This window comes from Mycobacterium sp. DBP42 (genome assembly GCF_005924235.1).
GTDB classification, from domain to species: domain Bacteria; phylum Actinomycetota; class Actinomycetes; order Mycobacteriales; family Mycobacteriaceae; genus Mycobacterium; species Mycobacterium syngnathidarum.
Map to the genome: position 1 here is coordinate 55,945 of NZ_VCMY01000012.1, position 56,316 is coordinate 112,260.

The 56,316-nt window shown below is 65.7% G+C and carries 56 protein-coding genes (1 of these 56 only partly in view); 39 read left to right on the forward strand and 17 right to left on the reverse strand.

The window, feature by feature from the left end; translation table 11 throughout:
* The 4 genes in view from E0T84_RS14130 to E0T84_RS14145 are tightly spaced (at most 16 nt apart) and all read left to right on the forward strand, a layout consistent with a single transcriptional unit that may run on beyond the window.
* Positions 1-61: the final stretch of a methylmalonyl-CoA mutase family protein gene (locus E0T84_RS14130; protein ID WP_138744741.1), read on the forward strand. The gene continues 1,529 nt to the left of window position 1, outside the view; 61 of the gene's 1,590 nt are visible here — the last part of the coding sequence; its start codon lies off the left edge, out of view; its stop codon occupies positions 59-61.
* 2 nt (positions 62-63) lie between these two features.
* Complete coding sequence (locus tag E0T84_RS14135; protein WP_029109924.1) at positions 64-465, forward strand: cobalamin B12-binding domain-containing protein; 402 nt, start codon at positions 64-66, stop codon at positions 463-465.
* Positions 462-1,418, forward strand: a complete 957-nt coding sequence (locus E0T84_RS14140) for an LLM class F420-dependent oxidoreductase (protein ID WP_070945138.1) — start codon at positions 462-464, stop codon at positions 1,416-1,418. Before E0T84_RS14135 ends, E0T84_RS14140 begins: the two co-directional genes overlap by 4 nt.
* A 16-nt stretch (positions 1,419-1,434) precedes the next feature.
* Entirely contained in the window at positions 1,435-2,499 is a 1,065-nt protein-coding gene (locus tag E0T84_RS14145) for a CaiB/BaiF CoA-transferase family protein (protein WP_070945137.1), read from the forward strand.
* 55 nt (positions 2,500-2,554) lie between these two features.
* Here E0T84_RS14145 and E0T84_RS14150 read toward each other — a convergent pair whose 3' ends face one another.
* Positions 2,555-2,866, reverse strand: coding sequence for a 2Fe-2S iron-sulfur cluster-binding protein (locus E0T84_RS14150; RefSeq protein ID WP_070945136.1), 312 nt, complete (start codon positions 2,864-2,866; stop codon positions 2,555-2,557).
* A gap of 117 nt (positions 2,867-2,983) precedes the next feature.
* On the opposite strand from E0T84_RS14150, the gene E0T84_RS14155 reads away from it, so the two are divergent.
* The 4 genes from E0T84_RS14155 to E0T84_RS14170 are packed head-to-tail and all read left to right on the forward strand — an operon-like array spanning position 2,984 to position 7,014.
* Positions 2,984-4,354 (forward strand): class I adenylate-forming enzyme family protein, encoded by a 1,371-nt coding sequence (locus E0T84_RS14155; RefSeq protein ID WP_070945183.1) that lies wholly within the window; start codon positions 2,984-2,986, stop codon positions 4,352-4,354.
* Positions 4,332-5,162 carry an acyl-CoA dehydrogenase family protein gene (locus E0T84_RS14160; RefSeq protein WP_070945135.1) on the forward strand — a complete coding sequence of 277 codons (831 nt, stop codon included), beginning with the start codon at positions 4,332-4,334 and terminating at the stop codon, positions 5,160-5,162. Before E0T84_RS14155 ends, E0T84_RS14160 begins: the two co-directional genes overlap by 23 nt.
* Complete coding sequence (locus E0T84_RS14165) at positions 5,149-6,249, forward strand: acyl-CoA dehydrogenase family protein (protein WP_070945134.1); 1,101 nt, start codon at positions 5,149-5,151, stop codon at positions 6,247-6,249. Before E0T84_RS14160 ends, E0T84_RS14165 begins: the two co-directional genes overlap by 14 nt.
* Positions 6,250-7,014, forward strand: a complete 765-nt coding sequence (locus E0T84_RS14170; RefSeq protein WP_138744743.1) for an enoyl-CoA hydratase/isomerase family protein — start codon at positions 6,250-6,252, stop codon at positions 7,012-7,014.
* 17 nt (positions 7,015-7,031) lie between these two features.
* Here E0T84_RS14170 and E0T84_RS14175 read toward each other — a convergent pair whose 3' ends face one another.
* The gene (locus E0T84_RS14175) at positions 7,032-7,772 is read right to left on the reverse strand and encodes an SDR family NAD(P)-dependent oxidoreductase (RefSeq protein ID WP_070945132.1); all 741 of its coding nucleotides are present in this window, start codon (positions 7,770-7,772) and stop codon (positions 7,032-7,034) included.
* Positions 7,773-7,784: 12 nt separating this feature from the next.
* Positions 7,785-8,549, reverse strand: coding sequence for an SDR family NAD(P)-dependent oxidoreductase (locus tag E0T84_RS14180; protein WP_070945131.1), 765 nt, complete (start codon positions 8,547-8,549; stop codon positions 7,785-7,787).
* Positions 8,550-8,628: 79 nt separating this feature from the next.
* On the opposite strand from E0T84_RS14180, the gene E0T84_RS14185 reads away from it, so the two are divergent.
* Complete coding sequence (locus tag E0T84_RS14185; protein WP_070945130.1) at positions 8,629-9,789, forward strand: thiolase family protein; 1,161 nt, start codon at positions 8,629-8,631, stop codon at positions 9,787-9,789.
* A gap of 11 nt (positions 9,790-9,800) precedes the next feature.
* The gene (meaB, locus tag E0T84_RS14190; RefSeq protein ID WP_138744744.1) at positions 9,801-10,679 is read left to right on the forward strand and encodes a methylmalonyl Co-A mutase-associated GTPase MeaB; all 879 of its coding nucleotides are present in this window, start codon (positions 9,801-9,803) and stop codon (positions 10,677-10,679) included.
* A gap of 19 nt (positions 10,680-10,698) precedes the next feature.
* Here the strand turns inward: meaB and E0T84_RS14195 are convergent, their stop codons facing one another.
* Both E0T84_RS14195 and E0T84_RS14200 read right to left on the reverse strand, forming a co-directional pair.
* A complete protein-coding gene (locus E0T84_RS14195) occupies positions 10,699-12,339 on the reverse strand; it encodes an FAD-dependent oxidoreductase (RefSeq protein ID WP_138744745.1) in 1,641 nt (546 codons plus the stop codon).
* A 7-nt stretch (positions 12,340-12,346) separates the two neighbouring features.
* A complete protein-coding gene (locus tag E0T84_RS14200; protein ID WP_070188331.1) occupies positions 12,347-13,072 on the reverse strand; it encodes an IclR family transcriptional regulator in 726 nt (241 codons plus the stop codon).
* Positions 13,073-13,202: 130 nt separating this feature from the next.
* Between E0T84_RS14200 and E0T84_RS14205 the strand changes: the two genes are divergently transcribed.
* From E0T84_RS14205 to E0T84_RS14290, 18 genes are all read left to right on the forward strand, one after another.
* A complete protein-coding gene (locus E0T84_RS14205; protein ID WP_070945128.1) occupies positions 13,203-14,117 on the forward strand; it encodes an alpha/beta fold hydrolase in 915 nt (304 codons plus the stop codon).
* The gene (locus E0T84_RS14210) at positions 14,083-15,789 is read left to right on the forward strand and encodes a bifunctional 3-(3-hydroxy-phenyl)propionate/3-hydroxycinnamic acid hydroxylase (protein WP_371725928.1); all 1,707 of its coding nucleotides are present in this window, start codon (positions 14,083-14,085) and stop codon (positions 15,787-15,789) included. Before E0T84_RS14205 ends, E0T84_RS14210 begins: the two co-directional genes overlap by 35 nt.
* Positions 15,746-16,669 carry a 3-carboxyethylcatechol 2,3-dioxygenase gene (locus E0T84_RS14215; RefSeq protein ID WP_249383641.1) on the forward strand — a complete coding sequence of 308 codons (924 nt, stop codon included), beginning with the start codon at positions 15,746-15,748 and terminating at the stop codon, positions 16,667-16,669. Before E0T84_RS14210 ends, E0T84_RS14215 begins: the two co-directional genes overlap by 44 nt.
* The gene (locus E0T84_RS14220; protein WP_138744748.1) at positions 16,666-18,462 is read left to right on the forward strand and encodes an FAD-binding protein; all 1,797 of its coding nucleotides are present in this window, start codon (positions 16,666-16,668) and stop codon (positions 18,460-18,462) included. The genes E0T84_RS14215 and E0T84_RS14220 overlap by 4 nt, the downstream gene beginning before the upstream one ends.
* Complete coding sequence (locus E0T84_RS14225) at positions 18,459-19,766, forward strand: LLM class flavin-dependent oxidoreductase (protein WP_070188336.1); 1,308 nt, start codon at positions 18,459-18,461, stop codon at positions 19,764-19,766. The genes E0T84_RS14220 and E0T84_RS14225 overlap by 4 nt, the downstream gene beginning before the upstream one ends.
* Before the next feature lie 2 nt (positions 19,767-19,768).
* Positions 19,769-20,611: a coniferyl-alcohol dehydrogenase gene (locus tag E0T84_RS14230; protein WP_138744749.1), complete on the forward strand. Its 843-nt coding sequence runs from the start codon at positions 19,769-19,771 to the stop codon at positions 20,609-20,611.
* A gap of 15 nt (positions 20,612-20,626) precedes the next feature.
* Positions 20,627-21,613, forward strand: coding sequence for a cyclase family protein (locus E0T84_RS14235; protein ID WP_138744750.1), 987 nt, complete (start codon positions 20,627-20,629; stop codon positions 21,611-21,613).
* A 6-nt stretch (positions 21,614-21,619) separates the two neighbouring features.
* On the forward strand, positions 21,620-22,201 hold the full coding sequence (locus E0T84_RS14240; protein ID WP_138744751.1) for an NADPH-dependent FMN reductase: 582 nt from the start codon (positions 21,620-21,622) through the stop codon (positions 22,199-22,201).
* Positions 22,198-23,031 (forward strand): alpha/beta fold hydrolase, encoded by an 834-nt coding sequence (locus tag E0T84_RS14245; protein WP_138744752.1) that lies wholly within the window; start codon positions 22,198-22,200, stop codon positions 23,029-23,031. The genes E0T84_RS14240 and E0T84_RS14245 overlap by 4 nt, the downstream gene beginning before the upstream one ends.
* Positions 23,031-23,846 carry an SDR family NAD(P)-dependent oxidoreductase gene (locus E0T84_RS14250; protein ID WP_138744753.1) on the forward strand — a complete coding sequence of 272 codons (816 nt, stop codon included), beginning with the start codon at positions 23,031-23,033 and terminating at the stop codon, positions 23,844-23,846. The genes E0T84_RS14245 and E0T84_RS14250 overlap by 1 nt, the downstream gene beginning before the upstream one ends.
* A gap of 120 nt (positions 23,847-23,966) precedes the next feature.
* A complete protein-coding gene (locus tag E0T84_RS14255) occupies positions 23,967-24,632 on the forward strand; it encodes a TetR/AcrR family transcriptional regulator (protein WP_171055027.1) in 666 nt (221 codons plus the stop codon).
* Positions 24,629-24,823 carry a ferredoxin gene (locus E0T84_RS14260; protein ID WP_138744754.1) on the forward strand — a complete coding sequence of 65 codons (195 nt, stop codon included), beginning with the start codon at positions 24,629-24,631 and terminating at the stop codon, positions 24,821-24,823. Before E0T84_RS14255 ends, E0T84_RS14260 begins: the two co-directional genes overlap by 4 nt.
* Positions 24,824-24,878: 55 nt before the next feature.
* Positions 24,879-26,054: a cytochrome P450 gene (locus tag E0T84_RS14265; RefSeq protein WP_255741060.1), complete on the forward strand. Its 1,176-nt coding sequence runs from the start codon at positions 24,879-24,881 to the stop codon at positions 26,052-26,054.
* Between the two features lie 51 nt (positions 26,055-26,105).
* Positions 26,106-27,275 (forward strand): amidohydrolase family protein, encoded by a 1,170-nt coding sequence (locus tag E0T84_RS14270; protein WP_070945115.1) that lies wholly within the window; start codon positions 26,106-26,108, stop codon positions 27,273-27,275.
* Positions 27,272-28,540, forward strand: coding sequence for a Xaa-Pro peptidase family protein (locus E0T84_RS14275; RefSeq protein WP_070945114.1), 1,269 nt, complete (start codon positions 27,272-27,274; stop codon positions 28,538-28,540). The genes E0T84_RS14270 and E0T84_RS14275 overlap by 4 nt, the downstream gene beginning before the upstream one ends.
* Positions 28,530-29,663: a Xaa-Pro peptidase family protein gene (locus E0T84_RS14280; RefSeq protein ID WP_070945113.1), complete on the forward strand. Its 1,134-nt coding sequence runs from the start codon at positions 28,530-28,532 to the stop codon at positions 29,661-29,663. The genes E0T84_RS14275 and E0T84_RS14280 overlap by 11 nt, the downstream gene beginning before the upstream one ends.
* Positions 29,656-30,615: an enoyl-CoA hydratase/isomerase family protein gene (locus E0T84_RS14285; RefSeq protein WP_138744755.1), complete on the forward strand. Its 960-nt coding sequence runs from the start codon at positions 29,656-29,658 to the stop codon at positions 30,613-30,615. Before E0T84_RS14280 ends, E0T84_RS14285 begins: the two co-directional genes overlap by 8 nt.
* Positions 30,616-30,619: 4 nt before the next feature.
* Positions 30,620-33,037 carry a CaiB/BaiF CoA-transferase family protein gene (locus tag E0T84_RS14290; protein WP_138744756.1) on the forward strand — a complete coding sequence of 806 codons (2,418 nt, stop codon included), beginning with the start codon at positions 30,620-30,622 and terminating at the stop codon, positions 33,035-33,037.
* 7 nt (positions 33,038-33,044) lie between these two features.
* On the opposite strand, the gene E0T84_RS14295 is transcribed toward E0T84_RS14290, so the two are convergent.
* Entirely contained in the window at positions 33,045-34,322 is a 1,278-nt protein-coding gene (locus tag E0T84_RS14295) for a hypothetical protein (RefSeq protein WP_138744757.1), read from the reverse strand.
* Between the two features lie 39 nt (positions 34,323-34,361).
* Between E0T84_RS14295 and E0T84_RS14300 the strand changes: the two genes are divergently transcribed.
* A complete protein-coding gene (locus E0T84_RS14300; protein ID WP_138744758.1) occupies positions 34,362-35,168 on the forward strand; it encodes an SDR family NAD(P)-dependent oxidoreductase in 807 nt (268 codons plus the stop codon).
* Positions 35,169-35,178: 10 nt separating this feature from the next.
* On the opposite strand, the gene E0T84_RS14305 is transcribed toward E0T84_RS14300, so the two are convergent.
* Both E0T84_RS14305 and E0T84_RS14310 read right to left on the reverse strand, forming a co-directional pair.
* Complete coding sequence (locus E0T84_RS14305) at positions 35,179-36,024, reverse strand: mycofactocin-coupled SDR family oxidoreductase (RefSeq protein WP_138744759.1); 846 nt, start codon at positions 36,022-36,024, stop codon at positions 35,179-35,181.
* Between the two features lie 430 nt (positions 36,025-36,454).
* Positions 36,455-37,174 (reverse strand): TetR/AcrR family transcriptional regulator, encoded by a 720-nt coding sequence (locus E0T84_RS14310; RefSeq protein ID WP_075910153.1) that lies wholly within the window; start codon positions 37,172-37,174, stop codon positions 36,455-36,457.
* Between the two features lie 206 nt (positions 37,175-37,380).
* Here E0T84_RS14310 and E0T84_RS14315 point away from each other — a divergent pair, with 206 nt between their 5' ends.
* Positions 37,381-38,163 (forward strand): enoyl-CoA hydratase, encoded by a 783-nt coding sequence (locus tag E0T84_RS14315; protein ID WP_070945108.1) that lies wholly within the window; start codon positions 37,381-37,383, stop codon positions 38,161-38,163.
* 16 nt (positions 38,164-38,179) lie between these two features.
* Positions 38,180-39,661, forward strand: coding sequence for an adenylate/guanylate cyclase domain-containing protein (locus E0T84_RS14320; protein WP_138744760.1), 1,482 nt, complete (start codon positions 38,180-38,182; stop codon positions 39,659-39,661).
* A 68-nt stretch (positions 39,662-39,729) separates the two neighbouring features.
* Here the strand turns inward: E0T84_RS14320 and E0T84_RS14325 are convergent, their stop codons facing one another.
* The 7 genes from E0T84_RS14325 to E0T84_RS14355 form a co-directional block, all read right to left on the reverse strand.
* Complete coding sequence (locus E0T84_RS14325) at positions 39,730-40,473, reverse strand: acyl-CoA dehydrogenase family protein (protein WP_239252482.1); 744 nt, start codon at positions 40,471-40,473, stop codon at positions 39,730-39,732.
* Positions 40,474-40,534: 61 nt separating this feature from the next.
* Complete coding sequence (locus E0T84_RS14330; protein WP_138744761.1) at positions 40,535-41,656, reverse strand: acyl-CoA dehydrogenase family protein; 1,122 nt, start codon at positions 41,654-41,656, stop codon at positions 40,535-40,537.
* Positions 41,653-42,105, reverse strand: coding sequence for a nuclear transport factor 2 family protein (locus E0T84_RS14335; protein WP_070945106.1), 453 nt, complete (start codon positions 42,103-42,105; stop codon positions 41,653-41,655). The genes E0T84_RS14330 and E0T84_RS14335 overlap by 4 nt, the downstream gene beginning before the upstream one ends.
* On the reverse strand, positions 42,089-43,339 hold the full coding sequence (locus E0T84_RS14340; RefSeq protein ID WP_070945105.1) for an amidohydrolase family protein: 1,251 nt from the start codon (positions 43,337-43,339) through the stop codon (positions 42,089-42,091). Before E0T84_RS14340 ends, E0T84_RS14335 begins: the two co-directional genes overlap by 17 nt.
* Positions 43,340-43,341: 2 nt before the next feature.
* Positions 43,342-43,671 carry a hypothetical protein gene (locus tag E0T84_RS14345; RefSeq protein ID WP_003880135.1) on the reverse strand — a complete coding sequence of 110 codons (330 nt, stop codon included), beginning with the start codon at positions 43,669-43,671 and terminating at the stop codon, positions 43,342-43,344.
* On the reverse strand, positions 43,664-45,001 hold the full coding sequence (locus tag E0T84_RS14350; RefSeq protein WP_070945181.1) for an aromatic ring-hydroxylating dioxygenase subunit alpha: 1,338 nt from the start codon (positions 44,999-45,001) through the stop codon (positions 43,664-43,666). The genes E0T84_RS14345 and E0T84_RS14350 overlap by 8 nt, the downstream gene beginning before the upstream one ends.
* 36 nt (positions 45,002-45,037) lie before the next feature.
* On the reverse strand, positions 45,038-45,568 hold the full coding sequence (locus E0T84_RS14355) for a carboxymuconolactone decarboxylase family protein (protein WP_070945104.1): 531 nt from the start codon (positions 45,566-45,568) through the stop codon (positions 45,038-45,040).
* A gap of 237 nt (positions 45,569-45,805) precedes the next feature.
* Here E0T84_RS14355 and E0T84_RS14360 point away from each other — a divergent pair, with 237 nt between their 5' ends.
* The 8 genes from E0T84_RS14360 (at position 45,806) to E0T84_RS14395 (ending at position 53,997) form a co-directional block, all read left to right on the forward strand.
* Positions 45,806-47,101 carry an amidohydrolase family protein gene (locus tag E0T84_RS14360; RefSeq protein WP_070945179.1) on the forward strand — a complete coding sequence of 432 codons (1,296 nt, stop codon included), beginning with the start codon at positions 45,806-45,808 and terminating at the stop codon, positions 47,099-47,101.
* Between the two features lie 53 nt (positions 47,102-47,154).
* Positions 47,155-48,333 carry an acyl-CoA dehydrogenase family protein gene (locus E0T84_RS14365; RefSeq protein WP_138744762.1) on the forward strand — a complete coding sequence of 393 codons (1,179 nt, stop codon included), beginning with the start codon at positions 47,155-47,157 and terminating at the stop codon, positions 48,331-48,333.
* A 16-nt stretch (positions 48,334-48,349) separates the two neighbouring features.
* On the forward strand, positions 48,350-49,108 hold the full coding sequence (locus tag E0T84_RS14370) for an SDR family NAD(P)-dependent oxidoreductase (protein WP_138744763.1): 759 nt from the start codon (positions 48,350-48,352) through the stop codon (positions 49,106-49,108).
* A gap of 4 nt (positions 49,109-49,112) precedes the next feature.
* A complete protein-coding gene (locus tag E0T84_RS14375) occupies positions 49,113-50,366 on the forward strand; it encodes a CaiB/BaiF CoA-transferase family protein (RefSeq protein ID WP_256366541.1) in 1,254 nt (417 codons plus the stop codon).
* Positions 50,367-50,387: 21 nt separating this feature from the next.
* Positions 50,388-51,545: a thiolase family protein gene (locus E0T84_RS14380; RefSeq protein ID WP_138744765.1), complete on the forward strand. Its 1,158-nt coding sequence runs from the start codon at positions 50,388-50,390 to the stop codon at positions 51,543-51,545.
* 15 nt (positions 51,546-51,560) lie between these two features.
* Positions 51,561-52,709 carry an acyl-CoA dehydrogenase family protein gene (locus E0T84_RS14385; protein ID WP_070945100.1) on the forward strand — a complete coding sequence of 383 codons (1,149 nt, stop codon included), beginning with the start codon at positions 51,561-51,563 and terminating at the stop codon, positions 52,707-52,709.
* A 125-nt stretch (positions 52,710-52,834) separates the two neighbouring features.
* Positions 52,835-53,479, forward strand: coding sequence for a TetR/AcrR family transcriptional regulator (locus E0T84_RS14390; RefSeq protein WP_070945177.1), 645 nt, complete (start codon positions 52,835-52,837; stop codon positions 53,477-53,479).
* A 14-nt stretch (positions 53,480-53,493) separates the two neighbouring features.
* On the forward strand, positions 53,494-53,997 hold the full coding sequence (locus tag E0T84_RS14395) for a hypothetical protein (RefSeq protein WP_070945176.1): 504 nt from the start codon (positions 53,494-53,496) through the stop codon (positions 53,995-53,997).
* A 31-nt stretch (positions 53,998-54,028) separates the two neighbouring features.
* Here the strand turns inward: E0T84_RS14395 and E0T84_RS14400 are convergent, their stop codons facing one another.
* Both E0T84_RS14400 and E0T84_RS14405 read right to left on the reverse strand, forming a co-directional pair.
* Positions 54,029-54,898: an endonuclease domain-containing protein gene (locus tag E0T84_RS14400; protein WP_070945099.1), complete on the reverse strand. Its 870-nt coding sequence runs from the start codon at positions 54,896-54,898 to the stop codon at positions 54,029-54,031.
* Positions 54,899-55,044: 146 nt separating this feature from the next.
* Positions 55,045-56,232 carry a cytochrome P450 gene (locus E0T84_RS14405; RefSeq protein WP_070945098.1) on the reverse strand — a complete coding sequence of 396 codons (1,188 nt, stop codon included), beginning with the start codon at positions 56,230-56,232 and terminating at the stop codon, positions 55,045-55,047.
* Between the last annotated feature and the right edge of the window lie 84 nt (positions 56,233-56,316).

The window sequence follows — 56,316 nt, forward strand, 5'->3', positions numbered from 1 at the left end:
AGAGATGGTGTCGACCTTGAAGTCCGTGTGGGGCGAGTTCCAACAGCCGGTGGTGTTCTAGCCATGGCAACTCGAGTACTTGTCGCAAAGCCCGGTCTCGACGGACACGACCGTGGCGCCAAGATCGTGGCCCGCACACTGCGTGACGCGGGATTCGAGGTCATCTACACCGGTATCAGGCAGCGCATCGAGGACATCGTGTCGATCGCATTGCAAGAAGACGTTGCTCTCGTAGGTCTTTCGATTCTCTCCGGCGCACACGTCGCGTTGACCACCCGCACCGTCGAGGCGTTGCGGGCAGCCGATGCCGGCGATATCGCCGTCGTCGTCGGTGGCACCATCCCGCAATCCGACGTCCAGAAATTGCTGGATGCCGGTGCCGCAGCGGTATTCCCGACGGGGACGTCGCTGGAGACCTTGGTGACCGACGTTCGCGCCCTGACAGAAAAGGTTTCGGAGTCATGAGGCTGGGCGTAATGATCGGGGCCGAGCGCGGCGACATGGCCCGCAAGGTCTCCAAACTGGTATCAGACATCCAATGGGCCGAATCCGCCGGACTGGACAGTGCGTGGATGCCGCAGGTGCCCAACGATTTCGACTGTCTGACGATGGTGGCCCTGATGGCCGCAAACACCACGCGCATCGAGTTGGGTACCGCGGTGGTGCCGTTGCAGGCGCAGCATCCCATTGCACTGGCCCGCCAAGCGCTCTCGGTGCACGCGATGTCGGGGGGCCGGCTGGCGCTGGGCGTCGGTCCGTCGCATCACTGGATCGTGGGTGACATGCTCGGCCTGCCCTACGAGAAGCCCGCCGCCTATACCCGGGATTACCTGCAGGTGCTCAACACCGCGATCTCCGGTCCGGGTCCGGTTGACGTGGAGAACGATTCGTTCACGGTGCACAATCCGACCGTGCTCGCCGCCGACACCCCGATGCCGGTGCTGGTGTCCGCCTTGGGCCCGGTGATGTTGCAGATCGCCGGTGAGCACGCCGACGGAACCTCTCTGTGGATGGCTGACGAGAAGGCGATCGGTGAGCACATCGCGCCCAAGATCAACAAAGCCGCCGCGGAGGCGGGTAAACCCGCACCGCGCATCGTGGCGGGCATCCCGGTCACCCTGTGCGCAAACTCCGAGATCGAGGCCGCCAAGGAGCGGGCCAACCGCATCCTGGCCGAGGCCGAGACCTCACCGAACTATCAGCGGCTGCTGGACCGGGGTGAGGCCCGCAATGTCGGGGATCTGTGCGCGGCCGGTGACGAGGAATCAATCCTGAAGCGGTTCAAGCAGTTCGCCGACGCCGGGGTGACCGATCTGTCGGTACGGCTGCTGCCGATCGGCGACAACCGAGACGAGTTGATCGCGTCGAAGTACCGGACGCGTGAGGTGATCGCCGAACTTGCCAGGGCCGTTCGATGATCAGGTTCGCGGCGAAATGAGCGCGCCGCTCGCTGGTATCCGCATCATCGAGGTCGGCGTCATGCTGGCCGGCCCGTACGCCACCATGATGTTGGCGGATCTGGGGGCCGAGGTGATCAAGGTCGAACCGCCGGGCGGGGAGATCTCCCGTCAGGTCAGCGACAGCTATTTCGCCAGCCTCAACCGGGGCAAGCGCAGCATCTGCATCGATCTGGGATCTGACGAGGGCAAGGCGAAACTCGGTGAGCTGGTGGCCGATTCGCATGCACTGCTGGTCAACATGAAGCCTTCGGTGATCCGCCGGCTGGGCCTGACGTATGACAATCTGCGCCGCTTCAACGACAAGATCGTCTGCGTCGCGATGACAGGGTTCGGGTTGAACGGGGGAGATGACCCGGCGTTCGACTACGTCATCCAGGCCGCCACCGGGGTGGCCGCGATGACCGGTGATCCTGACGGCCCGCCCACGCTGCCGGGCTATTCTTCTGCGGACAACTCGACCGGTTTGACCGCCGCGCTCGGCCTGCTGGCGATGATCGTCTCGGGCAAGGGTGGTCAGGTGGACGTCTCGCTGCGTGACGTCATGCTGTCGCAGCTCAACTATCGTGCGTCGGCGTATCTCAACGACGGTGCCGAACCGCGCCGCCATCCGTTCGGCGCGCACTCGTATTACGTGCCCGCGCAGCTGTTTCCCACGGCTGACGGCTATCTGGCGTTGTTCATCACCCACGACGGGTTCTGGAAGTCGTTCGCCGGGGAGGCCGGGATCGAGGGATTCGGGACCATGGCCGAGCGGGCCGCCGGCCGCGACGAGGTTCTGGATGTGGTGACCGCGGCTCTGGCCACCGACACCGCTGCGGGCTGGGAGTCGCGGCTCAAGCCGCTGGGGATCCCGGCGGCCGCGGTGCGGACCTTGCCCCAGGCGCTGGACGCGACGCCCGAGATGCTCGTGACGGCAGGGGATTTTCGGCTGGTGGGATCCCCGGTGCACGTCGCCGGCCACACGCCCGAGTACCGGCCCGCGCCTGTGTTCGACGAGTACACGGTTTCTGATTCACCGGTTTCTACCGCGGGGTCGTGACCGCTCCAAACCTGCGGCCCTGCAGTAGAAACCGGCGGTCACCTTGACCGAAAGCTCAGTCTTCGTCGTAGGAGACCGTCACCGAATCGCAGTCCGGAACTGCCTGGCAGGTCAACACGTAGCCGTCGGCCACCTCGTCGTCGTCGAGCGCATCGTTCACCCGCATGGTGGCGGTCCCCTCGAGAAGCTTGGCCATGCAGGTGCCGCAGTTGCCCGCCTCGCACGAGAACGGCGGCGTCATACCGGCCCGGCGCGCGCTCTCCAGCAGGGTCTCACCTTGCCTGCGGGGCACGGACAACTGCTCGCGGTCGAACACGATCGTGACCTTGCCGTCCGCTGCGCTGCCGGCCGTCGGTTCTGCGGTCATGTGACTCCCCTGTGCACGTACGTTCTGATATGAAGAGAATACCATTCTCGCTAACTGATAGTATCTTCTCGGCGTGGTTGGCGCCTACCCGGTGTGCTCAAGAGAGGGGTTGAGAACTTGACTGACCCCGTCGTGCTCGCTTTCGACGACCGTGAGTACACCCTGGCCGAGCTCGACGCGCTGACCAGCGGGATGGCCACTGCGCTGGAACAGCGCGGAGTTCGCCCGGGCGGGCGCGTCGCGATCATGTCGTCCAACCGTCCCGAGTTCGTCGTTGCCCTGCGGGCGATCTGGGGCCTCGGTGCGGTGGCCGTGCTGATCAGCCCGGCCTGGAAGGCCACCGAGGTGGCGCATGTTCTCGCGCTGACCGCACCCGGCCACGCGGTGGGCGATCACGAAGCGCTGGCCGCGCAGATGCCCATGCTGCATCTGGATGAGCCGATCACCCCGGGCCGCAGGCAGTTCGACCCGCCCAACCCCGACGGTGATGCGCTGTTCGTCTTCAGCTCGGGAACCACGGGCCTGCCCAAGGCGGTGCGACACACCCATCGCGGGTTCGCGGCGGCCATCGACCATTGGCGGGATGCGCTCGGGTTCACCGGTGCCGACCGCATGCAGATCATGACGCCGCCGTCGCACATCCTGGGTTTGCTCAACATCGCGATGGTGCTCGACACCGGCGCCTGGATGCGCCTGCATCGGCGCTTCGACGTCGACTCCATGCTGCGCCACATCGAATCCGACCGCATCACGATCGAAATGGCTGTCGCGCCAATCGCTCTGGCCCTGGCTGCGCACCCCCGGCTGGACCGCTACGATCTGTCGTCGCTGCGCTACGTGATGTGGTGCGCCACCCCGGTGACCCGCAGCGTCGCCGACGCCGTATCGGAACGATCCGGAATCCGGTGGCTGACCGCCTACGGCACCACCGAACTCCCGGTGATCGCCTGTAATCCGCTGGATGCCGCCCGCATCGACACGGTGGGCACCCCGGTGCGCGGGGTCGACGTCCGCATCGATGAGGACGGCGAGATCCAGGTGCGGTCCGATTCGGTGATGGCCGGCTACCTGCCGACGGATGCCACCACGGGCGCATTCTGCGACGGCTGGTATCGCACGGGCGACATCGGCCACCTCGATGACGACGGATACCTGCACATCACCGACCGATCCAAGGAGATGGTCAAGGTCCGCGGGTTTCAGGTGGCGCCGGCCGAAGTCGAGGCGGTGCTGCACAGCCACCCCGCGGTCTCCGACTGTGCGGTGTTCGGGGTGACGGATGCCGCCGACGGCGAGGCCATCGTGGCCGCTGTGTCGAAACATGCTGAGGTGTCAGCCGAGGAGCTCATCGATCTTGTCGGTGCGCGGCTGGCCTCGTACAAGCGGCCCAGCCGCGTGGAGTTCGTAACCGAGATACCCCGGTTACCTTCCGGAAAGGTATTGCGACGAGTGCTGAAGGAGCGGCATGGACGTTCGTCTGACGTCTGAACAGCGGCAGCTGCGCGAGGCCGCAGCGAAACTGGCCGACGACCTCGGACCCGATGCGGTCGGAGAATTGTCGGATGAGGGCCGGATCGCCCGGTTGGAGAGCACGGTCGCCGCAACCGAGTGGCGCACCTTGCGTTCTGACGGCGCCTCCGGCGTGGAAGTGGCGATCATCGCCGAGGAGTTCGCACGCGGCCTGGTCGACGTGCCCTTCCTCGGGCCGGTGCTCGCCGACGATCTGGCCCGGCGGCTTGATCGGGAGGTGGCGGTCGCCGCCGAGGAAGCCGCCACTGCCGGTGTGGACCTGACCCGCAGCACGGTTGGTGTGGTCGAGGCACCGGCGGAGCTCGCCGAGCTGCCGGGCGAGGACGCTCTGCGATGGCAGGCACTGGCACTGGCGGCTACCGGCGCCGACCTGGTCGGTGCGGCCCGGGGTGCGCACGCGCTGGCCGTCGACTACGCGAAAGTGCGTGAGCAGTACGGCTCGACGATCGGCTCTTACCAGGCGGTCGCACACCTGCTGGCCGAGGGGCTCGCGCTGATCGAAGGGTCGATCAGCGTGCTGCGCCACGCGGCGTGGGCGGTAGACGAACTGCCGGCAGCCGAAGCCGTCCGGGCCGCCAAGATCGCCAAGGTCTACTGTGCCCGCGCCGCGCGCACCGTCTGCGAGACCGCGATCCAGGTACACGGCGGTATCGGAAACACCTGGGAGTGCCTGGCGCATGTGTATCTGCGCCGGGTTCTGGTGGCCACCGAGTTGTGGCCCGTCAAGCTAGAAGACTTGGAGGTCACTGATCTTGGACTTTCGTGATTCACCCGAGGAAGCTGCCTTCCGGGACCGGCTGCGGACCTGGCTGGCGGACAATGCCGCGTCGTTCAAAGCGTCCGGCGACGACTACTGGACCCGGATGGGGGACTGGCATCAGGCCCTCTATGCCGCAGGGTTTTTCGGCACCTCGTGGCCCGAGGAGTTCGGCGGCCAGGACCTGCCGCCGGTCTACGACGTCATCGTCGATGAGGAGCTGGCGCGGGCCGGCGCACCGCCACGGCCAAGCCTCGGCTACCTGGTGGTCGGACTCGGCCATCACGGCAGCAAGGAACTGCAGCAGCGGTTCCTGCCGGGGATGATCAACGGCACCGAGCGTTGGTGCCAAGGTTTTTCGGAGCCCGGCGCCGGTTCGGATCTGGCCTCGTTGACCACCACGGCGACACGTGACGGCGACAACTACATCATCAACGGGCACAAGATCTGGACCAGCTACTCCGATGTGGCGGACTGGTGCTTGGTGCTGGCCCGTACGGACAGAGACGGAGCCGGCCGCCTCCCCAAACATAAAGGGATTTCGGCGTTCATCGTGTCGATGCACCAGGACGGCATCGAGCAGCGGCCGCTGCAGATGATCAACGGTGTCACCACGGAGTTCGGACAGGTGGCGTTCGACGGTGCGGTGGTGCCGGCCTCCAACATGGTGGGCGAACCGGGTGACGGTTGGCGCCTGGCCATGACGGTGGTCAGCCACGAGCGTGAACCGTCGACCCTCGGTTACTCGGCGCGCTACGGAAAGCTGGTGCGCGAGATGGCTTCTCGGGTCAACGGGAAGGTTCCCGAAGATCTGGCGTGGGCCGGGGTGCAGGCCGAGATGCTGCGTCTGCACGTTCGGCGCCGGCTGTCCGAACAGCTCGACGGTCTCAAACACGGCCCGGACGGCTCCCTGGACAAGCTGCTCATGACCTGGGTCGAGCAGTCCGTCGGGCACGCCGCGCTTGCGGTCACCGGGACCGAGGACCCAGAACTTCTCAGTGCCTACCTCTACAGCCGCGCACAGAGCGTCATGGGTGGCACGTCGCAGATCCAGAAGAACATCATCGCCTCACGAATCCTCGGACTGGGAGTCTGAATGTACGGAATGCCAGACGAAATCGATGTGCAGGCCGACGGCGCCCTGCGCATCATCACGCTGAACCGCCCCGATGCGCTCAATGCGGTCAACGACAACTTGCACGTCGGTCTCGCACGGTTGTGGGAAGAGCTCAACGAGGACGCCGACACGCGTGCGGCCGTGATCACCGGTGCGGGACGGGCATTTTCAGCGGGCGGTGACTTCAATTACCTCGATGAGTTGCGGCGCGACGAGGCCTTGCGGCAGAAGACGATCAAGCACGGGCGCGATCTCGTCATCGGCATGGTGCGTTGCCGCATTCCTGTGGTTGCCGCGGTGAACGGTCCGGCGGTCGGGCTCGGGTGCAGCCTCGCCGCGTTGTCCGACGTGGTGTACATGGCCGAGACCGCACACTTCGCCGATCCGCACGTACAGATCGGGTTGGTGGCCGCTGACGGTGGTCCGCTGGTGTGGGGCTCACAGATCAGCTTGTTGCAGGCCAAGGAGTTTGCGCTCACCGGTGTGCGGATCAAGGCTCAGCGCGCGTTGGAGCTGGGCCTGGCCAACCACGTGGTCGAGGACCCGCTCGCCGAGGCGATCGCGTGCGCGAAGAAGCTGATCGATCTGCCGAAGCAAGCCGTCGAGGCCACCAAGCGCTTGATGAACATCCAGCTGGAACAGCAGGTGATGGCGTCACTGGACTACGCCAACCTCGCCGAATATGTCTCGTTCGGCACGGCTGATTTCAACCGGATCGTGGATGGCTTGATCGCCAAGAACTGATCCGTCGGCACCGCGAGCTAGAAGGTGAGGGCCTCGGAACGCTGGACGGTCCCGGTGACGCCGCGGGCGTCTTGCCCGGCCAGTCGGACGGCGGCGCGTCCCATCGCCTCGGGCGGTTCGACCATCTCCGGTGGGATCTGCAAGCCGCTGCCGCCGGCCTGCCAGCCTTCGGTCAGCACTACCCGCGACGGGCTCAGACAGTTGACCGCGATGTTGTCCTCGCGCAGGTCGGCGGCCAGGCCGAGGTAGAGGCGTTCGGCGGCGGCCTTGGAAACCCAGTAGGCGTTGGAGCCGTGCTCGATCATGTCGACGCCGGTGGTGGTGATCGCGATCAGCGAACCCCCGCCGCGCTTGCGCACCTCTGGGACGACAGCCTTGGTGACCAGGAACACCCCGGTGAGGTTGACGTCCAGGCACAATTGCCAGCGCTTGAGCGGCGTCGTCTCGATGGGACCCAGCCACAGGACGCCGGCATTGGCGACCAGGATATCGATGCCACCGAGTTCTGAAACCGTCTTGGCGACAGCCTTGTTCACCGATTCCTCGTCGGTGACATCGCAGGCGACGGGGAAGGCGTGGCCACCGGACTCGTTGATGGCCGCGGCCACCGACCCGATGGTGCCCGGCAGCTTGCCCTGCTCCTCAGAGCGGGCCGCGACCGCCACCGCAGCGCCTTCGGCGGCCAGGGCGGCAGCGATCGTCGCGCCGATGCCGCGGCTGGCCCCGGCGACGAAGGCGACCTTGCCGGTCAGGCTCATCGCGACAGACTATTACTTGGGCGGGAAGCGCAACGCCCCATCGAGGCGGATGACTTCGCCGTTGAGGTAGTCGTTTTCGACGATGCTCTGCGCCAGCTGTGCATATTCGCTCGAGCGGCCCATGCGCTTGGGGAACGGCACCTGCGGGCCCCAGTACTGCTCGAGCTGATCGGCGGCCTTGCCGTAGGCGGGGGTGTTGACCGTGCCGGGCGCGATGGTGCAGACGCGGATGCCCAGCGGCGACAGATCGCGCGCGGCAACAAGCGTCATCCCCAGCACCCCACCCTTGGCGGCCGAGTAGGGCAGCTGGCCGATCTGGCCTTCATAACCGGCAATCGAGGCGGTGTTGACGATGACGCCGCGGCCGCCTTCCTCCAGCGGTTCGGTCTTGGCGATCGCCGCCGCGGACAGCCGCATCACGTTGAACACCGCGGTCAGGTAGAACTCGATGGTCTTCTTGAACCCGTCGAGGCCGAGTGGGGAACCGTCCTTGCCGACCAGGCGACCGCCGGCAGCGGGGCCGCCGTGGGTGTCCACCGATATGCGCAGCGGGGCAAGCGCTTCGGCCTCGGCGATGGCGGCCAGCACCGACTCCTCGGAAGTGGCGTCGGTGCGCACGTAGCGCACGCCCAGCTGCTTCTCCAGCTCTGCGCCCTTCTCATCGGCCAGGTCCGCAACGACCACCTTGGCGCCCGCGGCCTGTAGGCGGCGGACGGTCGCTTCACCCAGTCCGCCCGCACCGCCGACGACGATCGCGGAACTACCGGCGATTTGCATACGGTTCCCCTTCTTGCAACTGACACTCTCTGGCTGCGAGAATAACATTCTCTTACCGGGTAAACCAGGGAGTAGATCAATGCCTGAAGCCGTCATCGTGTCCGCACTGCGCACCCCCATCGGCACCGCCAAGAAGGGCACTTTGCGTGACACGGATGCCTATGCGCTGGCTGACCATGTGGTGCGCGCGGCGGTCGAGGACCTCGCCGGGCGCGGCACCATTCCGGTCGACGACGTGATCCTCGGCGAGGGCCTCTACGGCGGCGGTGTCGTCGCGCGCCACGCCGCGATCACCGCCGGCCTCACCACGGTTCCTGGTGCCGCGGTCAATCGGCACTGCGCAGCCGGTCAGGCCGCCGTGCAGAACGCGGCCGCCGGCATTCGGGCCGGGATGGACCGGTTGGTTCTGGCCGGCGGGGTCAACTCGGCGTCCACCTCACCGCGGTTCCTCCGCGCGGTGAGCAGCGCCAAGGATGCCGAGTGGGTGAACTGGTTCCCGCCCACCCATCCGGATCGGCCGGACGCGCCGAACATGGACATGTCGATCACGGTCGGCTGGAACGCCGCGGTCAAGGCGGGGGTCAGCCGGGAGGAGATGGACCAGTGGGCGCTGGGCTCGCACCTCAAGGCCATCGCGGCGATCGACGAGGGTCGGTTCAAGGAGGAGATCGTCCCGATCGAGACTCCCCACGGGCTGTTCGACACCGACGAGCATCCGCGCCGTGACACCACCCTGGAGAAGCTGGCCGCGCTCAAACCGCTACATCCCGAGATCGAGGGATTCTCCATCACCGCAGGCAACGCGTGTGGTGCCAACGATGCGGCCGCACTGCTGACCATCGCCAGCGACGAGCTGGGTCTGCCGGCCCTGGCCACCATCAAGTCCTGGGCCTCGGTGGGTGTGGACCCGGCCTCGACCGGTCTTGCCCCGGTCGAGGCAATCACCAAAGCCCTTGGCCGGGCGGGCCTTTCGTTGTCTGATGTGGATCTTTTCGAGATCAACGAGGCATTCGCGTCGATGTGCGTCGCCACCATCAAGCTGCTCGACCTCAACCCGGAGATCGTGAACGTCAGCGGCAGCGGGTGTTCACTGGGGCATCCGGTGGCGGCCACCGGGGCCCGCATGCTGGCCACCATGGTCCACGAGCTGCGCCGGCGTGGCGGCGGTATCGGCGTGGCTGCGATGTGTGCGGGCGGCGGGATGGGCTCGGCGACCGTCATCGAGGTGGCATCGCCGTAGTGTCAACCGTGATGACGACGCACAACATCGAAGAGCTCATCGCCGCGGCACGCGGTGGATCCCAGCGTGCTGTCGGCAGGTTGTTGAGCATGGTCGAAAGTGACCGTCGTGATGAGGTTCTCGCGGTGCTCGGGCCCGCCTCGCCACGCGTCATCGGTATCACCGGACCGCCAGGAGCCGGAAAATCGACGACGGTTGGTGCGCTCGTGGGTGCCTACCGCGAGCGTGGCCTGCGGGTTGCGGTGCTTGCGGTGGATCCGTCGTCCCCGTACAGCGGAGGCGCGCTGCTGGGCGACCGGATCCGGATGGCCGCTCACATCAACGATCCGGACGTGCTGATCCGGTCGGTGGCCACCCGCGGTCACTTGGGTGGGCTGGCTGCCGCGGTGCCGGCGGCGATCCGGCTGCTGGCCGCGCTGTCCTATGACCTGATCGTGCTCGAGACGGTGGGCGTGGGGCAGTCCGAAATCGAGATCGCCGCAATCGCCGATCCGACCGTGGTGATCCTCAATCCCGGCGCGGGTGACGCCGTGCAGGCCGCCAAGGCGGGGCTGCTGGAAGTCGCCGATCTGGTGGTGGTGAACAAGGCAGACCGCGAAGGGGCCGATCAGACGGTCCGTGACCTACGGGCCGAGGCCAGCGTACCGGTACTCAAACTCGTTGCGGCTCAAGGCGAGGGGCTGGCGGAGCTGGTCGAGACCATCGACGCTCACCACCGGGCTGACACCGCGGCGCGGCGCGTGGCGCGGGCCCGGACGCAGATCCTGTCGCTGGCGCAGACCTTGTTGCGTAACCACGCCGAGCTGGACGGGCTGGCCGCCGCGGTGGCCGACGGCACCTCCGACCCGTACAGCGCTGCGGCGCAACTGATCGCGGATTCAGCCAGGTAGGGCCAGGACGGACGGCCCCTCAGCCCACCGATTTCCCGGTCGCCGCCGCATAGCCGCTGCGGTAGCCGAACACCATTGCGGGCCCGAGGGTACCGCCGGCTCCGCCGTAGGCCTTCCCGGTCACTCCGCCCATGGCATTGCCTGCCGCGAACAGCCCGGGGATCGGGGTGCCGTTGACGTGCAGGACACGGCCGTCGCGGTCGGTGCGTGGACCGCCTTTGGTGCCCATCGCGCCGATCTTGACCGGCACCGCGTAGAACGGTGCGGTATCGAGCGGTCCGAGCGTCTGGCCGGCCGGGGTGGCCGCCGAATTGTCGCCCCAGTACCCGTCGTACGCACTCGATCCGCGGCCGAAGTCGGGGTCGACCTCGCGAGAGACGTTGTCGTTCCAGCGGTTCAAGGTTTCGGCCAGGCCCTCGGCATCGATGCCGGTCTTGGCGCCCAGCTCGGCGAGGGTGGCCGATTCGCAGAACCAGTCCGGCACCGTCTCGCCCGGTTCGACGCCGAGGAAGCCGTAGCGCTGCAGGTGCACCGAGTCGAACACGATCCAGGCTGGATCGTTGGCGTAGCCGATCTTGGGGTCGAGGTACTGGAATGCGCCCGCCATCGAGTTGTACTCGCCGGCCTCGTTGAGGAAGCGTCTGCCCGCGCGGTTGACGATGACGCTGCGTGGCCGGGTCCGTTCCAGCCGCACGCTGCGGCTGCGCGGATGACCGTCGATGGTGTCACCGGGGATCTGCACGATCGGGACCCACCACGCTTCACCCATGTTCGCCAGGTCGGCGCCGTGCGCCATGGCCATCCGTAGGCCGTCGCCGGTGTTGTTCGGTGGGGAGACCGCACCGCGCATAGGCCCGCGCAGGTAGGCCTCGACGAGCTTGGCGTCCCATTCGAACCCGCCGGTGGCCAGCACCACTCCGCTGCGCGCCCGAACATGAATGGCCGCATCACCGGTGTTGGTGAAGCCGATCCGTACCCCGGAAATGCCCTCGGTATCACCGATCAGCTCGAGCGCGCGGGCCTGGGTGACGGGCTCGATACCGCGGTCGAGCAGTCCGCGCAGCAGCCCGGCGATCAGGGCGGTGCCCGCCACGCACAGGTCGGCGTCGGGATCGTCGTACACGGCGTGAATCCGCGCGCGGGTTTCGGCGTCGATGCCGACGTTGCTGAAATCGGCTGGGAACGAGGTGATCCGGTCCTTCCAGACGCCGAGCTTCGCGAGGTCTACCGGCGCGGCACTCAGTGAGCGGCCGCCGCCGGGCCGTCCGCCGGGGAGTTCTGGCTTGTAGTCGGGAAACCCCTCGGCGACGGCGAACCGCAACTCGCTGTTTTCCTCGACGAAGTCGAGCATCGACGGGCCGGTCCGCACGAAGGTGTCGACCAGATCGGCATCCAGGTAGCCCAGCGATTGGGCTTGCAGATAGTCGATCGCGTCCGAGACCGGCAGGGGTCCGTCGGCGCTGCGGTCGTGGGCCGGGATCCACACGATGCCGCCGGAGACCGCGGTGGTGCCGCCGACGGTCGGTGCCTTCTCATAGATCGCGACCGATGCGCCGTTGGCCGACGCGGTCAGTGCCGCGGTGAGTCCGGCGCCGCCGCTGCCCAGTACGACGACGTCGACCTCGTCGTCCCAATCGAATTCGATACGGGTCACTGTCATTTCCCTTTCAGTACAGGATGGCCGATAGTTCGTTTGCCGCTCGGACCACCGCGTCCTTGCCGCCCAGCACGACGTCTTCGCGGTGCGAGATGAGGTTGATGCAGGTGGGTGGCGACGCCAGACGCCGACGCACGGGAACCGCCAGGCCGTAGGTGTCGGGTTCGATCTCGCCGTGGGTGATGACCCAGCCCTGTTCGCGGGTTTGGCGGACCAGCTCACGTTCGCCGGGACGCGGCGGCATGCTTGCCAGCAGTGCCACCCCGGCCGCGCCGCGGTCCAGTGGATGGCGGCTGCCCTCGTGAAAAGACAGCTGGTAGAACACCTGGGTCGGCACGATCACTGCCACCGCCACCTGTTGGTCGCCTTCGGCCACCAGCAGGGAGACGGTGCTGCCTAGTTCATCGGCCAGGGCCCGAAGGGTCGGCACACTGAGCGCGCGCATGTTGTTGTCGAATGACGCTCCCAGCGCGGCCAATCCGGCACCGGGCCGGTAACGCCCGTCCTCGCCCTTTGCCACATAACGGAACTGGCTGAGGGTGGCCAGCAAGCGGTAGGCGATCGTGCGATGGGCCCCGACATGGTCGGCGACCTGCTGCACGGTGAGCCCGGTGGGCGCCGCGGCGATGGCGGCAAGTGCGCTCAAACCCCGTGCCAGCGTTTGTGATCCGGGCGCTCCGGTGGGATTGCCATCGGTCTTCGATTGTGCCTGCGGCTGGCTTGCCTTGGCCGGCATCGCGCCCCTCCTTGACAGATAGCACCGCGAGAGTGATGCTCTGATAATAATGCACTGAGATGTGCGTTATATGAGCAAAGTGCTTACAAATTTGGAGAATAGCATTCTCGCTACCTCTGGAGAGGGGAACATGACGAGCACTGCCGCCGGGCCGGCCTCCGGATCCGTTTCGGCCACCGAGTACGAGAGCGTCTGGGCTGACCTGCAGGGTGTCGCGTTCTCGCAGGGTTACCTCGATGTGAAGGGCATCCGCACCCGCTACCTGCATGCCGGTGATCCGAAGCTTCCCGTGCTGGTCCTGCTGCACGGTTCGGGCGGGCATGCCGAGGCCTATGTGCGCAATCTGGAATCCCACGCCGAGCACTTCTCGACCTGGTCGATCGACATGCTCGGGCACGGCTACACCGACAAGCCCGGCCATCCGCTGGAGGTCGCGCACTACGTCGATCACCTGATCGGTTTCCTCGACGCCATCGGCGCACAACGCGCCCACATCTCCGGCGAATCGCTGGGCGGCTGGGTGGCCGCGCGGGCCGCCGCCGATCACCCGGACCGCGTCGAGAAGCTGGTACTCAACACCGCCGGTGGTTCACAGGCCGACCCCGAGGTGATGAAGCGGATCATCACGCTGTCGATGGCGGCCGCGGAGAACCCGAGCTGGGAGACCGTGCAGGCCCGGATCAAGTGGTTGATGGCCGACAAGACAAAGGACTACGACGACATCGTGGCCAGCCGCCAGGCGGTGTACCGACAGCCCGGATTCGTCGCCGCGATGAGCGACATCATGGCGCTGCAAGATCCGGAGATCCGGGCACGGAACCTGCTGGGGGCCAAGGAGTACGGATCGATCACCGCGCCAACGCTGGTGCTGTGGACGAGTGACGACCCGACCGCCGACGTCAGCGAGGGCCGGCGGATCGCGTCGATGATTCCCGGCGCCCGGTTCGAGGTGATGCCGGACTGCGGGCACTGGCCGCAGTACGAAGACCCGGATTCGTTCAACCGGTTGCATCTGGACTTCCTGTTGGGACGCGACCGTGGCTGACGACGTCGATGTCGTGATCGTCGGGGCTGGGCCGGTCGGCCTGACCCTGGCAAATGTTCTTGGTATCCAGGGCGTCCGGACGCTCGTAGTGGAGGAGCGCGACACTCTCATCGACTATCCCCGCGGAGTCGGGCTCGATGACGAGTCGCTGCGTACCTTCCAATCGATCGGGCTGGTCGAGGCGATCCTCCCGCACACCGTGCCGAACCAGATCCTGCGGTTCTACGACGGTAACCGCCGGCTGCTGGCCGAAATGGCGCCTCCGGACGCACGATTCGGCTGGCCCAAGCGCAACGGTTTCGTCCAGCCGCTCGTCGATGCGCAACTTCTGGTCGGACTGGACCGATTCGAGCATGTGCAGGTGGCGTGGGGCCGCCGCATGGAGTCGGCGGTCGAGACCGCTGACGGGGTGACGGTCGAGTTCGGACCCGATGTCCCCGCAGTGCGGGCCCGCTACGTGGTGGGCTGCGACGGCGGGCGTAGCGCCACCCGTCATCTGATGGGAGTGTCGTTCGACGGCACCACGTCATCGACCCGCTGGGTGGTGGTCGACCTGGCCAACGACCCGCTGGGGCACCCGAACAGCGAGGTGGGTGCCGATCCGCACCGGCCGTACGCCTCGATCTCGATCGCCCACGGTATCCGCCGGTTCGAGTTCATGATCCACGCCGACGAATCCGACGAGCAGGCCGAAGATCCCGAGTTCGTGGCCCGTCTGCTCGCCCCATTCGTGCCGCACCCGGACAAGGTCGACGTGATCCGCCGGCGGGTATACACACACCATTCCCGGATCGCCGGGAACTTCCGCAAGGGCCGGTTCCTGCTGGCCGGCGACGCCGCGCACCTGATGCCGGTCTGGCAGGGCCAGGGCTACAACAGTGGCATCAGGGACGCGGCCAACCTCGGCTGGAAGTTGGCGGCGGTGGTCAACGGTCAGGCCGGCGACGCGTTGCTGGACAGCTACGACACCGAGCGCCGCAAGCATGCCCGGGCCATGATCGATCTGTCGACGTTGGTGGGCCGGGTCATCTCGCCCACCAACCGCAAGGTCGCGGTCCTGCGGGACAAGCTGATTCGCGGTGCTTCAGTGGTTCCGGCTCTCAAGCGCTACGTGCTGGAGATGCGCTTCAAGCCCATGCCGCGCTATGACCAGGGCGCGGTCTATCACTCGAAGGCGCCGACGGCGGACGCACCCGCGGGCACGTTGTTCATCCAGCCGCGGGTGGACACTCGCGAGCAGTCGAACGTACTGCTCGATGATGTGATCGGGCTGAACTTCGCGGTGCTGTGCTGGAACAACAATCCGCGTGCGTTGCTCGGCGAGCAGGCCTATGCGCGCTGGAAAGCCCTGGGGGCGAAGTTCATTGCGGCACGGCCACAGACTCAGCTGTTCTGGACCGGCCACGATGCCGACAACGATGACGGCTCAGTGGTGATCGTCGGCGACCGAACGGGTGCGCTCAAATCCTGGTTCGACGTGCACGCCGAGTCCGTCTTGGTGCTGCGGCCGGACCGCTGCATCGCCGGGGCCGACATCGCTCAGCGTGCCCCGGACCTGAGCGAAGCTCTGTTCGACGTCCTTCACGTGGTGGAAGGAGGTGTGAACGGTGCCAGTAGCCCTGTGCTGTATGTCCCACAGCCCACTGCTGAATCTTCCGGGACCGTCGGCTGAACTCCTCGACGAGATCAGAACAGCGGTCGGCCGTGCTCGCGAGTTCGTTGCCGCCTACGACCCCGAGTTGGTCGTCACCTTCTCACCCGACCACTACAACGGGTTCTTCTATCGGCTGATGCCACCGTTCTGCATCGGCACCGCCGCGTCCGGAGTAGGGGATTACGGGACGCACGACGGCGCCCTCGATGTCGCCGGCGACATCGCGCAGCAGTGCGCGCAGGCGGCGTGGGAGTCCGGGGTGGACGTCGCCATCTCCACGAGCATGGATGTCGACCACGGCACGGTGCAGCCGCTACAGGAGTTGTTCGGCGAGGCGACCGCGCGTCCCATCGTTCCGATCTTCATCAATTCCGTTGCCACTCCGCTGGGTCCGCTGTCGCGGTCCCGTGCGCTCGGCGCGGCCGTCGGTACCTTTCTGTCGACCCTCGACAAGCGGGTGCTGGTCCTGGGATCCGGTGGGCTCTCGCATGACCCGCCGGTGCCGACGCTGGCCACCGCACCGCCGGCAGCGCTGGACCGGATCGTGCACGGGGTGCCGATGACGGCCGAGCAACGCATGGCCCGGCAGACCGCGGTGAGCCAGGCTGCGCACGACTTCGCCCACGGTGACAGTGTGCTGCGGCCACTGAACCCCGAATGGGACCACAGCCTGCTGGAGATCTTCGACCAGGGCCGGCTCGCCGAACTGGACAGCTGGTCCAACAGCTTCATCGCCGATGAAGGGGGCAACTCGGCACACGAGATTCGTACCTGGGTGGCCGCCTTTGCAGCGCTGGCAGCCAACGGTCCATACCGGACGGAAAACCACTTCTACCGGGCGGCACCGGAATTGATCGCAGGATTCGCAATCAGGACGGCGGTAGGAATCGCAGCATGAGCTCAGACACCACTGCACACCCCTTCGACGAAACGGTGGATGTGCTCGTCATCGGATCCGGCGGCGGCGGCATGACGGCGGCGCTGGCCGCCGACGCAGCCGGGCTCAAGACCCTCGTGGTCGAAAAATCGTCCCACTTCGGCGGTTCCACCGCGCTCTCGGGCGGGGGCATCTGGGTGCCCGGGGCGCCGTCGCAGCGTCGGGCCGGTTATGTGCCGTCCCCGGACGGCGTGTTCGACTACCTCAAGCAAATCACCGAGGGCACGGTCAGCGACGCTCGGCTGCGCAAGTACGTCGAGGCCGCACCAGAGATGATGGATTTCCTCGAACACAACAGCGATTGGTTCGAATTCGTCTGGAAGCCCGGTTATGCCGACTACTACCCGGAGCTCCCGGGCGGCTCGGCCCAAGGCAGCACCATCAACGTCCCGGCCATCGACTTGCGCAAGCTCGGTGAGCACGAGCAGGAGCTGCTCGCCCCGCTGGCCTTGGCCCCGAAGGGAATCTGGTTCGCCCCCAAGGATCTTCGGCTCTTCTACCAGGTCCGGCAGAACTGGCGCGGCAAAGCCGTCCTGTTGAAGCTGATCTGGCGGATGGTGCGGGCCCGGGTGTTCGGCGACCGGATGGCCGCCATCGGCCAGTCGCTGGCCGCCCGGATGCGGTTGGCGCTCAAGCAGCACGACATCCCGCTGTGGCTGGATGCGCCGATGACCTCGCTGATCACCGGCCCGGATGGGGCAGTACTCGGCGCCGTCGTCGAGCGCGATGGGCGTGCGGTCAGAATTCGTGCCACCGGGGGCGTGATCCTGGCCTCCGGTGGGTTCGACCATGACATGGCCTGGCGCAAGGAACACCTGCCGATACTGGAGCAGGACTGGAGCTTCGGCAATCCCGCGGCCACCGGCGACGGAATCCGGGCCGGCGAGAAGGCCGGCGGTGCCACCGAACTGCTCGACGAGGCATGGTGGTTCCCGGCCATCTGTTGGCCCGACGGCCGGCTGCAGTTCATGCTCAACGAGCGGATGATGCCGTCACAGTTCGTGGTCAATGGCGAGGGCAAGCGGTTCATCAACGAGGCGGCACCGTACATGGATTTCGCCCACGCGATGATCAACGGGCAGGAATCCGGAGTCGCCCACATCCCGTGCTGGTTGGTCACCGACATCGACTCGTTCCACCGCTACGTGGTGGCCGGGCATCTGCCCATCCCGAAGATCCCGTTCGCCCCGGTGCCCACCGGGCGCAAAGTGCCGCGGGCCTGGCTGGATTCCGGTGTGGTGGTCGAGGCCCACAGCTGGGAGGAGCTGGCCGGCAAGATCGGCGTACCCGCGGAGAATCTGCGGGCCACCGCCGAGCGGTTCAACCAGCTGGCGCATGGCGGGCACGATGACGACTTCAACCGCGGTGACAGCGCATACGACAACTACTACGGGGACCCGACGCTGCCGAACCCCAATCTGCGTCCGCTCGGCAAGCCGCCGTACTACGCGTTCCAGATCATCCTCGGGGACCTGGGCACCTCGGGTGGCCTGCGCACCGATGAACACGCTCGGGTGCTGCGCGCAGACGAGTCCGTCGTGGACGGGCTCTACGCGGTGGGCAACGTCTCGGCGGCGGTGATGGGCCGCAGCTACGCCGGTGCGGGCGCAACCATCGGACCCGCGATGACCTTCGGGTATGTGGCGGCCACGCATATCGCCCAAGCTCAAAACGCGGTCGCACAACCAGTCACACACGCAGCCAACCCACAGATCCAGGGCACAGTCAGCAACCCCTCAGGAGGAAACCGATGAAGATTTCGCTGTTCTACGAGTTCGCGCTTCCGCGGCCGTGGTCCGACGATGACGAGCACCAGCTGTTCCAGGACGGGCTGGATGAGGTGGAGGCTGCGGACAAGGCCGGTTTCTCCACCGTCTGGCTCACCGAGCATCACTTCCTGGAGGAGTACTGCCACGCCACGGCGCCGGAGATGTTCCTGGCCGCGGCGAGCCAGCGCACCAAGGACATTCGCCTCGGCTTCGGCGTGATGCACCTACCGCCGCCGATCAACCATCCGGCCCGCATCGCCGAGCGCGTCGCCACCCTCGATCACCTGTCCAACGGCCGGGTGGAGTTCGGCACCGGTGAGGGGTCCTCGGTTGCCGAGTTGGGTGGGTTCAACATCGACCCGGCCGACAAGCGCACCATGTGGGAGGAGGCCCTTGAGGTTTCGATCCGCTGTATGACCGAGGCGCCCTTCACCGGCTTCAAGGGCGAGCATGTCGAGCTGCCGGCCCGCAACGTGATTCCGAAGCCCCTGCAGAGCCCACACCCGCCGGTCTGGGTGGCCTGCACCCGCCCGTCCTCGGTGCAGATGGCCGCTCAGAAGGCCATCGGCGCGCTGAGTTTCGCCTACACCGGACCCGAGGCGCTCAAGGACCGGGTTGACGGCTATTACAAGGAATTCGAGGAGCAGGGCGCTCCCGTGACCCCGGCGATCAACCCCAACATCCTGGCCATCGGCGGCGACCTGTCGATGATGGTGGCGAAGTCCGACGACGAGGCGCTCAAGCGCCTGGGCATCGGCGGCGGCTTCTTCTCGTTCGGCATCATGCACTACTACCTGACCGGTATGCACACCCCTGGCCGCACCAAGGTGTGGGAGCGTTACGAGCAGGCGGTCAAAGACGATCCGACGCTGGCCTATGGTCCCGGCCGTGGAGCGATCGGCTCGCCCGACACCGTGCGTGAGTTCCTACGCGGTTACGAGGCCAGCGGCGTCGACGAGATCATCCTGCTGCTCAACCCGCGCAGCCACGAGGGCACCATGGAGTCGATCGAGATCATGGGCAAGGAGATCCTGCCCGAGTTCATCGAGCGGGACGCGAAGGCGGTGGCCGACAAGGCCAAACGGCTGGAGCCGGTGATCGAGAAGGTCGAGTCGCGCCGCCGTCCCTCCGACGCCCCGTTGTTCGACGAGACCTACGCCTTCGGCGGCCTGCCCACCGGTCGCGACAAGTTCACCGCCGGTGAGATCCCCGAGGCGATGGCCGAGATCAACGAGGGCCGGGTCAAGGCGGCACAGGCGGAGAAGACTGCCCGCGAGACCGCCGACTGACCGTGGCTGCACTGGACGAGTTGGTGCGCTACGACGGCAAACACGTTGTGGTCACCGGCTGCGGATCGGGCATCGGAGCCGTTCTCACCCGTGCGCTGGGTGAGCTCGGTGCCCGGGTGACCGGCTTGGACATCCGGCCGCCAGAACATCTTCCCGATGCGTTCGTCGAACTCGACCTCGCCGATCCGGAGTCCGTCGACCGTGCCGCCGGTGCGGTCGACGGGCCGGTGGATGCCCTGTTCAACGTGGCCGGTGTGTCCTCGGGTATCGGGAATCCGCTGCTCGTGGTCCGGATCAATTTCCTCGGCACCCGCCAGTTCACCGAAGCGGTGGAGCAACGGATTTCGCCAGGCGGGTCGATCACCTCGGTGTCGTCACTGGCGGCCTCGGGGTACCGCGAAAACCGGTCCACCACTGCCGGGCTGATCAACACCCGATCGGTCGACGAGGGGTTGCAGTGGTGCGCCGACCATCCCGAGGCATTGGCCGACGGTGGCTACCGGTTGTCCAAAGAGGCCACGGTGCTCTACGGGATGTGCCGGGTCGCAGAACTCGGTGCCCGGGGGATCCGGATCAATTGCACCGCGCCCGGGGTCACCGACACGCCCATTCTGGACCAGCTGAGGTCGGCCTACGGTCAGCAGTACCTCGATGCGTTCACCACCCCGCTGGGCCGTAACTCCGAGGCCGCCGAACAGGCGTCGCTGCTGGCGTTCCTGGGCAGCCCGGCCGCCAGTTATGTGACCGGTCAGGTGATCTGGGCCGATGGCGGCATTCTGGCCCAGCGGGAGGCCGCCCTGGTCGATGCTGTAACGGGCACTGCCGACACCGAGAACAGGAGCTGACAGGTGGCCGGGACGATGAGCGACTTCCGCAAGGTCGCCGATGACGTGCGTAACTGGGGACGCTGGGGCGATGCCGACGAACTCGGGACACTCAATCTGATCACCCCCGGCAAGGTCGCCGAGGGTGCGTCACTGGTCACCCACGGCAAGGTGTTCGCGCTCGGCGGTGATTTCTCCTCGGCCGGGCCACAAGGTGCGTTCCAGTTCCGCCAGAACCCGACCCATGTGATGACAGTCGACGGCGGTGACGCCAACACGCTGGCGCAGTACGGCCCGCAGTGGCTGCGCAATTCAGTGGCCCAGGAGGTCAGCGGGTTCTTCGTGGACAACCCGTTTCGCTTCAACGACGACATGATCGTGATGCCGCTGCAGGCGGCCACCCAGTGGGATGCGCTGAGCCACGTCTATTACGAGGACAAGCTCTACAACGGGTTCCCCGCCGATTCGGTCACCAGCTTCGGCGCCTTCCACTGCGGCATCGACAAAGTGGACCGCAAGGGCATCACCTCTCGCGGGGTGCTGCTGGATGTGGTGCGTCACCGTGGGGCCGAGCAGTTCCTGGAGCCGGGCAATCCGATTACGCCGGGCGAACTCGATGACGTGGCCCACGCGCAAGGCGTCGACATCACCTCCGGCGACATCGTGGTGGTCCATACCGGCTGGTGGACAAGGTTTTTGGCGAGCGGAGACGGGGCCGAGCCAGGATCAGGGCTCGACTGGCGTTGTGCGTCGTGGTTGCACGACCATCAGGTGGCGGCCGTCGCCGCCGACAATCTGATGGTGGAGGACCCCGACCCGGCCAACGGTGTCGAGGGCACGTTCCTGCCGATGCACATGTTGTGCCTGCGCGACATGGGCCTGATGCTCGGCGAGTACTGGGATCTGGGCGCGCTGGCGGCCGACTGTGCGGCCGACGGCGTCTACGAGTTCCAACTCATCGCGCCGCCGTTGCGGGTCACCGGTGCCGTCGGTTCGCCGGTGAATCCCATTGCGATCAAGTGAGGAAGTATGACGTCAACTGAGAGAGTGCCATTCGTGGTCGGGATGGGTGGCACCTTGCGGGCCGACTCCTCGACCGAGCGGGCGGTGCGATACTGCCTGGAATCGGTGGAACGCCAAGGTGGCCGGACCCGGATGTTCGCCGGGCCCGACCTGGAGCTGCCCATGTATGCGCCACATTCATTGGAGCGCACGCCGGCAGCCCTGGAGTTCGTCTCCGCCTTACGCGACGCCGACGCCGTCGTGGTGGGTTCGCCCGGTTATCACGGTGCGATCTCCGGCCTGGTCAAGAACGCGCTGGACTACATCGAGGATCTGCGCGAGGACCCGCGGGTCTACCTGGACAACACCCCGTGGGGCTGCATCAGCTGCGCCTACGGTTGGCAGGCCGCCGTCGGAACTCTGGGACAGCTGCGCTCCATTGGGCATGCGTTGCGGGCCTGGCCCACCCCGCTCGGTGTGGCAATCAACTCCGCGGACAAGATCTGGGCTGAGACAGGTGAATTGGCCGATGGAACCGTCCGCGGCCAACTCGAGATGCTGGCTACCCAGTTGTTGGGTTTCGGTCGGGCCGACGGGGCGGTGCAGTGACGGCACAGCGGACGTTCACCCGCAAGAGCATCGACGTCGACGGCCTGGCCACCAGCTATCTGGAAGCCGGCCAGGGTGACCCGGTCGTCCTGCTGCACGGTGGCGAGTTCGGTGCGGGGGCCGAACTGGGGTGGGAGCGGGTCATCGGCGAGTTGGCCGGGCACTACCGGGTGCTGGCCCCGGACATGCTGGGCTTCGGTGAGAGCGCCAAAGTCATCGATTTCAACGACGGCCGCGGCATGCGAATTCGGCACATCGCCCGGTTCTGCGCCGAACTTGATGTCGCCTCAGCGCATTTCGTCGGAAACTCGATGGGTGCGATCAACCTGCTGGTCGATGCGACCTCGGATGCTCCCCGGTTGCCGGTGCGATCGCTGACCGCGATCTGCGGGGGAGGGGAGATCCAGCGCAACGAGCATTCGGCGGCGTTGTACGACTACGACGCCACGCCGGACGGGATGCGACGCATCGTGACCGCGCTGTTCGCCGATCCGGCCTATCCGGCCGACGAGGCGTATGTGCAGCGGCGGTATGAGTCGAGCATCGCGCCGGGGGCCTGGGAAACCTTGGCCGCGGCCCGGTTTCGTCGGCCCGGCCTCCAGCCGCCGGCGATGCCGTCGGCGCAGCGGGCATATGACCGCATCGGTGTGCCGACCATGATCATCGAGGGGGATCGTGACAAGCTGCTGCCGTCCGGCTGGGCCGCCGAAATAGCGGGCCAGATCGCCGGTGCCCGCAGTGCGGTGATCGCCGGAGCAGGGCACTGCCCGCAGATCGAACAGCCTGCCGCGCTGACCGTAGTGCTGCTGGAATTCCTGAAAGAGGTGTGATGAGCAACGAGTTGGCCGGAAAAGTCACGGTCGTCACCGGCGGTGCGTCGGGACTTGGTGAGGGACTGGTACGCCGGTTCGCCGCCGAGGGCGCCAAGGTGATGATCGGCGACATCGACGAGGAGCGCGGGAAGGCCCTGGCCGACGAGTTGGGTGAGAACGCTCGGTTCCTGCTCGCCGACGTCAGTGACGTCGAACAGGTGGGGCGCCTGGTATCGACGGCAGTGGAGACCTTCGGCGGCTTGGACGTCATGGTCAACAACGCCGGCGTCTCGGGTCGGATGCACAGGCGGTTCCTCGACGACGATCTCGCCGACTTCGATTCCGTGATGCGGGTCAACGTCCGGGCGGTGATGGCCGGCACCCGCGATGCCGCGCGGTACATGGCCGAGCACGGTGGCGGTTCGATTCTCAACCTGACCTCGATCGGCGGGATCCAGGCCGGCGGCGGGGTGATGACGTATCGCGCATCCAAGGCCGCAGTCATCCAGTTCACCAAGTCCGCGGCGATCGAGTTGGCCCACTACGAGATTCGGGTCAACGCCATCGCCCCGGGAAATATCCGCACGGCGATCGTGGCCAAGTCGGCCTCACCCGAGGAGCGTGAGCGCATCGAGGAATTCGAGGCGGGGATCCGCGCTCAGATGCGCAACGACCGCCCGCTCAAGCGAGAGGGCACCGTCGAGGACGTGGCCGAGGCCGCGCTCTACTTCGCCACCGACCGCTCCCGGTACGTGACCGGGACGATCCTGCCGATCGACGGGGGCACCGTCGCGGGCAAGGTCCTCGCCCGCAAGTCCAAACCGCAGTCCTGACCTGCTACGCCCTCTGGTCAAAAGCCAGGTTGTCCAGCCAAAAGGCGCAGTTTGGGCCGATCGCGGGCGAATTTAAATCAACTGCTTGACTTAATTACAGGAGGGGCGTTGACTGTAACGGTGACAGCAGCCAACCGGACCGCCCGTGCCGACCGGGCAAGCAGTACCCAGGAGGCGATCCTCAAGGCGGCTGAGCGGCTGTATGCCGAACACGGCGTGTTCGCGGTGTCCAACCGTCAGGTGAGTGAGGCGGCCGGGCAAGGCAACAACGCTGCCGTCGGCTACCACTTCGGCACCAAGACCGATCTGGTCCGCGCGATCGAACACAAGCACCGCGGCCCCATCGAATGCCTGCGCGAGCAGATGGTGGCCGACACCGGGGCTTCGGCCGGCCTGCGGGACTGGGTTGCCTGCCTCGTGCAGCCACTCACCGATCACCTTGCGGCCCTGGGGAACCCGACCTGGTACGCCAGGTTCGCCGCGCAGGTGATGACCGATCCGGCCTACCACAACATCGTGGTCCGCGATGCGCTGAGCTCGCGATCGCTGGTGCAGGTCATCGAGGGGATGAACAACTGCCTGCCGGATCTGCCCGCCGAGGTCCGCGCCGAACGCAACATCATGGCACGCAACCTGTTGATGCACAGCTGCGCCGACCGGGAGCGGGCGATGGCCCAGGGCGGCAACGTGCCGCGGGCGTCCTGGCACGGTGCGGCGTCGGGGTTGATCGACGCGATCGTCGGCCTGTGGATGGCACCGGTTACCCAAGAAAGCGACCTCATATGAAAGTCACTGTCAACCAAGACAAGTGCGTCTCGTCGGGGCAGTGCGTACTCAACGCCAGCGAGGTGTTCGACCAGCGCGACGAAGACGGTGTCGTCGTCCTGCTGGAACCTGAACCCGGCCCGGACCATGTAGACAACGCCCGCCGTGCCGCGGCGGCCTGCCCAGCCCTAGCCATCGAGATCCACGACTGACCTGAGGAATGACGTGTCCGAAACCGTGACCGAAGTTGACATCCCCGAATACCCGATGGAGCGTGCGGCGGCATGCCCGTTCGCCCCCCCGGCGCCCATGTTGGGCAACCCCAAAGGCCTGTTCCGCGTGAAGATCTGGAACGGCAGCACCCCGTGGTTGATCACCGGCCACGAGGAGGCCCGGACCCTCTTCGCAGACTCTCGGATCAGTGTGGACGACCGGATCGAGGGCTTCCCGCACTGGAACGAGCACATGCTCTCCACCGTCGACAAGCGGCCGCGCTCGGTATTCACCTCCGATGCCGAGGAGCACACCCGGTTCCGCCGGATGTTGTCCAAGCCGTTCACGTTCCGCCGCGTCGAGGGGTTGCGCGCGGCCATCCAGAAGATCACCGATGAGTGCATCGACGAGATCCTGGCGGGTCCGCAGCCGGCCGACCTCGTCGCGAAGTTGGCCTTGCCGGTGCCCACCGTGGTGATCAGCGAGATGCTCGGTGTGCCGTACGAAGACCACGAGTTCTTCCAGGAGCACGCGAACGCCGGGCTGGCCCGCTACGCCGCAGCGGACGCCATGCAGAAAGGCGCGATGAGCCTGCACCAGTACCTGATCAATCTGGTCGAGGAGAAGCAGGCCAACCCGTCCGAGGACGCGGTGTCCGATCTGGCCGAGCGCGTGAACGCCGGAGAGATCAGCGTCAAGGAGGCCGCCCAGCTGGGCACCGGCCTGTTGATCGCCGGGCACGAGACCACCGCCAACATGATCGGCATCGGGATCCTGGCGCTGTTGGAGAACCCCGAGCAGGCCGACTTCTTGCGCGATGCCGAGGATCCGAAGGTGATCGCCAACGCGGTCGAGGAACTGATGCGCTATCTGTCCATCATCCAGACCGGCCAGCGCCGCGTGGCGCTGGAGGATATCGAGATCAGCGGTGAGACCATCCGCACTGGTGACGGCGTCATCATCGATCTGTCCCCGGCCAACTGGGATGCGAGGGCCTACCCGGAGCCCGACAAGCTCGACCTCAGCCGCGATGCCAGCCAGCAACTCGGCTTCGGCTACGGCAGGCACCAGTGTGTGGGTCAGCAGCTTGCTCGCGCTGAACTGCAGATCGTGTTCCACACCCTGCTGCGCCGGATCCCGACCCTGCGCCTGGCCGTGCCGCTCGACGAGGTGCCGTTCAAGCACGACCGCCTCGCCTACGGCGTCTACGAACTCCCCGTCACCTGGTAGGTGCCGGCCAGCCGAACTCTCAGCCCTTACAGCCCGATTGGAGTACCACTCATGACCGCTTCGACGACCCTCTATCCGCCCGAGGGCTTCGGTGCGCCGAAGAACCGCAAGGGCCATGCGTCAGCGGACGGGCTGCCCGGATTACCACCGGGCACCACGATCTTCTCGGCCGACAACCACATCTCGGTAGCCGACGACATCTTCTACGAGCGCTTCCCCGAGGAGCTCAAGGGAGCCGCGCCACGGATCTGGTACGAGGACGGCGCCTACATGGTCGGCATGAAGGGCAAGGCCTGGACCGGGGGCGATTTCGGGCGTGTGCTGATGCAGTACGACGACCTGGCCGGGGCTGCGTCCAACAACATCGCGGCACGTGTCCGCGAGCTCAAAGAGGACGGCATCGACAAGGAGCTGGCGTTCCCCAACGCGGTGCTGGCGCTGTTCCACTATCCGGACAAGGCGTTGCGCGAGCGGGTGTTCCGCATCTACAACGAGCACATCGCCGCGCTGCAGGAGGAGTCGAAAGGGCACTTCTACGGCGTCGGGCTGATCAACTGGTGGGACCCCAAGGGGACGCGCAGCACCCTTGAGGAACTGAAGTCGCTGGGACTCAAGACGTTCCTGTTGCCGCTGAATCCGGGCAAGGACGACGAGGGCAACGTCTACGACTACGGCAGCACCGCGATGGACGCGGTCTGGGATGAGATCGAAGCATCCGGAATTCCGGTCAGCCACCACATCGGCGAGACTCCGCCGAAGACTCCCTGCGAGAACAACAGCGTCGTGGTCGGCATGATGGTCAATGTCGACTCATTCCGCGAGCAGTTCGCCAAGTACGTCTTCTCGGGCATTCTCGATCGTCACCCCAAGCTGAAGGTGGGATGGTTCGAGGGCGGAATCGCCTGGGTGCCCACCGCGCTGCAGGACGCCGAGCACATGTTGGCTTCCTACCGGCACATGTTCAATCACGAACTGCAGCACGATGTCCGGTACTACTGGGACAAGCACATGTCGGCTTCGTTCATGGTGGATCCGTTGGGCCTGCGGCTGATCGACGAGATCGGGGTGGACAACGTGATGTGGTCCAGCGACTACCCGCACAACGAAAGCACTTTCGGGTATTCGGAGAAGTCGCTGGCCACCGTTGTCGATGCGGTGGGTCCGGAGAACGCGACCAAGATCGTGTCCACCAACATCCAGAAGTTCCTGGGGCTCGCATGAGCATAGCCACCCAGGCGGGCGTCACCCAGATCGCCCGAACCGGCTTCACCCCGCTCGACATTCCAGACGAGCCTGACCTGGCCCGGATGCGCCGAGAGGTCGGGGCGCGTCTGCACGCGGCGATGGCCGATCAGGGCGTGGATGTGCTCGTCCTGCTGGGCAACAGCAACGTCATGTATGCCACCGGTATCGCCTGGCCGCTGGCCGACGCCGGACTCTCGCATGTCGAGCGGCCGGTCGCAGTCGTGCTGGCCGGTGACGAGCACCCGCACCTGTTCCTGCCGTTCCGGGAGGGTGCGGCCATGGAAACCGGGCTGCCCGATGACCACCTCCACGGTCCGGTGTATCTCGAATTCGACGAAGGTGTCGCGGAATTCGCGCAGATCCTGGCCAGTTTGGTGCCCGCGGGTGCGACAATCGCGACCGATGAGTTGACCGGGGCGATGCGGCTGGCCGGCAGCGCTCTGTTCCCCAGCGCACCGGTTGATGCCGCGCCGGCGATCGGCGCGGCGAAGATCGTCAAGACGATCGACCAGATCGCGTGCATCCGGCGTGCCTGCCGGATCACGGAGGAGGCCATCGCCGAGATTCACAAGTCAGTGGCGCCCGGTGTGCGGCAGATCGACCTGTCCGCCGAATTCGTGCGCCGTACTTTCGAACTCGGTGCCACCACGAACATGTTCGACTCGATCTGGCAGGCCATGCCGGCTTCGCGAGCGGAGGGCGCCTGGACCACCACCGGTGACCTCGCCCTGCCCCTGCTCACCACCGAGCGCGAGTTGCAGCGCGGCGATGTGCTGTGGACCGACGTGTCCATCGCCTACCACGGTTACTGTTCCGACCACGGCCGGACATGGATCGTCGGCCAGGACCCGACACCGGCCCAGCAGAAGCAGTTCGACAAGTGGAGTCGGATCGTCGACGCGGTGCTCGCGGTGACCAAGGCCGGCGCCACCTGTGGTGATCTCGGCCGTGCGGCAACGGAAGCCGCCGGCGGAGAGAAACCGTGGCTACCGCACTTCTACCTGGGCCACGGCATCGGTACCAGCGCAGCTGAAATGCCGATGATCGGAACGGATCTCGGCCAGGAATGGGACGACAACTTCGTCTTCCCCGAGGGCATGTTGCTGGTGTTCGAGCCGGTGGTCTGGGAGGACGGCACCGGCGGTTACCGCGGCGAGGAGATCGTGGTGGTCACCGAGGGTGGCTGGATGCCGCTGACCGCATATCCGTACGACCCCTATGAGGTGTCCCGTGGGAACTGAAATCGAGGCCGACGGCCGGGCCCTGCGCGTCAGCCGCCGGGAGCGCGCCATCGCACAGATGGAGGCCCACGACCTCGACGTGCTGGTCCTCGGCAGGCAGGCCAACGTCCGGTACATCTCCGGCGCTCCGCAGCTGTGGGTGGTGGGTACCCGGCCGTTCGGGCCGATCTGCACGTTCGTCCGCGCGACCGGCGAGATCCACTTGAACAGCACATGGGACGAGGGCATACCTGAGGAGATCCCGCACGAGAACCTGTACGGGTTGGCATGGAATCCGATGACCCTGATCGGTGTGCTGCAGAACATCGAGGGCACCGATACCGCCCGCCGGGTTGGAACCGATGCTCTGACGCCGACGTTCGCCAAGCTGTTGCCGATGGCCTTTCCGAACGCGGAACTGGTCGACGCTGAGCAGGCCATGCGCGCAGCGCGGCGCGTCAAGACCTCCGAAGAAATTCTGGCGCTGCGGCGGGCACTGGCTGTCGCCGAGGAAGCATTGGCGAGAGGGGCGGCAGAGCTGGCTCCCGGGATCAGTGAGAAGCGCCTTGCCGGCACGATATTGGAGGCCGAGGCGGCCGGCGGGGTGAGCACGCCCGCGACCCAGGACGCCGCGTGGGTCACTTCGAAGGACCACCCGTGGCGCCGGGCCGAAGGCGACGGACGAGTGAGCGAGGGCGACCTGGTGGCTTTGTCGGCGGGCGTGCTCGCCGACGGTTACGTCGCCGAGGTCGCGCGTACGCGGTATGTCGGCGAGCCGACGGATACGGTGCGCTCACTGTATCGGCGACGGGATGAACTGTGGGACAGGCTGATCGATGTCTGCCGCCCCGGCAAGCCGACGAGTGCTCTGCTGGATGCGTATGAGCAGGCGGGCGAAAAGCTGCCGGCGATGCCGGTGGCACACGGACTCGGGTTGGGATTCGACCCGCCGGTGGTGTCGCAGAACCTGCGGGCGACCGCCGAATCCGAGTTCCTTGAGGAGGGCATGGTGCTCGCAGTGACCGGGTACGTCTGGGAGCCGGGCGTCGGCGCGGTGTTCACCCGCGATGCCGTTGTCATCGGCGCCGACGGCCCCGAGGTGCTCACCCAAACCCCATCAGATAGTGAGGCGGCACATGCCTGACCGGCCCAAACCTGAGGAGATCATCCTCTACGAGAAGGACCCCAAGACCAAGATCGCCACCATCACGTTCAACCGGCCGGAGTTCCTCAACGCGCCGACGTCGATGGCACGGTTGCGCTACGCCGATGTGCTGCGCGCGGCCAACGCCGACAACGACGTGAAGGTCGTGATCATCCGCGGTGCCGGGGACAACCTGGGCAGCGGCGCCGACCTCCCAGAGTTCATGGAGGGCAACGACAATCCGGCAGTCCGGCTCGCCGAGCTGCGGCTGGAGGATGACGGAGTCGGCGAGGTGACCTACCCACCCAAGGGCACATTCCGTAACGGCGCCACAATCAGCTCCTGGTACGCCAACTCCCAGGCCGGCAACCGGGCGCTACAGGACTTCAAGAAGATCAGCATCGTGGAGGCCAAGGGCTACTGTTACGGCTGGCACTTCTACCAGTGTGCCGATGCGGATCTGGTGATCTCCTCAGACGACGCGCTGTTCGGCCACCCGTCCTTCCGGTATCACGGCTGGGGGCCCCGGATGTGGACGTGGGTCCAGATGATGGGTCTGCGCAAGTTCCAGGAGATGGTCTTCACGGGGCGGCCCTTCACCGCCGCGGAGATGTACGACTGCAACTTCCTGAACAAGGTGGTGCCGCGGGATCAGCTGGAAGACGAGGTACAGAAGTACGCGCTGGCATGTACCCGGAACCGACCGGTGGACACCGTTTTTCAGCAGAAGATGTTCTTCGAGATCTTCAAACAGCAGCAGGGTGAATACATGGGCAGCCTGCTGAGCGCATTCTTCGAGTCGATGGGCAACGGAGTGGCCAACGACAGCGAGGACGACCTGGACATGTTCGAGTCGATCGATACCGGTTTGTCGGCCGCGGTCAATGACAATGACAGCAAATTCCCGCCCGAGTTCCGGCTGTCCAAGAAAAACCGGGCGAAACCCGAATAGGCACATGAGCTCACCACTTGACGGTTACACCGTTGTCGACCTGTCCAGCGGTATCGCCGGGGCATACGCCACGAAGATGCTCGCCGACGGTGGCGCCGATGTGATCAAAGTCGAAGCCCCCGAAGGTGATCCGTTGCGCCGCTGGTCGGCGTCTGGTGCGGGCATCGCACCGGATGAGGACGGTGCCCTGTTCACCTTCCTGGCCGGCGGCAAACGCAGTGTGGTCGTCGAGCCCGGAGAAATGCAGCTGGTGGACCGGCTGGTGGCGGCGGCCGACGCAGTGGTCTGGTCTCCGGAATCGGCTGTCGCGCAGGCGGTCGCACCGGAGGAACTGTTCCGGCGGCATCCGCACCTCATCGTCACCACGATCACGCCGTTCGGTTTGGACGGGCCGTGGAGTGGCCGGCCTGCCACCGAGTTCACCTTGCAAGGCTGGTCGGGCGGCGCAATCGGCATCGGCCGAGGAGTGCAGGACCGCGCGCCGGTATCGATCGGCGGGCAGGTGGGCGAGTGGCTGGCCGGCGCCTACGCGGCGGCGATGACGCTGGCGTTCCGGGCCCGGGCGGTCAGGGACGGTCACGGGGAACTGGTGGATCTCTCGGCGCTGGAGGCCCAGATCCTGGGTCTGACGTACTACCCGGTCACCTATTTCGAAATGCTGGGCCGGCCGTGGCGCAGCGAGCGCAAACCCACAGTCCCCGGGATCGCCGAAGCGGCCGACGGTCTGGTGGCACTCGGATGCGGCACTGCCCAGCAGTGGTGGGACCTGTGTGCGATGTCGGGCCACGATGAATGGATCAACGAGTCCTCCGAGCTGACGATCACCGAGCAGGCCAACTTGCACGCCGGGGAGTTGTACGCGTGGCTGCGCGAGCAACGTGCCGACGACGTGCGGGAGCTCGCCGCGGCGTTCCGAATCCCCAACTCCCCGGTGGGCAACGGGGAGAACGTCACTGCCATGGACCATTTCGTGCAGCGACAGGCTTTCATCCGCAATCCGCAGCATGGGTTCACCCAGCCGGCGGCGCCGTACCGGCTCTCAGGCGTGGCACTGCGGGCGGCGTCACGCGCACCGCGCCTGGGGGAGCACACCAAGGAGGTCGCGGCGGCCACGTTGAGCCCACGCGACGTGCCGGCCGGTAGGCCCCGCGGGGATCGCCTGCCGTTCAGCGGCTTGCGGGTGCTCGACATGACGACGTTCTGGGCCGGGCCGTCGTGCACGCATCCGCTGGGCATGCTCGGCGCCGAGGTGATCCACCTGGAGTCGACCCCACGCCCGGACGGCACCCGGTTGATCGCCGGTATCCCGGCCAGCGTGGAGCAGTGGTGGGAGCGATCGCCGATCTTCAGTGCGCTCAACACCAACAAGAAGAGCTTGACCCTGGACTTCCAGACCGAGCAGGGCCGGGATCTGTTGCGCCGGCTGATTGGCACCTGCGACGTGGTGGTGGAGAACTTCACCCCCAGAGTGATCGAGCAGATCGGGCTCGATTTTGACTCGCTACGGGAGCTCCGCGAAGACATCATCATGGTGCGGATGCCCGGATTCGGGCTCGACGGGCCGTGGCGGGACAACCCGGCATTCGCCTACATCATCGAGGACTCGTCCGGGTTGAGTTGGCTCACGGGCTACCCGGATCGCACCCCGTTCGAGCCTTATTCGATCGGTGATCCCAATGCCGGGATCCACGCATTGTCGGGGCTGATGCTTGCGCTCGAGCATCGCCGCCGCACCGGGCAGGGAGTGCTCGTCGAGGCCGCGATGGTCGACGCCGCGCTCAACATCGCTGCCGAACAGGTCATCGAGTATTCGGCCTACGGGGCGTTGCTGCAGCGCGACGGTAACCGTGGCCCGGCCGCGGCGCCGCAGAACATCTACCAGTGCGCCGATATCGATGAGTTCGGCCGCCCGGACAGCTGGGTTGCGATCGCGGTCAACTCCGACGCCCAGTGGTCCGCCCTGCGCGCGGCGCTCGGCCTGCCGGATTGGGCGACTGATCCAGAGCTCGATTCTGCCGACGGGCGCCGAGCACACCACGATCTGATCGACGAGAAGCTGGCGGCCTGGTGTCTGCCGCGCAGCGGCGACGAGATCGTCGAAACCCTGTGGCCGGCCGGTGTTCCGGTGGCGAAAGTCATGCAGCCGCACCGGCAGTTGGAATTGCCGCAGGTGCGGTTCCGGCAGTTCTTCGAACATGTGGGGCATCCGGTGAACAATGCCGCACCGCACAGCACTCTGCCGGTCTCGCTGGCCAACGGACCACGGGCGTTGCACCGTCAGCCGGCACCGCTGCTGGGTGAGCACAACCATGAATTGCTGACGGAACTGGGATTGTCGGAAGGGGAGATCGCCACGTTGGCCGAGGACGGCGTGATCGGCACTGAACCAGGAGTGGGCGGGCGTCGCAAGGCGGCGCGCTGACCGGGGCTCAACCCCGCTCGAACACGTCGAGCAGCGACCCGAAATCCTCGGTGTCCCAGAGGTGCAGAACGTTGCTGAGCATCAGGAGCGGGGACCGCACTGCTTCATGGTCGGCTATGCACGGGTCTGTGCGGTCGACGCCGTGGTCGGGCAACACGGACTGCAGGTAAGCCGGCGTGTCGAGCAGCCAGGTCACTCCCATCACCGCGGCGTACAGCATCAGCTGTGCGCGCAGGGTGTCGAGGTCGATGGCGGGCCCACCGGCGCAGCGGTACTCGGCCGCGAAATGGGTCAGCAACCCGTCGATGTGCTGTTTCCACAGCTCGGTTTCGGCGCTGCACAGCGAACCCCACAGCGCCATCGCCACATTCATCACGCTGACACAGCCCCAGTCCATCAGCCCGCAGCTCAGGGTCCCGTCCGGGTCGGCCCAGAACCAGGCGTTGTCCACGTTGGCGTTCCAGTGACACAGCGCCACCTGGTCTTCTGTGGAATGCAGCCGGGCCATGACGGCACCCTCGGCGGCGGCAATCCGGTCGACGTCGGCGAGCATCCTGGCGACAAACCCCGGATTCGCGACGGCAGGTGGTAGCAATGCCGGGTAACGGCCTGCGAATTCGACCAGCCGGTGGACCTGTGCGGTGAGCTCATCGGCAGAGTGGTGTACGCGGCGGCCGACGGCCACCTTGGCGGCGTCGTACCGGAATCGATCGGCCACCTCCTCGGGGAGGACACCGGCCTTGTGGGCGCCGGCCAGCCGGGCAACCGAGGTGAGCAAGGCCCGGTAGTGACCGAGCGCGTCGGGCATTCGGTAGTCCAGGCACTTGTCGTAGTGCGGTTCAATACCGGCGTTACCGAACGAGATCCGCTCGGTCAACAGCATCCCGGTGCACGAGTCGTGGTGGTAGTCGGCGAACATGCACGCCGGAACGGTGACGGGCAGCGCGCAACCGGCCGACAACTCCCCGAAGGCCACCTCGAGGTCCATCTGAGACTTTCCGCGGTCGCGGCGCGGATTGTCGAAGTCGCGGGAGAACTTGACGAACAGCTCGGTGGGCAAGCCAACCCTTGGATGCGCATAGTCCACGTCCAGTAGTGCCTTGCGTCCGGTGCTGCCGCCACCGCATTCCTGGAAGTGGGTGATCGCGCTGACTCGGTTGCCTTGGGGGAGGGCACCGAACGCCTGCAGGGCAGCGGTGAGAAAGTCCGGGCCGGCACTGAGAAGTGTTGCCGGATCGGCCGGAAATTCCAGGCCGGTCCTGCCGCCCTTCACCCACCGTGGCATCTGGCCTCACCACCAGTCGAGGCAGTAGCTTCAATAACCATGGCTATCAATCCTTCTGACATCTTGCTCACCGGACAGGTGGCGGTTGTCACCGGCGGTGGTACCGGTATCGGCAGGGGTATCGCTGCCGGCTTGGCGGCCTTCGGTGCCACGGTGGCCATTTGGGAGCGTAATGCGGACAGCTGCGCCGCTGCCGCCGAATCGCTCGGTGCCCTGGGCATTGTCACCGATGTGCGCGACGCCGAGCAGGTGGACGCCGCGTTGACGCAGACTGCCGACGACCTGGGCCCGGTGCGCATCTTGGTGAACAATGCCGGGGGCGTGTTTGCCTCTGCGCTGCTGGAAACCAGCGAGAACGGTTGGGATGCGCTGTACAAGAGCAACCTTCGTCACGTGTTGCTGTGCACACAGCGGGTGGCACGGCGTTTGGTCGCCGATGAGTTGCCGGGCAGCATCATCAATCTCACGTCGATCGAAGGAGTGCGTGCGGCCCCCGGCTATGCCGCGTATGCCGCTGCGAAGGCCGGCGTCATCAACTACACCCAGACGGCGTCGTTCGAGCTTGCGCCGCACGACATCCGGGTCAACGCGATCGCCCCGGACCTCACCATCACCGAGGGGCTGCTGGCATTGTCTCCGGGAGGTCCGCCTGCCGGTATCGCTGACGGCATCCCGATGGGCCGCGCTGGGGATGTCGATGAAATCGCCGGAGCGGCAGTCTTTCTTGCTTCCAGCCTGTCGGGCTATGTCACCGGGCAGACGATTCACGTCGATGGTGGCACGCGGGCTGCGGGTGGCTGGTACCGCCACCCGCAGACCGGCGCTGCAACCCTCGGTCCGGGTTAGGGCTCCGGACCTACTTGAGGCAGCTTCCCGCGTCGACCGGCAGGGTCACGCCGGTGACGTACCGGGCTTCGTCGGAGGCCAGGAACAGCACGGCGTTGCTGATGTCCACGGCCTCCACCCACGGGATGGGCAAGGTGTGGAACAGCTGGCAGATCGGTGCCATATCGTCGGGACCGGGGTTCTCCAGGTCGGGCCGGAACATCTTGAATGTGCCGTCGTTGTGCAGCATGGGGGTCGCCACATGTGTGGGATGCACGCTGTTGCAACGGATGTTGTGCTGGCCCAGCTCCACGGCGAAGCCGCGCATCAGGCCGACGACGCCGTGCTTGGCGGCGACGTAGTTGCCGCAGTGCGGGTACGCCTTGAGTCCGCCGACCGAGCTGGTCAGGACGATCGAGCCGCCGCGACCACCTTCGATCAGGTGCGGTACACCGGCTTTGACGGACTTCCAGACGCCCGACAGGTTGATGTCGATCATCTCGTCCCAGTCGAGCTGGCTGGTTTCGTGCAGCACGTCGCCGCCGTTGCCGATACCGGCGTTGGCCACGATGATGTCGAGCCGGCCGAGCTGTTCCACGCCGCTGTCGACGGCCGCCTTGATCGCATCCGCGTCGCGGACGTCGACCTCGGCGGTCACCACCCGGCGGTCGAGCCCCTTGATGAGGTTGGCGGTTTCCGCCAGATCATCGGAGGTGGAGGCCGGGATGGCGGTCTCCACGCCTGGCCGGATCGGTCCGCAGATGTCGATCGCGATGATGTCGGCACCTTCTTGCGCCAGCCGCACTGCGTGGCTACGACCCTGGCCGCGGGCCGCGCCGGTGACGAACGCGACCTTGCCTTCCACCCGTCCAGTCATTGATTACCCCAGTTCTGTCTCGTGTCTGCCACATGCTCGGTGAGTTCTGTGCACCTGCTCAGCAACTCTGTCACCGGGTCGCCCACCATGTCAACGACAGATACGTTTCTGGCAATTTGTACTCTCTGCTTAGAAGAATGAAATTCTCAAGCATGCGTCGCGACGCCACTCATGGTCGGGCGGATCGCCCGCTACGAGACTGGCCATCCGGTGATTCGCTGCGCACCCGTCCGCATCGGTACCTACGTGGTCAGGCCCGAAGACATGAACAGCACTCGGCTCCAGCTGTGGTTGCTCGACGATCACGCACAAAGCGCGGGCGTCGATGGTGTCAGTCGCCCGACTCGGGGCGAGACGGCGGTGAGTCCGGAGATCGGACCGGCACCTGGGTGCAAGGAAAATTCTTTCCTTAGGAGAACGAAATTCTCAGCTAGCTGGCGGCGAATCCATTGGCCACGAAGTCCCAGACCTCGTCGGCGGTGATCGGATGGACCGACGCCTCGTCGGCGCCACCGCTGGATTGCGCGACGAACATCACCGTCTGCATCGTCATTGCAGCCATCCGGCGGGGGTTGATCCCGGGGCGCAGCTGGCCGGCCTCGCAGGCTTCCTCCATGAGCTCGGTCAGCAGGGCCAGCAGTGGCGCGTGCGCGACTTTCACTTCAGAGGGATGTGAAACCAGCAAACGGGGTGCGAAATCGGTGAACAGCGGGCGTTTGGCCGCCGGATCGGGCCGGGACGATTCGAAGAGCAGCTGGATGGCGACCTTGAGCCGTTCGATCGGCTCACCCTGTGTGGAGGTGGCGGCCCGGATCTGATCTGCCGAGCGGCTCAACGCGTCCTCGAACAGCGCCAGCAGGAGCTCGTGCTTACCATCGAACTGCAGGTAGAAGCTGCGCAGCGACTGCCGGGAGCGGTCAACGACCTCCTGCACGGTGAAGTCGGTGCTGCCCTTCTCGATGATGATCGCCTGGGCTGCGTCCAGGAAGCGTTGCACCCGCTGGGCGGCGCGCAACTTGGCGGTTTTGATCGACCGCTCGACAGCTCGTTGCTTCCACGCGGGTTCTTCGCCAGCGGTGGTCACTGGCCGCTCCGACGCTTGTCGAGTGGGGAGAACATGAACTGACTGTACCGGAGAACGCCTTGCCATTGTGGTGCCGGACCCCCTCGCGGCCAACGTGTCGGAGATTGTAACTTTCGTGCTGTGAGAATAGTATTCTCATCACGGGAATTATAGAAGTCCTTTGAGAAGAAGGGTTTCGCGCCAGATGGGGCGCCGCCGGGGCGCTGTTTGCGGGAGGTCGCCACGCTCGCACAGGCGGCTGTCGCGTGGCAGCTGTGAACAGAAGGAAACACGTGTACATCGACTACGACGTCGCCGATTCGATCGCCACGATCACCCTCAACCGGCCGGAAGCGGCCAATGCCCAGAATCCCGAGCTTCTAGATGAACTTGACGCCGCCTGGACCAGAGCTGCCGATGACCGCGATGTGAAAGTGATCGTGCTGCGGGCCAACGGCAAGCACTTCTCGGCGGGACATGACCTGCGCGGTGGTGGGCCGGTACCCGACAAGATCACCCTCGAGTTCCTGATCGAGCACGAGTCTCGGCGCTACCTGGAGTACACCCTGCGGTGGCGCAACGTGCCCAAGCCGTCGATCGCGGCGGTCCAGGGCCGCTGTATCTCCGGTGGCCTGCTGCTGTGCTGGCCGTGCGATCTGATCCTGGCCGCCGACGACGCGCTGTTCTCCGATCCGGTTGCGCTGATGGGTATCGGCGGTGTCGAGTACCACGGCCACACCTGGGAACTCGGTGCCCGCAAGGCCAAGGAGATCCTGTTCACCGGCCGCGCTCTGACCGCCGAGGAAGCCGAGCGCACCGGCATGGTCAACCGGGTGGTTCCGCGCGCCGAACTCGACACCCAGACCGCTGAATTGGCCGCACAGATCGCGCAGATGCCGGCGTTCGCGCTCCGCCAGGCCAAGCGCGCGGTCAATCAGACCCTCGACGTGCAGGGCTTCTACGCTGCGATCCAATCGGTGTTCGATATTCACCAGACTGGGCACGGCAATGCGCTTAGCGTCAGTGGATGGCCGGTGCTGATGGATATCGACGGGATGAAGCAGAACATCAAGTAGGCCTGGGCCTCTGAAGATGGGGGCGATCCGGCTCAGCGTGAGTTACGCGGCCAGACAGATCTACGCGCAGACCACCGCTGCGGCCGCGGTCACACTCGTGGTGCTGGCGCTGAGCCGCAACACCGTCGGTGATGCGCGCGAGCTGATGACCCAGGCGAATCTGATCGCGCTGATCGCACTGATGGTCGCGGCCGCGATCGTCGACACCGTCGTCGGCTGGGTCAATGTCCATCCGACGTTCAAATGGTTTGCCGCGGGCAAGGATCCGACACCGAAACAGCAGCAGGCGGCCATGCGTATCGCGCCGCGTCAGACCATCATCCAGTTCACCACCTGGGCAGTGAGCGCAGTCGTGTACACGCTGCTGAACCTCGACGCAGGCGGTGGTGTCGCCTATGTGATGGGCGGTGCGATCCTCTTCGGCGGCGTAGCTGCGGCCTGTATGGGATTCCTGGTGACCCAACGGATGTTGCGGCCGATCGTCGCCGCGTCGTTGACTGCGTCCTCTGCCGCGATCGTCCGGATGCCCGGCGTGCTGGCGCGCCTGATCACGATCTGGACGCTGTTCAGCGGGCTGCCGATGGTGGGTATCGCCTTGATCGTGCTGGCGCGCTCGAACGGCTGGTTCGTGCAGAAGACGGCGCCGGTCGAGGCCGCTGTGCTCGTTCTGGCCGTCGTCTCGCTGGTCTTCGGACTGCGGTCGATGGTGCTGGTGGCCCGCTCGGTGTCCGACCCGATCGGGGAGGTCGTGCTGGCCATGAAAGCCGTCGAACGCGGCTGGTCGGGTGTCTCGGTCAAGGTGTACGAATCGTCTGAGATCGGCCGGCTCCAATACGGATTCAACCGGATGCTGGCCGGCCTGGCCGAGCGGAACCGGTTGCGCGACCTGTTCGGTCGCTATGTGGGGGTCGACGTGGCCCGTCACGCGCTGCAGCAGGGCGCGGCGGTCACCGGTGACGTCCGAGAGGCGGCCGTGCTCTACGTCGACCTGGTCGGCTCTACCGCGTTGGGGGCGTCGCGGCCGCCGCAGGAGGTCGCGCAACTGCTCAACGGCTTCTTCAAGATTGTGGTGGACACCGTCGAGCGGCATCACGGCCTGATCAACAAGTTCGAGGGTGACGCCGTGCTGGCGGTGTTCGGCGCACCGCTACGGCTGGACAATCCGGCCTCCTCGGCGCTGGCCACCGCGCGGGCGCTGGTGCCACGGCTGCACGAGCTCCCCGATGTGGAGTTCGGCGTGGGCATTTCGTGTGGGACGGTGTTCGCAGGAAACATCGGTGCCGAGAACCGTTACGAGTACACAGTGATCGGTGATGCGGTCAATGAGGCGGCGCGGCTGGCCGACCACGCCAAGGACCGCGAGTCCACGGTGTTGTGTTCGGGGAGTGCGCTGGCCCATGCCGACGCCGACGAGGGCCAGCATTGGGTGGTGCGGGGTTCGACTGTGCTGCGTGGCCGCTCGACGGCCACCGTCTTCGCCGAGCCGGTCACCCTTTAGCGCGAGCAGACGCAGAATCGCATGAATCCGTGTGCCGGAGTGCGATTCTGTGTCTGCTCGCGGGGAAACTAAAGCTGGGCCAGGCGGGGCACGGTCCCTCGGGCACGCAGGCCGGCACCGGCCTTGCGGGTGAGTTCCCGTGAGCTGCCCAGCAATCCGTCGAGCACCAGGACGCGCTTGACGTGGGTGTGCAGCTCATGTTCCTCGGTGAAACCGATACCGCCGAGCACCTGCTGGCAGTGCTTGGCCGCGGTCAGCGCGGCCTTGCCCGCAGCGGCCTTGGCCAGCAGCGAGTTCAGGTCGACGTTGTCGGCGCCGGGCAGGCTCAGTGTCGCCTCGGCACCTTCGATGGCCACGAGAGTCTCTGCCAGGCGGTGCCGGACAGCCTGGAAGGACGAAATCGGCTTGCCGAACTGGACCCGGTCCAGTGCGTGCTGTCGGGCCAGGGCCAGCATCCCCCGGGCCGAACCGACGAGCCACCAGCCCAATGCGCGACGAGCCTCCGAGATCCGCAGCAGCTGGCCGTCGGGTACCTGCTTCAGCGGCAGTCCACCCAGCGTCGGGTTTTCCGGGGATTCCCCACGTTCCCACACCACCCAGGTACCACCGGCATAGGGCATCGGCGGCGTACCGCCGGGCAGGCCCCCGATGGTCTCCAGGAGAACATCGTTGAGAACCGAAGCGTGTGAACCGGTTTCTCCGAGCAGCCGGAACACCAGCGGCATGGCGACCTCCGGCATGTCGGACAGCATCTCGGCCCAGCCGAGTTCAGCCAACGCAGCATCCAGTTTGGCGCCGGATGCCGACAGCATGGTCTTGCGGAGTGTGTCTTCGAGCAGGCCCAGTGATTCGGTGTCCAAATCGGTCACGCCGTCATTCCTTCCCGAGGTCCAGCAGTCGGCGCGCGATGATGTTGCGCTGCACTTCTGCTGTGCCGCCGTAGATGGTCGACGCCCGCGAATACAGATACTCGGTGCGCCATTCGGAGTCTTCGAGCTCGATGACGCCGGGCATCAGGTTGCGCGCGGTGTCGTAGAGCAATTGTTCGGCGCCGGCCAGCAGCACCTTGTCGATCGAGGTGTCCGGTCCGAGCTTGTGGCCGTCGGCCAGCCGGTGCTGAGTTGCCGCGGAACGGCAGCGCAAGGTGTGCAAGGCCAGATAGACCTCGCCGAGGTCCGGGTCCACCACCTGCCCTTGCCGTTTCACCGCTTCGACCAGGGCGTCGAAACGTGAGTAAAGGTAGGCGATGCGCTGCCAGAAGCAGGTCGAGCGCTCGTAGGGCAGCAGATCCATCGCCAGCTGCCAGCCGTCGCCCGGCTTGCCGAGCATCCGGCTCGCGTCGACCTCGACATCATCGAAGTACACCTCGCAGAACTCGTCGACATCGTGCATGGTGCGTAGCGGCCGGACCGTGATACCGGGGGAGTCGGTGTCGACGAAGAAGGCCGTGATCGCCTGATGGTTGGGAGTGTCCGCATCGCCGGTGCGGGTCAGCAAGATGCACCGGTGTGAGTACTGCGCGAAGCTGGTCCAGACCTTCTGGCCGTTGATCACCCATTTGTCGCCCCGTTGCACGGCGCGCGTGGTCAGCGAGGCCAGGTCGCTGCCCGAGCCTGGTTCGGAGAATCCTTGGCACCATTGCTCTTCGCCGGACAGCAGTTTCGGCACCATCTCGGCGGCCAGTTCCTTGGGCGCGTAGTCGATCATCGTCGGCGCCAACACTTCCAGCATCGAATACGGGCCGGGCTCGGCCAGCCTGCGGCCCACGACCTCCTCGCCGACGATGGCGCGCAGCATCTCCGGACCGCCCAGCCCGCCGGCATGCTCGGGCCAGCCGTAGCGGCTCCAGCCGCCGGCGTACAGCGCCTTCTGCACGCGGGCGAACTGACGCATGTGACCTGAAAGCGAATGGTCTTCCGGTGCCGTCAGGTCGTTCTCGGCGAGCCAGTCCTGCAGCGCCGTACGGAATTTCGCGGGTTCGAAAAGCTCGCTCATCCGGCTTCCGGCCTGCCGATCGCATGCGGCCGGCCATGGTCGTGATCACCACTGCGCCGGATGAAGGTCATCGCCCGGGTCTTGAGCCGCCAGCCCTCGGCGGTCCGCACGTAGGTGTCGCGGTAGTAGCCGATGCGCATGTCGTGCTTGGAGTGCTCGATGAAGCAGAGCGGTTGCGTGCCTTTTGCAGTGTTGCGGGTGTCGTCATCGTCGAATTCGATCAACGCTGTTCCGGTCATGAACAGGCCCTTGGGGGCGGCGTCGACGAGCACGGGGAAGCGATTGAGCGTGTAGGTCTCGCCAAAGGCGCTGTAGGTGCCGTCGGGGGTGAAAACGCTGATCAGTCCATCGATGTCGCCCTGGGTGATGGTGACCGCGTACTTGGCGAGCACCTGCTGGATCTCGATCAGATCCTCGGTGCGGCTCGGCTTGTCAGTTGATGTGGTCATTGCGGAAGACCTTACCGCCTTTCATTACAAAATCCACATGTTGTGTAACGCTGATGTCCTCGAGGGGGTTTCCCGGCACCGCGATGATGTCGGCGAGCAGCCCTTCGGCCAGTCGGCCGCGGTCGGTGACGTTGATCAGATCTGCGGCGATCGTGGTGGCCGAGCGCAGTACCGCGGCCGGCGGCATGCCCCACTCGACCAGTGTGACGAGCTCATCGGCATTCTTCCCGTGCGGGATGGCGGGTGCGTCGGTGCCGACAGCGATCTTCACCCCGGCCTCGTACGCGGCCTTGATGGATGTCTCGGCCTTCGGGAACATCTCGGCGGCTTTGTCCTGCAAGACTTTCGGCGCCTTGGAGACATCCATGGCCTGGGCCAGGCGACGGGTGGTGACCAGGAACCGGTCGTTGTCGACGAGCATCTGGATCGCTTCGTCGTCCATCAGGAAGCCGTGCTCGATGCAGTCGATGCCGCAGTCCACGGCATGTTTGACGGCCTCGGCGCCGTGGGTGTGGGCCGCGACGCGCAGTCCGCGCCGGTGGGCCTCATCGACGATGACACGCAACTCTTCGTCCGAATAGTGTTGTGCCCCGGCCTCACCGGTGAGTGACATGACGCCACCTGAACAACACACCTTGATCAGCTGGGCCCCGTGCTTGATCTGGTAGCGCACCGCCTTGCGGATCTCGTCGACCCCGTTGGCGATGCCTTCCTCGATGGTCAACTCCAGAACGCCGGGCATGAATGCCGCGAACATCGTCGGATCGAGATGTCCGCCGGTGGGGGTGATGGCGTGGCCTGCGGGGACGATGCGCGGACCGTCGATCCAGCCGGCGTCGATGGCCTTGCCCAAGGCGACGTCGAGCAGGTAGCCGCCGGTTTTGACGAACAATCCGAGGTTGCGCACGGTGGTGAACCCGGCGCGCAGGGTGCGGCGGGCATTGCCCACCGCGCGCAGTACGCGGGTCGGGGGATCGTCCTGCACCTGGGACAGGCCCGGGTTCTCGCCGCGGCCGCCCATGAGCAGGTTGACTTCCATGTCCATCAGGCCGGGCAGCAAGATCGAGTCGCCGAGATCGACAACCTCGTCATTGGGACCGATAACGGTGTCTGATGTGCCGTCTCCGACGGCGACGATGCGGTCCCCGTCGACACGGACAATGCCGGGACGAATGATCGTCCCGGCATCGACGTCGACCAGACCCGCGGCTTTGAGGGTCAGTACGTTCGACACGCCTAGACCACCGGCTCCTTGATCAAGTTGATGTAGGCAGCACCGCTGTCGAGCACGCGCGGTTGCTTCCACACCTCCACCGGAAAGCTGACTTGGACGATCGACTGACCCAAGTGCACAAGGGCTTTGGCGTCGTCGGGCATGCTCGCCAGAGGGAAGCGGGCATCCACGTAGACCATGATGTCCTCCAGCCGCGCCATCCCGGCGTCGTAGAGCTCCTGCATCTCGTCCATCGTCGAGTTCAGGCGCTTCTGGTAGCGCTCCTCCTCGGTGGGCAGACACCAATCGCTGAACCGCTCCAGATCGGCGAATTCCTCGGGCAGCTTAGACATTGACTTCATCCTTCTTGTCAGCACCGGCGTGCTTGCCATTGGTCGAACCATTGCCGTTGGCCTTGGTCTCTTGGTACCGGTCCACGTACTTGTGCGCGGTGTGGTGCAGGTGGCGTAGAAGAATTTCCTGATCGCACAGCGGGAAGTCGAGTACGGCACGGGTGCCGATCTGCGTCTGCGTGGCTTCGAGCGTGTTGGCGTCCTGGAACGCGTACTCCTTGAACGTGACCGCGGCCAGCTCCTGGGAGAGCCGTTCGCGCAGGTTCTTCGGCGGCACGAAATACAGGTCGGCCTCGAAGATGTGGCTGTCCACCCCGGTGGGCCAGTAGTTGTAGGTCAGATACCAGCCCGGCGCCCAGAAGAGCAGGGTGAAGTTCGGGAAGAACTCGAAAGAGTCCTGACCCCACGTCGGGTGCCGGCCGGGGTTGATCGCCGGCGGCAACTCGTCGGGCAGGATGCCCTTGATGTCGGGGCGATCCCACGGCCCGAACAGGCCACTGTGCAGGATGCGCTCGATGGGCTTGACCATCTTGAGGTCCTTCGGCGGGCTCATGCCGCCCCAGGACGAGATCATCGAGTGATCGCCCTTGATGTCGTAGTGCAGCGCCTCGAAGCCGAACTTGGCCAGCTTCTCGGCTTCCTCCTTCTCGGCCTGCTTCATGTGCAGGATCGGCGCGTGGTAGAACTCGACGAATGCGTCGATGAACAACTTCCAGTTGGCCTTGATCTCAGAGCGGTAGCTGTAGTGCTCGGTCATCTCGTGGAAGGGATAACCCTTGAGACCCTCGGCGAACTCACCCAGGTACTCCTCCAGCGACACGGCGTCGTCGTCGAAGTTGACGAAGATGAAGCCTTCCCACACCTCGCAGCGCACCGGCTTGAGCGGGTAGTCGGCCTTGTCGACGTCGAAGAATTCCTGCTCCTGCTGGATGAAGGTCAGGTCGCCCTTGAGGTTGTAGCGCCAGGCGTGGTACTTGCAGACGAACTGGCGGCAGCTGCCGGACACTTCTTCGCCGGGGTAGTCGTTCCACACCAGTTTGTTGCCGCGGTGGCGGCACAGGTTGTAGAAGGCTCGGATCTGCTCACCGTCGTTCACGATGACGATCGACGTGCCCGGGCCGACCGACGGCAGCTCACGGGTGATGTAGCTGCCTTTCTTGGGGATCAGCTCGACGCGGCCCATCTGCAGCCAGGTCTTGCGGAAGATGGCTTGCTGCTCCAGCTTCCAGTGCTCGGGATCGATCGAATCCTCGTAGTTGACCGGGGCGGTGCCGAGTTCGGGCCAGTTCTCGGTCCAGCTGCCCGCAGCCGGCTTCGGGAAGAACGCCATCATCTACCTACTTTCTTTCTCAAGCCTTGTTCGGGCTCAGTGGCCGGATTCCGGCGCTATTCCAAAGGTGTTGTAAGCCATGGCCATCAGGCCATAGCCGCCGATCGTGAAAACCAGGTCCATCCGCTGCTGCTCGGAGAGGTGCTCGCTGAGGGCGGCCCAGGTGACGTCCGATATCCGCGACTCCCCATCGAGTTCGTCGACGGAATTGATCACGTGCTGATCGAGGGGAGTCGTCCCTTCGCCGCTGGTGCTGCTCGCGATCTGCTCATCGGTGAGTCCCTCGGCCTTGCCGATGAATGCGTGGTGCGTCCATTCGTACTCGCACTGGCGCCGGTGGGCGATCCGCAGGATGGCGAGCTCGCGTATCTGCGCGTCGAGGGTCGAGCGGAACAGCAGGTGATTGCTGAACCGGAGGAACGCCTTGGTCAGCGCGGGGTGGCGGGCGAGCGTGGACAGTGCGGTCCCCGCACCCTCGGGATTGAGCCGCTCCGCCGGAAGCATGACCGACAGTGCTCGTCGCACATCGTCGTCCCACTCCTCGGCGGGCAAAGGGGCCAAGCGCACGGGATGGTTCTCCTCTCGATGACCCGGCTGTGACTCTCGGTTGCGAGAATCAGGTTCTCATTTCCGACTAAGAGGTTTCCATCTTTTGCGTCGATGGTCAACAAGAAGGCGCGAGTTTCTCCGGTGACCTGGCCAAATCTGCTTGTCAACCGGCTCAGACATTGATTCTCTCTAGATGAGAAGATAGTTTTCTCCCATAGAGAACCAATGTGACGGTCCATGGAACGGAGCGAGGCAGTGAACAAAGACGACATGATCTTGATCAGCGTCGATGACCACATCATCGAGCCACCGGACATGTTCCGGAACCACCTGCCGGCCAAGTACCGCGACGAGGCGCCGCGCCTGGTGCACAACCCGGACGGCAGCGACACCTGGCAGTTCCGCGACACCGTGATCCCGAACGTGGCGCTCAACGCTGTTGCAGGTCGCCCCAAAGAGGAGTACGGCCTGGAGCCACAGGGGCTCGATGAGATCCGAAAGGGCTGCTACGACCCCGATGAGCGGGTCAAGGACATGAACGCCGGCGGCGTGCTGGCGACCATGAACTTCCCGTCGTTCCCGGGGTTCGCCGCGCGCCTGTTCGCCACGGACGACGCGGAGTTCTCCCTGGCACTGGTGCAGGCGTACAACGATTGGCATATCGACGAATGGTGCGGCTCCAACCCGGGACGCTTCATCCCGATGGCGCTACCGGCGATCTGGGACCCGCAGCTGTGCGCCGACGAAGTGCGGCGAGTGTCGAAGAAGGGCGTGCACTCGCTGACCTTCACCGAGAATCCGTCGACGCTGGGCTACCCGTCCTTCCACGACCTCGAGTACTGGAAGCCGTTGTGGGAGGCACTGGTCGACACCGACACCGTGATGAATGTGCACATCGGTTCGTCGGGCAAGCTGGCCATCACGGCCCCTGATGCCCCGATGGACGTGATGATCACGCTGCAGCCGATGAACATCGTGCAGGCCGCGGCAGACCTGTTGTGGTCGGCTCCGATCAAGGCCTATCCCGGGCTCAAGATCGCGCTGTCCGAAGGCGGCACCGGGTGGATTCCGTACTTCCTGGACCGGGTGGACCGCACCTATGAAATGCACTCGACCTGGACCCACCAGGACTTCGGCGGCAAGCTGCCCTCAGAGGTTTTCCGGGAGCACTTCATGACCTGCTTCATCTCGGACCCGATCGGGGTGAAGAACCGGCATGAGATCGGCGTGGACAACATCTGCTGGGAGATGGACTACCCGCACAGCGACTCGATGTGGCCGGGTGCGCCCGAAGAGCTGTGGGCGGTGTTCGACACCTACGAGGTTCCTGACGACGAGATCAACAAGATCACGCATGAGAACGCCATGCGGCTCTACCACTTCGATCCGTTCGCCCATGTGCCCAAGGACCAGGCGACCGTCGGCGCGCTGCGCAAGCAGGCCGAGGGGCACGACGTGTCGATCCGCGCGTTGAGCAATAAGGACAAGACGGGCACCAGCTTCGCCGACTTCCAGGCGAACGCCAAAGCGGTTGCCGGCGCACGAGACTGAACGCCGAGGCTTCTCGGCCGAGAAATTAGGAGAGCACCAGAGTGTCGGGCGGTATGAACTTCGAGCTGACCGAGGACCAGCAGCTGATCCGCAAGTCCATTGCGGAGCTGGCGGGCAAGTTCGACGATCACTATTGGATGACCAAGGATCAGGCCCACGAATTCCCGCAGGAGTTCTACGACGCCATCGCCGGAGGCGGCTGGCTCGGTATGACCATCCCGGAGGAGTACGGCGGGCACGGCCTGGGCATCACCGAGGCCACCATCCTGGCCGAGGAGGTGGCCCGGTCCGGCGGGGCGATGAACGCCGCCAGCGCGATCCACATGTCGATCTTCGGGATGCAGCCAGTGGTGGTGTTCGGTTCTGAGGAGATGAAGAAGGCGACGCTCCCGCGGATCGTCAACGGCGATCTGCACGTGTGCTTCGGCGTCACCGAACCCGGTGCAGGACTGGATACTTCGCGTATCAGCACCTTCGCCAAGAAGGACGGCGACAGCTATGTGGTCAACGGCCGCAAGGTGTGGATCTCCAAGGCGCTTGAGTCCGAGAAGATCCTGCTGCTCACCCGCACCGAGTCCCGCGAGGATGTGGAGAAACGCGGTGGGAAGCCGACCGACGGGTTGTCGCTGTTCCTGACCGACCTCGACCGCGAGCACGTCGAGATTCGACCCATCAACAAGATGGGCCGAAACGCGGTGAGCTCCAACGAGCTGTTCATCGACGACCTGCGGGTGCCTGCCGAACACCTGATCGGCGAGGAGGGCAAGGGGTTCAAGTACATCCTCCACGGCCTCAACCCGGAGCGGATGCTCATCGCCGCCGAAGCTCTCGGCATCGGCCGCGTGGCGCTCGACCGAGCGGTGAAGTATGCCAACGAGCGGGTGGTTTTCGACCGGCCGATCGGTCAGAACCAGGGCATCGCGTTCCCGCTGGCGGATTCGCTGGCCCGTCTCGATGCCGCCGAGTTGATCCTGCGTAAGGCCACCTGGCTTTACGACAACGGCAAGGCGTGCGGGCGGGAAGCCAACATGGCCAAGTACCTGTGCGCCGACGCCGGGTTCGGCGCCGCCGATCGTGCACTGCAGACCCACGGCGGGATGGGCTACTCCGAGGAATACAACATCTCCCGGTTCTTCCGGGAGTCCCGACTGATGAAGATCGCACCGGTGAGCCAGGAGATGATCCTGAACTTCCTGAGTGCCAACGTTCTCGGCCTGCCCAAGAGTTACTGAGGAGACAGCGACACCAATGAAGACCTATTTCGACCTGACCGGGCGTTCGGCGCTGGTGACCGGAGCCGGTGCCGGCATCGGTGCTGCGGTTTCCGAGGCCCTGGCCGCGGCCGGTGCTTCCGTGCTCGTCACCGACATCAGCGGTGACGCCGCGGCCGCGGTCGCCGAGCGGATCAATGCCGTGGGCGGCAAGGCGGACAGTGCTGCGCTGGATGTCAGCGACCGCGACGCCGCCGTGGCCGCCGCCGCGCAGGCGGCCGCACTCGGTGAGGGCAAGCTGCACATCGTGGTCAACAACGCGGGCGTCACCTCGCCGGCGATGTTTCCCAAGCTGACCGACGAGACGTTCCGCCTCACCTTCGACATCCACGTCATGGGGACCTTTCACGTCACGCAATCCGCACTGCCGCACATGCCTACCGACGGCACCGCACGCGTCATCAACGTCACCTCGGCGGCGGGCATCACCGGCACCCTCGGCCAGGTGAACTACTCGGCGGCCAAGGCCGGCCTGATCGGGTTCACCAAATCGCTGGCCCGCGAGCTGGCGCCCAAGAACATCATGGTCAACGCGCTGGCTCCGCTGGCCGCCACGCCCATGACCGAAACCATCCGGACCAATGAGAAGTTCGCGGCCAACATGATGAACCGCATCCCGCTCAAGCGCTGGGCCGAGGCCGACGAGGTTGCGGGCGCATTCGTCTTCATGGCCTCGGATGCCGCGTCGTACATCACCGGGCAGGTGCTGCCGGTCGATGGCGGCATGGTTATGTGACCCTGTGAGCGAGTTTACGAGCGAGCCATCAGGCTCAGCGGCCGATTCTGTTTTGCCGCTGGCCGGAATCACCGTCATCGCCATGGAGCAGGCGGTGTCCGCGCCGATGTGCACGCGGGTGCTGGCCGATTTCGGTGCCCGGGTGATCAAGATCGAGAATCCCAAGGGGGGCGACTTCGCCCGTGACTATGACACCGTGGTCAACGGGATGGCCGCCCACTTCGTGTGGGCGAACCGGGGCAAAGAGTCGATCACCCTCAACCTGAAGTCGTCCGAAGGCATGGAGGTGCTGCACCAGTTGCTCGACGGGGCCGACGCGTTCGTGTCCAACTTGGCCCCCGGTGCCACCGCGCGCCTCGGCTTGTCGCCGGCCGAGTTGAATGTGCGTCACCCGCAGGTCATTCCGCTGGAGATCGACGGCTACGGCCCGGGCGGCCCGTTGTCGGAGAAGCGGGCCTACGACCTGCTGGTGCAGGCGGAGTCGGGTTCGTGTGCCGCCACAGGGTATGCCGGGATGCCCGCGAAACCCGGTGCCGCGGTGGCCGATATCACCACCGGGCTGTACTCGGCGCTGTCGATCATGGCGTTGCTGCTCGGGCGGGCCCGAGCCGGAGACACCGGTGCGGCTGCCTCGGTGGCGGTCAGTTTGTTCGACACCATGACCGACATCATGGGGTACCAGCTGACCTACACCCAGCATTCCGGGATCGACCAGGTTCCGCTGGGGATGAGCTCACCTGCGGTTGCTCCTTACGGGGCGTTCGACACCCGCGACGGGCAGACCGTGGTGCTGGGCACCACCAACGACCGTGAATGGCAGCGGCTGGCCCGCGAGATCATCGAGCGTCCGGATCTGGCCGACGACCCTCGGTTCGCCACCAACTCGGATCGCTGCGCACATCGCGACGAACTCAACAAGGCCATCGAATCCTGGTGTTCTGAAAACGATCTCGACCACATCCAGGCGACGGCGGACAAGGCCGGGATCGGTAATTCGCGGTACAACCTGCCCAGCGAGGTCATCGAGCATCCGCACCTGAAGGCCCGCGACCGCTGGCGTCAGGTGGCCACCCCGAACGGTGAGATCGCGGCCCTGCTGCCACCGCCGGTGATCGCCGGGCTGGAATTGGGGATGGGGGCGGTACCGGGACTCGGTGAGCACACCGATGCCGTCCTGGGCGGGATCGGCCTGAGTGCCGAGGACATCGCAGCCCTGCGAGAGCAGGGTGCTGTCGGCCCCGCCTACTCGAAGTCCTGAACAACAGAAGCGGAGATTCCCATGCGTGAAACCGTCATCGTCGAGGCCGTCCGCACCCCGGTCGGCAAGCGCAACGGCGGCCTGGCCGGATTCCATGCCGCCGACCTGTCGGCGCTGGTGCTCAATGCGCTGGTGGAGCGGGCGGGTATCAGCCCGGACATCATCGACGACGTGGTCTGGGGCTGTGTCTCGCAGGTAGGCGATCAGTCCAGCAACATCGGTCGTTACTCGGTGCTGGCCGCCGGCTGGCCCGAACACATCCCGGGCACGACGGTCAACCGAGCCTGCGGATCAAGCCAGCAGGCACTGGATTTCGCCGTCCAGGCCGTCATGTCGGGTCAGCAGGACGTGGTGGTCGCGGGCGGTGTGGAGGTGATGAGCCGGGTGCCGCTGGGTGCGGCCCGGGCCACCGGTACTCCGTACGGGCCAAAGGTGTTCCAGCGGTACAAGGATTTCGGGTTCAACCAGGGCATCTCGGCCGAGATGATCGCGCAGAAGTGGGGCTTCAGCCGGACCCGGCTGGACGAGTATTCCGTCGCCTCCCACGAGCGGGCTGCGGCGGCCCAGGACTGCGGTGCCTTTGAGCACCAGATGATCACGGTGTTTCCCGACCCGGCCGACCAGGTGGACCCGGTGGTCGCCGATGAAGGTGTGCGGCGGGGCACCACTGTGGAGAAGCTGGCCGGTCTCAAACCAGCGTTTGCCGAGGACGGTGTGATCCACGCAGGTAACTCCTCGCAGATCTCCGACGGTGCCGCAGCGCTGCTGGTCATGACCGCGGAAGCGGCTGTGGCCATGGGTCTTTCGCCTATCGCGCGTTACCGCGCGGGTGCGGTGACGGGAGCCGATCCGGTGCTGATGCTCACCGGGCCGATCCCTGCCACCGAGAAGGTGCTTCACAAAGCCGGCGTGCGTCTGGACGAGGTCGGCGTGTTCGAGGTGAATGAGGCCTTCGCGCCGGTGCCGCTGGCCTGGCTGGCTGAGACCGGTGCCGACGAAGCCAAGCTGAACCCGCTCGGCGGTGCCATCGCACTGGGCCACCCGCTCGGGGCATCGGGTGCGGTGCTGATGACCAGAATGATCAATCACATGCGCGACAACGGGATTCGTTACGGCCTGCAGACCATGTGTGAGGGTGGCGGTACTGCCAACGCCACGCTGGTCGAGCTGATCGACTGACGCTAGGGAGAAGTAGTGCAACGCAATCTGTTCACCGAGGACCACGAGGCATTCCGCGCACTCGCACGTGATTTCATCGAAAAAGAGGTCGTGCCGGCCTATCCCGAGTGGGAGAAGGGCGGGCGCATGCCCCGCGACGTGTTCAAGCAGATGGGTGAACTCGGCATGCTCGGCATGGCGATCCCCGAGGAGTACGGCGGCGCGGGCATCGACGACTACCGCTACAACGTGGTGCTGCAGGAGGAGGCCGCCCGGGCCCTCGTCACGTTGTCGACCGTGCGCACGCAGCTCGAGGTGATCCTGCCGTATTTCCTGCATTACGCGAACGAAGAGCAACGGCAGCGGTGGTTCCCCGGGTTGGCCGCGGGCACGCTGCTGACCGCGGTGGCCATGACCGAGCCCGGGACCGGGTCGGACCTGGCAGGCATGCGCACCACCGCGGTGCGGGACGGTGACGAGTACGTTCTCAACGGTGCCAAGACGTTCATCACCGGTGGCATCCAGGCCGATCTGGTGGTCGTCGTGGCGCGGACCTCCACCGACCCGGACAACCGGCGCAAGGGACTGACGCTACTCGTCGTCGAAGACGGGATGGCGGGCTTCGAGCGCGGCCGCGAGCTGGAGAAGATGGGCTGCAAGGTGCAGGACACCGCGGAGCTGTCGTTCACCGACGTCCGGGTGCCCGTGGCCAACGTGCTGGGGGAGGAGGGAGAGGCGTTCAGCTACCTCGGCCACAACCTGGCCCAGGAGCGGCTCACCGTGGCCGTGGGCTCGGTGGCCCAAGCCCGCTCGGCGATCGCGGCGGCCATCGACTACACCAAAGATCGCAAAGCCTTCGGTCAGCCAGTGGCCTCGTTTCAGAACACCAAGTTCGAACTGGCCGCGTGCTCGACCGAGGTCGAAGCGGCGCAGTCGATGCTCGACCGCGCGGTGGCCCTGCACGTCGACGGCGAGCTGTCGGGCGCCGATGCGGCGCGGGTGAAACTGTTCTCCACGGAGATGCAGGCGCGGGTGATCGATCGTTGCCTGCAGCTCTTCGGCGGGTACGGCTACATGATGGAGTACCCCATCGCACGGCTCTACACCGATGCCCGGGTGGCCCGGATCTACGCGGGCACCAGCGAGGTCATGAAGGTGATCATCGCCAAGTCCCTCGGGCTCTGACCGGGCCTGTCCGGCGGTTGTGACAGCCGCCGGAAACTTCTTTCGCTGAGACGCTTGTCACAGCGGTCAAACCAACCTACTGTGTGTTCACTAGGTTGGTTCGACGAAGGAGTCCGGTGGCTTCGGTGGTAGGGGCAGAGGCGTCTTCTGGGGGCGCAAGGCCCTATGAGTCGCTCCTGGCCAAAGGGGAAGACCGCAGGCAGCGGATACTTTCCGTGGCTGAGAAGCTGCTGGCGCGCAACGGTTGGCGCAACACCTCGCTGGCCCAGATCGCCAGGGAAGCCGGTGTCACGCCGGCCGGGCTGCTGCACCACTTCGAGTCCAAGGAGCAACTGCTCAACGCGGTGCTCGACATCCGCGACCACGACGACGACACCCATGCCGACCGGTCCGGAGACTTGGCCCACGAGATCAAGCGAGTGGCCGACCGGTTCGTCCGGGCGCCCGAGCTGGTCGGCACCTTCACCGTGCTGCTGGTAGAGAACATCCAGCCCGACGCGCCACTGCACGATCGTTTGCTCAAACGGCAGCAAGCTGCACGCGACATCGTCACCGACATCATCACTCGCGGTCAGCTCGAGGGCCGCTACCGCTCCGACTTCGACGCGGCCACCAAGGCCGTGGAAATCCTGGCATTCATCAATGGAATGGAGACCTCATGGCTACTCGATCCCTCACTCCCGTTGACGGACGTGTTCAAGAGCTACGCCGAAATGCTGGGACGGGAGATCGAGCAGCCGGGCGGCCGCAACGGGGCGGCCGGTCAGTGAGATTGGAGGACGACATGCGGTATCGGCTTGATGTGGTCGCCCCCTGTGTGGTCGACGCGGTCCGGTTCGCCGGCGGCTGGTTGGTCGACCGGGTGATGGCCGGATGGGATGTCACGGTGCTGATCGGTGCCGACGAGGATGTCCGTCCACTGGCGATTCTCGGGGTGGAGACCATGCCCCTGGAGTCGGTGCTCGCATCGTGGGAGGACCGCCCGCATCCGCAGACCGTCGCGGTGGCCGCGGATCTGTTCAACGCCGACGAACGCGTGCGTCGCGGTGTCCTGGGTGCGTTGGAGCAGGGCCGCACCGAGGTGACATTGTGGGGTGACGAGTGTCCGGCGAACCTGAGCGTGGATCCGGTACGTCACGAACTGTCCGCTGCCGCACGTGCTTTCAAGGCACAGGCACTGGCTGCGGTCAACGATCCCGAAGCCAAGGTGGTCGGAAGTTCCGAGGCATTCCGCTGCGGCACGATGATCAGCCGTTCGGTGCCCGCGGATCTGATCCCGGCCAGCTGAACTCTGCCGAGCGTGCACACAGATCGCGATTTCACGCGATTTCGCGATCTGAGCGCACGGTCGCCGTCCACGCCCTCGACAGCCGCTGGAGCACTTCGCCGGTGTTGTGCCGCTTGGCGACTCTGACTCGCGTCCAACCGAGTTCGTCGAGATCCTCTGTGCGAATAATGTCGTGTGCGAACTGCTGCGGGTCTCTGCGGTGGTGGTCGCCGTCGTACTCAACGGCCAGCTTGCGCTCCTCCCAACCCATGTCCAGGCGGTACCTGCGACGACCGTCGACGCTCGTGACAGGTATCTGAGTGGTCGGGCGCGGGTATCCGGCGCGGATGATCAACAGCCGCAACCACGTTTCCTTCGGCGACTCTGAGCCGGGATCGTAAAGATCGAGCGCGGTCGACAATTGGCGCACCCCCCGTGCGCCTCGATGGTTCTCCGCCACTCGAAGTACATCGTCAACACGGAACCCCGACGCATGTCCCAGGGCGTCGAGTCGGGCAACGGCGTCGATGAGGTGCCCGCGACGGCCTAGGTCAAAAGCGGTCCGTCCAACGGTGGTGAGCGGAAGCCCGCGATGATCGGTGACCTCATCGGAGGCGAGGGTCATTTTCAGGGTGGCGATGCCGTTGGGGGGCCTACGGCTCGGCCAGACCAGTTCGATCGGGAGCGTGTCTTCGATGTACTCCGCGCCATGCAGGGCCGATGCGGTGAGCCCCGCGAGAACCCCGGCTCGACGTGACCACAACCATGCGGCGGCGGCACGGTGAGGAATCGTCAGTTCTGCCGAACGCAGTGTGTAGACATCGGGAAAAACCGCGGCGAAGGGACCACGACGACTGCGCAGCTGATGTTTGGCGATCAGCCCAGCCTTGATGGCCTCGCTGCCGACGAACGGTGTGTCCATGACATCACTTTGAGGCAGCCAACCTGGCGGCGGCGAAACGATTTCGCCATCTGGGGATGAACCGCGTTGTGTGGACAAACCGGCCCCTGCCGAGCGTGCACACAGATCGCGATTTCACGCGATTTCGCGATCTGAGCGCACGGTCGCTAGACGAATGTCGGCATCGCGGCCCATCCCCGCACCGCGGCGGTTTCCGACGGTTTGGCGTTGGCCCAGTCGACCTGCCACTCCGGGAAGCGTTTGAGGATCTCCTCCAGGGCAATGCGGCCTTCCAGCCGGGCCAGTGCGTTGCCCATGCAGAAATGTGTTCCCGCGCCGAAAGTCATGTGGGACTTCTGTTCCCGGTGGATGTCGAAGACGTCCCCGTCGGGGGCGAACCGGCGGTGGTCGCGGTTGGCCGCACCGACGAGCATCAGCATCGCTGAGCCCGCCGGAACCGTCTGGCCGTAGTACTCGACGTCGCGGGTGACGTAGCGGGCGATCTGCAGGGCCGGTGGCTCCCAGCGCAAGATCTCCTCGATGGCCTGGGGTATCAGAGCTGGGTTCTGCACCAGCTCGCGGCGTTGGTCCGGGTAGTCGGCCAGGGTCTTGCCGGCCCAGCCGATCAGCCGGGTGGTGGTCTCGGAACCGGCGGTGGCGATGACCGTCAAATACAGCAGCAGCTCGTCGCGGCGCAGCGTGCGTACGGTGCCGGTCTCGTCGGTGAACTCGGCGTTGAGCAGGTCGGTCATGATGTCGTCGGACGGGTGCTGGGTGCGCCAGTCGATGAACTCGGCGAACACCTCACCGGTCGCCAGGGCGTCGACCGTCTGCCCTTGCAGGGTCTGTTCGCCGTGATCGGTGATAGCCCGCTGGCGTTCCTCGGGGATACCCAGCAGCATGCCGATCACTCGCATCGGCATCTGCTCGCCGAGGTCATTGACGAAGTCGAAGCGGTCGTTGCCGACCAGCGGGTCCAGGCAGCGTGCGGTGAACTCGCGGATCTGCGGCTCCAGGGCCAGCACCTTGCGCGGGGTGAACACCCGGGACAGCAGGTTGCGGTGGATGTTGTGGATCGGCGGATCCTCGAAGATCAGGGTTCCGGGCGGAATCTCCATGCCGGACTTGATGATCTCGAGCAGGGCGCCGCGTCCCGAGATGAACGTGTCGTGATCGATGACGGCCTTGTTGACGTCGTCGTAGCGGCTCAGCGCGTAGAAGTCGTGCTGCTCGTTGTAATACAGCGGGGCTTCTTCCCTGATTCGGGCGAACACCGAAAAGGGATCCATGTTGAGCTCGACGCTGTACGGGTCGTAGTACAGGTCTGGTTCGGCTGGCGCCGTGGGCACTGTCATGAGGCCTCCATCGGGGTAGCGGGAGTGCTGCAGCGGGCTGGGTTCAGCTGGGCTCAGTAGTCCTGGGCACTTGCTTAGCAGGAT

Bases quoted from the DNA above. Each gene is read 5' to 3' on its own strand.
- E0T84_RS14170 (WP_138744743.1), top strand. From the start codon at position 6,250: ATGTACGGAATGCCAGACGAAATCGATGTGCAGGCCGACGGCGCCCTG.
- E0T84_RS14290 (WP_138744756.1), top strand. From the start codon at position 30,620: ATGAGCTCACCACTTGACGGTTACACCGTTGTCGACCTGTCCAGCGGT.
- E0T84_RS14380 (WP_138744765.1), top strand. From the start codon at position 50,388: ATGCGTGAAACCGTCATCGTCGAGGCCGTCCGCACCCCGGTCGGCAAG.
- E0T84_RS14330 (WP_138744761.1), bottom strand. From the start codon at position 41,656: ATGAGCGAGCTTTTCGAACCCGCGAAATTCCGTACGGCGCTGCAGGAC.
- E0T84_RS14395 (WP_070945176.1), top strand. From the start codon at position 53,494: ATGCGGTATCGGCTTGATGTGGTCGCCCCCTGTGTGGTCGACGCGGTC.
- E0T84_RS14215 (WP_249383641.1), top strand. From the start codon at position 15,746: ATGTCCCACAGCCCACTGCTGAATCTTCCGGGACCGTCGGCTGAACTC.
- E0T84_RS14200 (WP_070188331.1), bottom strand. From the start codon at position 13,072: ATGCCGGCCAAGGCAAGCCAGCCGCAGGCACAATCGAAGACCGATGGC.
- E0T84_RS14145 (WP_070945137.1), top strand. From the start codon at position 1,435: ATGAGCGCGCCGCTCGCTGGTATCCGCATCATCGAGGTCGGCGTCATG.
- E0T84_RS14325 (WP_239252482.1), bottom strand. From the start codon at position 40,473: ATGCTGTCGGCATCCGGCGCCAAACTGGATGCTGCGTTGGCTGAACTC.
- E0T84_RS14185 (WP_070945130.1), top strand. From the start codon at position 8,629: ATGCCTGAAGCCGTCATCGTGTCCGCACTGCGCACCCCCATCGGCACC.
- E0T84_RS14310 (WP_075910153.1), bottom strand. From the start codon at position 37,174: ATGGCAAGGCGTTCTCCGGTACAGTCAGTTCATGTTCTCCCCACTCGA.
- E0T84_RS14335 (WP_070945106.1), bottom strand. From the start codon at position 42,105: ATGACCACATCAACTGACAAGCCGAGCCGCACCGAGGATCTGATCGAG.
- E0T84_RS14365 (WP_138744762.1), top strand. From the start codon at position 47,155: ATGAACTTCGAGCTGACCGAGGACCAGCAGCTGATCCGCAAGTCCATT.
- E0T84_RS14300 (WP_138744758.1), top strand. From the start codon at position 34,362: ATGGCTATCAATCCTTCTGACATCTTGCTCACCGGACAGGTGGCGGTT.
- meaB (WP_138744744.1), top strand. From the start codon at position 9,801: ATGACGACGCACAACATCGAAGAGCTCATCGCCGCGGCACGCGGTGGA.
- E0T84_RS14265 (WP_255741060.1), top strand. From the start codon at position 24,879: ATGGAGCGTGCGGCGGCATGCCCGTTCGCCCCCCCGGCGCCCATGTTG.
- E0T84_RS14320 (WP_138744760.1), top strand. From the start codon at position 38,180: ATGGGGGCGATCCGGCTCAGCGTGAGTTACGCGGCCAGACAGATCTAC.
- E0T84_RS14270 (WP_070945115.1), top strand. From the start codon at position 26,106: ATGACCGCTTCGACGACCCTCTATCCGCCCGAGGGCTTCGGTGCGCCG.
- E0T84_RS14305 (WP_138744759.1), bottom strand. From the start codon at position 36,024: ATGACTGGACGGGTGGAAGGCAAGGTCGCGTTCGTCACCGGCGCGGCC.
- E0T84_RS14250 (WP_138744753.1), top strand. From the start codon at position 23,031: ATGAGCAACGAGTTGGCCGGAAAAGTCACGGTCGTCACCGGCGGTGCG.
- E0T84_RS14240 (WP_138744751.1), top strand. From the start codon at position 21,620: ATGACGTCAACTGAGAGAGTGCCATTCGTGGTCGGGATGGGTGGCACC.
- E0T84_RS14235 (WP_138744750.1), top strand. From the start codon at position 20,627: ATGAGCGACTTCCGCAAGGTCGCCGATGACGTGCGTAACTGGGGACGC.
- E0T84_RS14220 (WP_138744748.1), top strand. From the start codon at position 16,666: ATGAGCTCAGACACCACTGCACACCCCTTCGACGAAACGGTGGATGTG.
- E0T84_RS14295 (WP_138744757.1), bottom strand. From the start codon at position 34,322: ATGCCACGGTGGGTGAAGGGCGGCAGGACCGGCCTGGAATTTCCGGCC.
- E0T84_RS14150 (WP_070945136.1), bottom strand. From the start codon at position 2,866: ATGACCGCAGAACCGACGGCCGGCAGCGCAGCGGACGGCAAGGTCACG.
- E0T84_RS14225 (WP_070188336.1), top strand. From the start codon at position 18,459: ATGAAGATTTCGCTGTTCTACGAGTTCGCGCTTCCGCGGCCGTGGTCC.
- E0T84_RS14275 (WP_070945114.1), top strand. From the start codon at position 27,272: ATGAGCATAGCCACCCAGGCGGGCGTCACCCAGATCGCCCGAACCGGC.
- E0T84_RS14195 (WP_138744745.1), bottom strand. From the start codon at position 12,339: ATGACAGTGACCCGTATCGAATTCGATTGGGACGACGAGGTCGACGTC.
- E0T84_RS14405 (WP_070945098.1), bottom strand. From the start codon at position 56,232: ATGACAGTGCCCACGGCGCCAGCCGAACCAGACCTGTACTACGACCCG.
- E0T84_RS14175 (WP_070945132.1), bottom strand. From the start codon at position 7,772: ATGAGCCTGACCGGCAAGGTCGCCTTCGTCGCCGGGGCCAGCCGCGGC.
- E0T84_RS14350 (WP_070945181.1), bottom strand. From the start codon at position 45,001: ATGGCGTTCTTCCCGAAGCCGGCTGCGGGCAGCTGGACCGAGAACTGG.
- E0T84_RS14205 (WP_070945128.1), top strand. From the start codon at position 13,203: ATGACGAGCACTGCCGCCGGGCCGGCCTCCGGATCCGTTTCGGCCACC.
- E0T84_RS14160 (WP_070945135.1), top strand. From the start codon at position 4,332: ATGGACGTTCGTCTGACGTCTGAACAGCGGCAGCTGCGCGAGGCCGCA.
- E0T84_RS14400 (WP_070945099.1), bottom strand. From the start codon at position 54,898: ATGGACACACCGTTCGTCGGCAGCGAGGCCATCAAGGCTGGGCTGATC.
- E0T84_RS14285 (WP_138744755.1), top strand. From the start codon at position 29,656: ATGCCTGACCGGCCCAAACCTGAGGAGATCATCCTCTACGAGAAGGAC.
- E0T84_RS14370 (WP_138744763.1), top strand. From the start codon at position 48,350: ATGAAGACCTATTTCGACCTGACCGGGCGTTCGGCGCTGGTGACCGGA.
- E0T84_RS14260 (WP_138744754.1), top strand. From the start codon at position 24,629: ATGAAAGTCACTGTCAACCAAGACAAGTGCGTCTCGTCGGGGCAGTGC.
- E0T84_RS14135 (WP_029109924.1), top strand. From the start codon at position 64: ATGGCAACTCGAGTACTTGTCGCAAAGCCCGGTCTCGACGGACACGAC.
- E0T84_RS14140 (WP_070945138.1), top strand. From the start codon at position 462: ATGAGGCTGGGCGTAATGATCGGGGCCGAGCGCGGCGACATGGCCCGC.
- E0T84_RS14345 (WP_003880135.1), bottom strand. From the start codon at position 43,671: ATGTCTAAGCTGCCCGAGGAATTCGCCGATCTGGAGCGGTTCAGCGAT.
- E0T84_RS14180 (WP_070945131.1), bottom strand. From the start codon at position 8,549: ATGCAAATCGCCGGTAGTTCCGCGATCGTCGTCGGCGGTGCGGGCGGA.